The 55,852-nt window shown below is 64.3% G+C and carries 55 protein-coding genes, 1 tRNA gene and 1 pseudogene (2 of these 57 only partly in view); 41 read left to right on the top strand and 16 right to left on the bottom strand.

The window, feature by feature from the left end; all coding sequences use genetic code 11:
- From ACSION_RS08030 to ACSION_RS08050, 5 genes are all read left to right on the top strand, one after another.
- Positions 1 to 830 carry the 3' portion of a 2-hydroxyacid dehydrogenase gene (locus tag ACSION_RS08030; RefSeq protein ID WP_435305590.1) on the top strand. The gene continues 205 nt to the left of window position 1, outside the view, so 830 of the gene's 1,035 nt are visible here — the last part of the coding sequence; the start codon falls outside the window, past its left edge; it ends in the stop codon at positions 828 to 830.
- A gap of 75 nt (positions 831 to 905) precedes the next feature.
- The gene (locus ACSION_RS08035) at positions 906 to 1,931 is read left to right on the top strand and encodes an aspartate-semialdehyde dehydrogenase (protein WP_435305591.1); all 1,026 of its coding nucleotides are present in this window, start codon (positions 906 to 908) and stop codon (positions 1,929 to 1,931) included.
- A 39-nt stretch (positions 1,932 to 1,970) separates the two neighbouring features.
- Positions 1,971 to 3,725, top strand: a complete 1,755-nt coding sequence (locus ACSION_RS08040) for a FimV/HubP family polar landmark protein (protein WP_435305592.1) — start codon at positions 1,971 to 1,973, stop codon at positions 3,723 to 3,725.
- A 15-nt stretch (positions 3,726 to 3,740) separates the two neighbouring features.
- Positions 3,741 to 4,538, top strand: a complete 798-nt coding sequence (truA, locus tag ACSION_RS08045) for a tRNA pseudouridine(38-40) synthase TruA (protein WP_435305593.1) — start codon at positions 3,741 to 3,743, stop codon at positions 4,536 to 4,538.
- A 22-nt stretch (positions 4,539 to 4,560) separates the two neighbouring features.
- A complete protein-coding gene (locus tag ACSION_RS08050) occupies positions 4,561 to 5,193 on the top strand; it encodes a phosphoribosylanthranilate isomerase (protein WP_435305594.1) in 633 nt (210 codons plus the stop codon).
- Here ACSION_RS08050 and ACSION_RS08055 read toward each other — a convergent pair.
- Positions 5,190 to 6,080 carry a LysR family transcriptional regulator gene (locus tag ACSION_RS08055; protein ID WP_435305595.1) on the bottom strand — a complete coding sequence of 297 codons (891 nt, stop codon included), beginning with the start codon at positions 6,078 to 6,080 and terminating at the stop codon, positions 5,190 to 5,192. The genes ACSION_RS08050 and ACSION_RS08055 overlap by 4 nt on opposite strands.
- A 95-nt stretch (positions 6,081 to 6,175) precedes the next feature.
- On the opposite strand from ACSION_RS08055, the gene trpB reads away from it, so the two are divergent.
- The 5 genes from trpB (at position 6,176) to ACSION_RS08080 (ending at position 11,524) form a co-directional block, all read left to right on the top strand.
- Entirely contained in the window at positions 6,176 to 7,387 is a 1,212-nt protein-coding gene (gene trpB / locus ACSION_RS08060; protein ID WP_435305596.1) for a tryptophan synthase subunit beta, read from the top strand.
- Positions 7,384 to 8,181 (top strand): tryptophan synthase subunit alpha, encoded by a 798-nt coding sequence (gene trpA / locus ACSION_RS08065; RefSeq protein ID WP_435305597.1) that lies wholly within the window; start codon positions 7,384 to 7,386, stop codon positions 8,179 to 8,181. The genes trpB and trpA overlap by 4 nt, the downstream gene beginning before the upstream one ends.
- Before the next feature lie 87 nt (positions 8,182 to 8,268).
- Positions 8,269 to 9,162: an acetyl-CoA carboxylase, carboxyltransferase subunit beta gene (gene accD, locus ACSION_RS08070; protein WP_435305598.1), complete on the top strand. Its 894-nt coding sequence runs from the start codon at positions 8,269 to 8,271 to the stop codon at positions 9,160 to 9,162.
- Positions 9,159 to 10,508 carry a phosphoglucosamine mutase gene (glmM, locus tag ACSION_RS08075; RefSeq protein WP_435305599.1) on the top strand — a complete coding sequence of 450 codons (1,350 nt, stop codon included), beginning with the start codon at positions 9,159 to 9,161 and terminating at the stop codon, positions 10,506 to 10,508. The genes accD and glmM overlap by 4 nt, the downstream gene beginning before the upstream one ends.
- A 77-nt stretch (positions 10,509 to 10,585) precedes the next feature.
- Positions 10,586 to 11,524, top strand: a complete 939-nt coding sequence (locus ACSION_RS08080) for an isopenicillin N synthase family dioxygenase (protein ID WP_093490618.1) — start codon at positions 10,586 to 10,588, stop codon at positions 11,522 to 11,524.
- A gap of 68 nt (positions 11,525 to 11,592) precedes the next feature.
- Here ACSION_RS08080 and ACSION_RS08085 read toward each other — a convergent pair whose 3' ends face one another.
- A complete protein-coding gene (locus tag ACSION_RS08085; RefSeq protein ID WP_435305600.1) occupies positions 11,593 to 12,405 on the bottom strand; it encodes an SDR family NAD(P)-dependent oxidoreductase in 813 nt (270 codons plus the stop codon).
- A 108-nt stretch (positions 12,406 to 12,513) separates the two neighbouring features.
- On the opposite strand from ACSION_RS08085, the gene tpiA reads away from it, so the two are divergent.
- From tpiA to radC, 6 genes are all read left to right on the top strand, one after another.
- On the top strand, positions 12,514 to 13,272 hold the full coding sequence (gene tpiA / locus ACSION_RS08090; protein ID WP_435305601.1) for a triose-phosphate isomerase: 759 nt from the start codon (positions 12,514 to 12,516) through the stop codon (positions 13,270 to 13,272).
- 57 nt (positions 13,273 to 13,329) lie between these two features.
- A complete protein-coding gene (gene secG / locus ACSION_RS08095; RefSeq protein ID WP_093490621.1) occupies positions 13,330 to 13,782 on the top strand; it encodes a preprotein translocase subunit SecG in 453 nt (150 codons plus the stop codon).
- 43 nt (positions 13,783 to 13,825) lie between these two features.
- A tRNA-Leu gene (locus tag ACSION_RS08100) sits at positions 13,826 to 13,910 on the top strand.
- A 239-nt stretch (positions 13,911 to 14,149) separates the two neighbouring features.
- The gene (locus ACSION_RS08105) at positions 14,150 to 15,349 is read left to right on the top strand and encodes a tyrosine-type recombinase/integrase (protein ID WP_001062689.1); all 1,200 of its coding nucleotides are present in this window, start codon (positions 14,150 to 14,152) and stop codon (positions 15,347 to 15,349) included.
- Positions 15,346 to 16,410, top strand: a complete 1,065-nt coding sequence (locus ACSION_RS08110; RefSeq protein WP_003092331.1) for a PDDEXK nuclease domain-containing protein — start codon at positions 15,346 to 15,348, stop codon at positions 16,408 to 16,410. The genes ACSION_RS08105 and ACSION_RS08110 overlap by 4 nt, the downstream gene beginning before the upstream one ends.
- Before the next feature lie 351 nt (positions 16,411 to 16,761).
- Positions 16,762 to 17,271 carry a RadC family protein gene (gene radC, locus ACSION_RS08115; RefSeq protein WP_003092330.1) on the top strand — a complete coding sequence of 170 codons (510 nt, stop codon included), beginning with the start codon at positions 16,762 to 16,764 and terminating at the stop codon, positions 17,269 to 17,271.
- A 66-nt stretch (positions 17,272 to 17,337) separates the two neighbouring features.
- Here radC and ACSION_RS08120 read toward each other — a convergent pair whose 3' ends face one another.
- A complete protein-coding gene (locus ACSION_RS08120) occupies positions 17,338 to 19,794 on the bottom strand; it encodes an ATP-binding protein (protein ID WP_001223964.1) in 2,457 nt (818 codons plus the stop codon).
- 392 nt (positions 19,795 to 20,186) lie between these two features.
- Here ACSION_RS08120 and ACSION_RS08125 point away from each other — a divergent pair, with 392 nt between their 5' ends.
- From ACSION_RS08125 to ACSION_RS08140, 4 genes are all read left to right on the top strand, one after another.
- Positions 20,187 to 21,014 carry a DUF932 domain-containing protein gene (locus tag ACSION_RS08125; protein WP_003092327.1) on the top strand — a complete coding sequence of 276 codons (828 nt, stop codon included), beginning with the start codon at positions 20,187 to 20,189 and terminating at the stop codon, positions 21,012 to 21,014.
- An 80-nt stretch (positions 21,015 to 21,094) separates the two neighbouring features.
- Positions 21,095 to 23,164: a ParB/RepB/Spo0J family partition protein gene (locus tag ACSION_RS08130; protein WP_435305602.1), complete on the top strand. Its 2,070-nt coding sequence runs from the start codon at positions 21,095 to 21,097 to the stop codon at positions 23,162 to 23,164.
- Between the two features lie 61 nt (positions 23,165 to 23,225).
- Complete coding sequence (locus ACSION_RS08135; RefSeq protein WP_022580212.1) at positions 23,226 to 23,435, top strand: hypothetical protein; 210 nt, start codon at positions 23,226 to 23,228, stop codon at positions 23,433 to 23,435.
- Between the two features lie 775 nt (positions 23,436 to 24,210).
- Positions 24,211 to 24,525, top strand: coding sequence for a DUF736 domain-containing protein (locus ACSION_RS08140; RefSeq protein WP_001273857.1), 315 nt, complete (start codon positions 24,211 to 24,213; stop codon positions 24,523 to 24,525).
- Between the two features lie 312 nt (positions 24,526 to 24,837).
- Here ACSION_RS08140 and ACSION_RS08145 read toward each other — a convergent pair whose 3' ends face one another.
- The gene (locus ACSION_RS08145) at positions 24,838 to 25,131 is read right to left on the bottom strand and encodes a helix-turn-helix domain-containing protein (RefSeq protein ID WP_006379425.1); all 294 of its coding nucleotides are present in this window, start codon (positions 25,129 to 25,131) and stop codon (positions 24,838 to 24,840) included.
- Positions 25,132 to 25,418: 287 nt separating this feature from the next.
- On the opposite strand from ACSION_RS08145, the gene ACSION_RS08150 reads away from it, so the two are divergent.
- The 9 genes from ACSION_RS08150 to ACSION_RS08190 all read left to right on the top strand — a co-directional run bounded on the left by ACSION_RS08150 (position 25,419) and on the right by ACSION_RS08190 (position 32,877).
- On the top strand, positions 25,419 to 25,766 hold the full coding sequence (locus tag ACSION_RS08150) for a DUF2958 domain-containing protein (protein ID WP_016487838.1): 348 nt from the start codon (positions 25,419 to 25,421) through the stop codon (positions 25,764 to 25,766).
- Between the two features lie 342 nt (positions 25,767 to 26,108).
- On the top strand, positions 26,109 to 26,879 hold the full coding sequence (locus ACSION_RS08155) for a DUF2285 domain-containing protein (protein ID WP_003092318.1): 771 nt from the start codon (positions 26,109 to 26,111) through the stop codon (positions 26,877 to 26,879).
- A gap of 111 nt (positions 26,880 to 26,990) precedes the next feature.
- Positions 26,991 to 27,275 carry a helix-turn-helix transcriptional regulator gene (locus ACSION_RS08160; protein ID WP_001247107.1) on the top strand — a complete coding sequence of 95 codons (285 nt, stop codon included), beginning with the start codon at positions 26,991 to 26,993 and terminating at the stop codon, positions 27,273 to 27,275.
- Between the two features lie 14 nt (positions 27,276 to 27,289).
- Positions 27,290 to 28,147, top strand: coding sequence for a replication initiator protein A (locus ACSION_RS08165; RefSeq protein WP_003092315.1), 858 nt, complete (start codon positions 27,290 to 27,292; stop codon positions 28,145 to 28,147).
- A gap of 241 nt (positions 28,148 to 28,388) precedes the next feature.
- Complete coding sequence (gene parA / locus ACSION_RS08170) at positions 28,389 to 29,027, top strand: ParA family partition ATPase (protein WP_003092312.1); 639 nt, start codon at positions 28,389 to 28,391, stop codon at positions 29,025 to 29,027.
- Positions 29,024 to 29,287, top strand: a complete 264-nt coding sequence (locus tag ACSION_RS08175) for a hypothetical protein (RefSeq protein WP_000147048.1) — start codon at positions 29,024 to 29,026, stop codon at positions 29,285 to 29,287. The genes parA and ACSION_RS08175 overlap by 4 nt, the downstream gene beginning before the upstream one ends.
- The gene (locus ACSION_RS08180; RefSeq protein ID WP_023093372.1) at positions 29,284 to 29,841 is read left to right on the top strand and encodes a DUF2840 domain-containing protein; all 558 of its coding nucleotides are present in this window, start codon (positions 29,284 to 29,286) and stop codon (positions 29,839 to 29,841) included. Before ACSION_RS08175 ends, ACSION_RS08180 begins: the two co-directional genes overlap by 4 nt.
- Positions 29,838 to 30,425: a S26 family signal peptidase gene (locus ACSION_RS08185; RefSeq protein WP_003092304.1), complete on the top strand. Its 588-nt coding sequence runs from the start codon at positions 29,838 to 29,840 to the stop codon at positions 30,423 to 30,425. Before ACSION_RS08180 ends, ACSION_RS08185 begins: the two co-directional genes overlap by 4 nt.
- Positions 30,426 to 30,873: 448 nt before the next feature.
- Entirely contained in the window at positions 30,874 to 32,877 is a 2,004-nt protein-coding gene (locus ACSION_RS08190) for a relaxase/mobilization nuclease domain-containing protein (protein WP_000132148.1), read from the top strand.
- A gap of 66 nt (positions 32,878 to 32,943) precedes the next feature.
- On the opposite strand, the gene ACSION_RS08195 is transcribed toward ACSION_RS08190, so the two are convergent.
- From ACSION_RS08195 to ACSION_RS08235, 9 genes are all read right to left on the bottom strand, one after another.
- Positions 32,944 to 33,543 carry an ABC-type transport auxiliary lipoprotein family protein gene (locus ACSION_RS08195; RefSeq protein ID WP_003124411.1) on the bottom strand — a complete coding sequence of 200 codons (600 nt, stop codon included), beginning with the start codon at positions 33,541 to 33,543 and terminating at the stop codon, positions 32,944 to 32,946.
- Positions 33,544 to 33,635: 92 nt separating this feature from the next.
- Entirely contained in the window at positions 33,636 to 34,565 is a 930-nt protein-coding gene (locus ACSION_RS08200) for an MlaD family protein (protein ID WP_000433686.1), read from the bottom strand.
- Positions 34,566 to 34,656: 91 nt separating this feature from the next.
- Positions 34,657 to 35,481, bottom strand: coding sequence for an ABC transporter ATP-binding protein (locus tag ACSION_RS08205; RefSeq protein ID WP_155936418.1), 825 nt, complete (start codon positions 35,479 to 35,481; stop codon positions 34,657 to 34,659).
- Positions 35,475 to 36,632, bottom strand: a complete 1,158-nt coding sequence (locus ACSION_RS08210) for an MlaE family ABC transporter permease (protein WP_000063629.1) — start codon at positions 36,630 to 36,632, stop codon at positions 35,475 to 35,477. Before ACSION_RS08210 ends, ACSION_RS08205 begins: the two co-directional genes overlap by 7 nt.
- Entirely contained in the window at positions 36,629 to 37,249 is a 621-nt protein-coding gene (locus ACSION_RS08215) for a DUF3313 family protein (RefSeq protein WP_000837791.1), read from the bottom strand. The genes ACSION_RS08210 and ACSION_RS08215 overlap by 4 nt, the downstream gene beginning before the upstream one ends.
- Positions 37,250 to 37,264: 15 nt before the next feature.
- Positions 37,265 to 37,612 (bottom strand): DMT family transporter, encoded by a 348-nt coding sequence (locus ACSION_RS08220; protein ID WP_038421338.1) that lies wholly within the window; start codon positions 37,610 to 37,612, stop codon positions 37,265 to 37,267.
- Between the two features lie 80 nt (positions 37,613 to 37,692).
- The gene (locus ACSION_RS08225) at positions 37,693 to 40,797 is read right to left on the bottom strand and encodes an efflux RND transporter permease subunit (protein WP_003092293.1); all 3,105 of its coding nucleotides are present in this window, start codon (positions 40,795 to 40,797) and stop codon (positions 37,693 to 37,695) included.
- Between the two features lie 24 nt (positions 40,798 to 40,821).
- Positions 40,822 to 41,853 (bottom strand): efflux RND transporter periplasmic adaptor subunit, encoded by a 1,032-nt coding sequence (locus tag ACSION_RS08230; RefSeq protein ID WP_225984323.1) that lies wholly within the window; start codon positions 41,851 to 41,853, stop codon positions 40,822 to 40,824.
- A 131-nt stretch (positions 41,854 to 41,984) separates the two neighbouring features.
- Positions 41,985 to 42,569, bottom strand: a complete 585-nt coding sequence (locus ACSION_RS08235; RefSeq protein WP_236081160.1) for a TetR/AcrR family transcriptional regulator — start codon at positions 42,567 to 42,569, stop codon at positions 41,985 to 41,987.
- 157 nt (positions 42,570 to 42,726) lie between these two features.
- Between ACSION_RS08235 and ACSION_RS08240 the strand changes: the two genes are divergently transcribed.
- From ACSION_RS08240 to ACSION_RS08255, 4 genes are all read left to right on the top strand, one after another.
- Positions 42,727 to 44,130: an efflux transporter outer membrane subunit gene (locus tag ACSION_RS08240; protein ID WP_000078291.1), complete on the top strand. Its 1,404-nt coding sequence runs from the start codon at positions 42,727 to 42,729 to the stop codon at positions 44,128 to 44,130.
- Positions 44,131 to 44,223: 93 nt separating this feature from the next.
- Entirely contained in the window at positions 44,224 to 45,129 is a 906-nt protein-coding gene (locus ACSION_RS08245; protein WP_000405670.1) for a LysR family transcriptional regulator, read from the top strand.
- A 32-nt stretch (positions 45,130 to 45,161) separates the two neighbouring features.
- Positions 45,162 to 45,425, top strand: coding sequence for an EexN family lipoprotein (locus ACSION_RS08250; RefSeq protein ID WP_000717310.1), 264 nt, complete (start codon positions 45,162 to 45,164; stop codon positions 45,423 to 45,425).
- A 58-nt stretch (positions 45,426 to 45,483) separates the two neighbouring features.
- Complete coding sequence (locus tag ACSION_RS08255; protein WP_000539741.1) at positions 45,484 to 45,801, top strand: DMT family transporter; 318 nt, start codon at positions 45,484 to 45,486, stop codon at positions 45,799 to 45,801.
- A 228-nt stretch (positions 45,802 to 46,029) separates the two neighbouring features.
- Here ACSION_RS08255 and ACSION_RS08260 read toward each other — a convergent pair.
- The 3 genes and pseudogenes from ACSION_RS08260 to ACSION_RS08270 form a co-directional block, all read right to left on the bottom strand.
- Positions 46,030 to 46,209, bottom strand: a pseudogene (locus ACSION_RS08260) (integrase core domain-containing protein); the annotation flags it as partial.
- 101 nt (positions 46,210 to 46,310) lie between these two features.
- Entirely contained in the window at positions 46,311 to 46,841 is a 531-nt protein-coding gene (locus tag ACSION_RS08265; RefSeq protein WP_000043569.1) for a hypothetical protein, read from the bottom strand.
- Positions 46,842 to 47,122: 281 nt separating this feature from the next.
- Positions 47,123 to 48,028 (bottom strand): LysR family transcriptional regulator, encoded by a 906-nt coding sequence (locus ACSION_RS08270; protein ID WP_023093368.1) that lies wholly within the window; start codon positions 48,026 to 48,028, stop codon positions 47,123 to 47,125.
- A gap of 305 nt (positions 48,029 to 48,333) precedes the next feature.
- Between ACSION_RS08270 and ACSION_RS08275 the strand changes: the two genes are divergently transcribed.
- The 8 genes in view from ACSION_RS08275 to ACSION_RS08310 are tightly spaced (at most 12 nt apart) and all read left to right on the top strand, a layout consistent with a single transcriptional unit that may run on beyond the window.
- Entirely contained in the window at positions 48,334 to 50,331 is a 1,998-nt protein-coding gene (locus tag ACSION_RS08275; protein WP_001163195.1) for a conjugal transfer protein TraG, read from the top strand.
- Positions 50,328 to 50,804, top strand: a complete 477-nt coding sequence (locus tag ACSION_RS08280; protein ID WP_000085131.1) for a ribbon-helix-helix protein, CopG family — start codon at positions 50,328 to 50,330, stop codon at positions 50,802 to 50,804. Before ACSION_RS08275 ends, ACSION_RS08280 begins: the two co-directional genes overlap by 4 nt.
- On the top strand, positions 50,801 to 51,871 hold the full coding sequence (gene trbB / locus ACSION_RS08285; protein WP_023093367.1) for a P-type conjugative transfer ATPase TrbB: 1,071 nt from the start codon (positions 50,801 to 50,803) through the stop codon (positions 51,869 to 51,871). The genes ACSION_RS08280 and trbB overlap by 4 nt, the downstream gene beginning before the upstream one ends.
- Positions 51,868 to 52,254, top strand: a complete 387-nt coding sequence (locus ACSION_RS08290; RefSeq protein WP_000150010.1) for a TrbC/VirB2 family protein — start codon at positions 51,868 to 51,870, stop codon at positions 52,252 to 52,254. The genes trbB and ACSION_RS08290 overlap by 4 nt, the downstream gene beginning before the upstream one ends.
- Positions 52,251 to 52,520: a VirB3 family type IV secretion system protein gene (locus ACSION_RS08295; protein ID WP_003092280.1), complete on the top strand. Its 270-nt coding sequence runs from the start codon at positions 52,251 to 52,253 to the stop codon at positions 52,518 to 52,520. The genes ACSION_RS08290 and ACSION_RS08295 overlap by 4 nt, the downstream gene beginning before the upstream one ends.
- A 12-nt stretch (positions 52,521 to 52,532) precedes the next feature.
- Positions 52,533 to 54,983 (top strand): conjugal transfer protein TrbE, encoded by a 2,451-nt coding sequence (gene trbE / locus ACSION_RS08300; RefSeq protein ID WP_000933135.1) that lies wholly within the window; start codon positions 52,533 to 52,535, stop codon positions 54,981 to 54,983.
- The gene (gene trbJ, locus ACSION_RS08305) at positions 54,980 to 55,723 is read left to right on the top strand and encodes a P-type conjugative transfer protein TrbJ (protein ID WP_003092277.1); all 744 of its coding nucleotides are present in this window, start codon (positions 54,980 to 54,982) and stop codon (positions 55,721 to 55,723) included. The genes trbE and trbJ overlap by 4 nt, the downstream gene beginning before the upstream one ends.
- Positions 55,724 to 55,735: 12 nt before the next feature.
- Positions 55,736 to 55,852, top strand: the 5' portion of a protein-coding gene (locus ACSION_RS08310; protein ID WP_014603538.1) for a hypothetical protein. It continues 210 nt past the right edge of the window; the window shows 117 of its 327 coding nt (coding positions 1-117); it begins with the start codon at positions 55,736 to 55,738; its stop codon lies off the right edge, out of view.

Genomic DNA, 55,852 nt, shown 5'->3' on the forward strand with positions numbered 1-55,852 from the left:
CGCATCTTCGTGCGATCGCCAACGTCGGGGTGGGGTACAACAACCTCGACGTCCCCGCGCTGACCGCGGCCGGCATCGTCGCCACCAACACGCCGGACGTGCTCACCGAGACCACGGCCGATTTCGGCTTCGCACTGCTGATGGCGACCGCACGCCGGATCACCGAGGCCGAGCGCTGGCTGCGTGAAGGCCAGTGGCAGCAATGGTCGTTCAGCACCCTGCTGGGCGCGGACCTGCACGGCAGCACGCTGGGCATCGTGGGCATGGGCCGGATCGGGCAGGGCATCGCCCGTCGTGCGCGCGGCTTCGGCATGCGCGTGCTGTACCACAACCGCAGTCGCCTGCCGGACACGGTCGAACGGGAATGCGGCGCGAGCTACACCGGCTTCGATGATCTCCTCGGCCGCGCCGACCATGTGGTGCTGGTGCTGCCGTATTCGCCGCAGGTCCATCACCTGATCGATGCCGTGACGCTGGCGAAGATGAAGCCGAGTGCGACGCTGGTGAACATCGCGCGCGGCGGCATCGTCGATGAAGTCGCGCTGGCCGACGCGCTCGCGAACGGCCGTCTCGCTGCCGCCGGCCTGGACGTGTATGAAGGCGAGCCCGCCGTGCGTCCGGAATTGCTGGCGCTGCGCAACGTGGTGCTGACGCCGCACATCGCCAGCGCGAGCCTGGCCACCCGCCGCGCGATGGTGGCACTGGCCATCGACAACCTGATCGCCGCGCTCGGCGAAGGCCCGCAGGCCGGACGTCCGCCGACACCGGTGAATCCGGAAGCGCTCGCCACCACCGCCGGCATCACCACCGCCAAACGACAGGGAGCCTGAGGCACGCCCGCAGGTTCCCCGAACACAGCCCTCCTGTCCGCTGTCTTCACTCCCTTTTCGCGAAAACCATCTTCCATGAGCAACCAAAACCGTAGCTTCACCGTCGCCGTCGTGGGGGCCACCGGCGCCGTCGGCGAAACCATGCTGTCCATCCTCGCCGAGCGCGATTTCCCCGTCGGCAAGCTCGTCCTGCTTGCCTCGGCGCGTTCCGCCGGCACGCAGGTCGAGTTCAAGGGCCAGAAGGTCGATGTGCTCGATCTCGACACGTTCGACCCCACCGGCGTTGACATCGCCCTGTTCTCCGCCGGCGGCGGTGTGTCCAAGGAGTACGCGCCGAAGTTCGCCGCCGCCGGTGCGGTGGTGATCGACAACTCCTCGACCTTCCGCTACGACGCCGATGTGCCGCTGGTGGTGTCGGAGGTCAACCCGCATGCGGCGAAGAACCGCCCGCGCGGCATCATCGCCAACCCCAACTGCTCGACCATGCAGCTGATGCCGGTGCTGGCGCCGATCCATCGCAAGTACGGCATCGAGCGCATCAACGTGGCGACCTACCAGTCGGTGTCGGGCGCCGGCCGCTCGGGCCTCGAGGAACTGGGCCGGCAGACCGCGCAGCTGCTGGCGTTCCAGGAGATCGAGCCGAAGAAGTTCCAGGCGCAGATCGCCTTCAACCTGATCCCGCACATCGATGAGTTCCTGCCCAACGGCTACACCAAGGAAGAGATGAAGCTGGTTTGGGAGACGCGCAAGATCCTCGAGGACGACAACATCCAGGTGAACCCCACCGCGGTGCGCGTACCGGTGTTCTACGGCCACTCCGAAGCCGTCAACATCGAGACGAAGGAGAAGATCACCCCGGAGCAGGCGCGCGAGTTGCTGCGTGCCGCGCCGGGCGTGGAAGTGGTGGACGAGCACAAGGCGGGCGGCTATCCGACGCCGGTGACCCACGCGTCCGGCCGCGACCCGGTGTTCGTCGGCCGCATCCGCGAGGACTTCTCGCATCCGCGCGGCCTCAACCTGTGGGTGGTCGCCGACAACATCCGCAAGGGCGCGGCCCTGAACGCCGTGCAATTGGCCGAATTGGTGGCGAACGGCGGCTGAGCGGCTATAGTCGTGCCCGGGAAACATGGGGGAAGGGCCGTGAAACCGAAGCACAGACCTCGGACGGCAAGACTCCGCCTGGCCGGCATGATCGGGCTGGGGCTGGCATTGCTGAGCAATGTCGCCCTCGCGCTCGGCCTGGGGGAGATCAAGGTCAAATCGCAACCCGGCCAGCCGCTGCTGGCCGAGATTCCGATTATTTCCAGCGAGCCGGGCGAGCTGGAGCAGTTGCGCGCGCGGCTGGCGTCGCCGACGACGTTCGAGCGCGTCGGTCTGCCGCGCCCGCAGGGGCTGGTCAACGAGCTGGACTTCAGCGTCGCGCTGGATGAAGCCGGACGCCCGGTCGTGCGTGTCACCAGCCGCACGCCGGTGGACGTGCCGGCGGTCAATTTCCTGATCGAAGTGGATTGGGGCCAAGGCCGCCTGGTGCGCGAGTACTCCGCGCTCGTCAGCACGCCGGGCACGCTGGCAGCGGCCGAACAGCCGGTGATCGACGCGCCGGTCGCCGCACCGGCGGACACCATCGCGCGGCCCGTCGAGCCTGTCGTGGCTGCCACGCCCGAACCCGCGCCGGCCGAGCAGGTGCCGCCACCCGCGCCGACGCGACCCGCCCCTTCGCCTGCCGTCGCGGCGACGCCGGCCCCGCAGGTCGCACCCGGCGATGCACTGGCGCCCGTGCGCCGCGGCCAGTCGCTGTCGCAGGTCGCGGCGCCGCTGGCGCGCGCGCAGGGTTATACGCTGGACCAGGCGATGGTCGCGCTGCTGCGCGCCAATCCCGAGGCCTTCATCAACGGCAACATCAACCTGCTGAAGCAGGGCGCGGTGCTGCGCGTGCCGGAATCGGCCGAAGCGCAGACCATCCTCGAGGACGAGGCGGCCGCACTGGTCCGCAGCCAGATCGCCGAATGGCGACGTGCCCGCGCACCGATTCCGCAGCCAGCCGCGGTGGTCGAGCCGGCACCGGCTGCTGCAGCGCCGTCGGCACCGCGCACGGCGCCGGTCGCCGATGCGCGCCTGGAAATCGCACCCGCCGCCGCAGGCGCATCGGGTTCTGGAACGCAGTCCGGCGTCAGTGCCGGCGGTGAGGGCGAGATGTTGGCGAACGAACAATTGCAGCAATCGAAGGAAGACCTGGCCGCGCGCGATGCCGAAGTGCAGGAGCTGCGCACCCAGGTCGCCGAGTTGGAGAAGCTGAAGACCCAGCAGGAACAGCTGCTCGCAATGAAGGACAGCGACCTGGCCGCCGCGCAGCAGCGCCTGGCGCAGGCATCCGGCAGCGACGGTGGCGTGCCGGTGTGGGCCTGGGCCGGATTCGGCCTGTTGCTGGTCGGTTCGCTGGCCTGGGGCTTCGCCCAGCGCCGCCGTCGCCTCGCACCGGTCGCGCGCAGCACCGTACTCGGCGATGCGCCTTCGTCCAGCCGCGCCGCCGAACTGGCCGCCGTCATGCCGGCCCCCGCGGCCGAACCGGTGGCGACCGAACCGACGCCCGTGCTCGAGCCGGTGATCGTGCCGGCCGCGGCACCCGCCAAGCCGGCGCCGAAACCCGCGCCTGCACCGGCGCCTGCACCGGCACCCGTGAAAGCATCGGGCCCGACGTGGCATTCCGGCGGTGCGCCGGCCGCGACCCAAGCGCCTGCTGCGGCACCCGCGGGCCGCGATCGTCTGGAGCTGGCCGTCGCCTACCTCGATCTGGGGGATGTCGCCACGGCACGCGACCTGCTGAACGAAGTCGCCGCGGGCGCCGATGCCGGCGCGCGCGACGAAGCGCTGCAGTTGCTACGCGAGATCGGATGACCGGGTGAAACACTGATGCGTTACGCGCTGGGCGTCGAATACGACGGCGGCGGATTCCTGGGCTGGCAGCGGCTGACCAAGTCCGGCACCCCGGACGACACCACCGTGCAGGCGGCGCTGGAGAACGCGCTGTCATCGGTGGCGGATACGCGGGTCGACACGATCTGCGCGGGCCGCACCGATGCCGGCGTGCATGCGCAATGCCAGGTAGTCCATTTCGACAGCGATGTCGCGCGCACGCCGCGGGGCTGGCTGCTGGGCGCAACCGCACGCCTGCCGCCTGCCGTCTGCGTGCGCTGGTGCCAGCCGGTGGCGGACGACTTCCATGCCCGGTTTTCCGCGCGTGCGCGGCGTTACCGCTACTCGCTGGTGAACCGGCTCGCGCGACCCGCGCTGGAGCGCCAGTACCTCAGCTGGGAACGCATGCCGCTGGACGCCGACGCGATGCACCGCGCCGCGCAGGTGCTGCTGGGCGAAAACGACTACAGCGCCTTCCGCACCGTGCATTGCCAGTCGCCCCACGCGATGCGCAACCTGCATGCGATCTCGGTCGCGCGGCAGGGCGAGCGCGTGGTCGTCGAGGTGCAGGCCAATGCGTTCCTGCACCACATGGTGCGCAACATCGTGGGGTCGCTGCTGGTGGTGGGGCGGGGCGAACGCCCCGAGGCGTGGATCGCGGAACTGCTCGCAGGCCGCGACCGCACCGTCGCGGGGCCCACGGCGCCGCCGGACGGGCTGGTCTTCGTCAGCCCCCTGTATCCGGCCGAATGGGGCCTGCCGACGGAAGTGACGCTGCCTGCCACCGTGGGCTGAGCCGGCGGGTTACCCTGCCGCCATGCATACACGCATCAAGTTCTGCGGGCTGACCCGCGCCGAGGACGTCCGCCTGGCGGTGGAGCTGGGCGTGGACTACATCGGCCTGGTATTCGCGCCGCGCAGTCCGCGCCGGTTGCTGCTCGGCCAGGCCCGCATGCTGCGCGACCTCGTGCCGGAAGAAATCGGCGTGGTCGCGCTGGTGATGGACAACCCACGGCAGGACATCGAGCAGATCGTCGAAACCCTCCAGCCCGACGTGCTGCAGTTCCATGGCGCGGAAGACGATGCGTTCGCCGTCGCGATGGGTCGCCCGTTCTGGAAGGCGATCGCGATGGGCGGGCAGGGCGAAAGCGCATTCGCCAGCCTGGCGGCCTATCCGAACGCGAGCGGCTTCCTGTTCGATGGCCATGCGGCGGGTGAGCAGGGCGGCAGCGGCCAGCGTTTCGACTGGCGGCAGATGCCGGTGGCGACCGGAAAGCCGTGCCTGCTCGCAGGCGGCCTGACACCGGAAAACGTCGCGTTGGCGCTGCGCACGGCACGGCCCTGGGGCGTGGATGTGTCCAGCGGGATCGAGACGGCGCCCGGCGAGAAGGACGCGGAGAAGATGCGACGCTTCGTCGACGCCGTGCGCGTGGCGGATGCCCGCGGCTAGGCGGCGGACGCCAAATCCCGGCGCAGCCAGTCGGCCAGCAACGGAAACCGCGCATCCGGATTCCCGCGTGCGGCGCACAACGCCCACGTCCCGCCGGTGTCGGTGAACCCCCACGGCGCGACGAGTCGGCCGCTGTCGAGATCGGCCAGTACCAGTTCGCGCGGCGCGATGGCGACACCGAGCCCGGCGACCGCCGCTTCAAGCAGGTAGGTCAGGTGATCGAAGCCGGTACCCAGGCGCGGCGTGTCGTCCAAGTGCTGGGCGGCGAGCCAGCGTGGCCAGGCCTGCGGCCGTGAGGTGGTGTGGAGCAAGGGTTCGTCCAGCAGCGCCTCCGGCGATGCGTCGCGCAATGCATCGAACCGTGCATGGCGGGGGCTGAGCACGGGCCCGATCCGTTCCGGCGCGAGCGGCCACACCTGCCAACCCGCCGGCCAGGGCGCCTCGCCCAGCAGGAGGGCGGCATCCAGCCCGGCGGCCGCCAGATCGATCGCACCTTCCTGAGCGGACAAATGAAGCCTCAGGTCCGGCAGCTCGGTGGCGAGGCGCTCCAGCCGCGGGATCACCCAGCGCGCCAGCAGGCTGCCCGGGCAGCCCAGCACCAGCGCGGCTGCGCGCGGACCGCGCTGGAGGGCCGTCCAGCCCGCCTGCAGCACCCCGAAGGCCTCGCCCGCGGTGTCGCGCAGGCGATGGCCGTCGGCGGTCAGGGCCAGGCCCCGTCCGTCGCGGACGAACAACGGCCGGCCGAGGGCCTCTTCCAGGGCGCGGACATGGCGGCTGACGGCGCCATGGGTGACGTGCAGTTCGACCGCCGCCTGGCTGACGCTGCCCAGGCGGGCGGCGGCCTCGAAGGCACGGAGGGCATTCAATGACGGGAGCGGGCGGGCCATGTCGTGAGTTTATCTCACGTATTTAGCCGGAATAGTCGATATTCCAGAGGGTCGGTGTGCGATAACGTGAAGCATCGCTCTCTGGACCACCGATCATGCCGTCTGCCACCGACTTCCACGCCTACCCGGATGCCCAGGGTCATTTTGGCCGCCACGGGGGTCGCTTCGTCGCCGAGACGCTGATCGGGCCGCTGCAGGAACTGGCCGCGGCCTATGACACTGCCCGCGTCGATCCGGCCTTCATCGCTGCCTTCGACAAGGACCTGAAGCACTACGTCGGCCGGCCCAGCCCGATCTACCACGCGGAGCGCCTGAGCCGCGAAGTGGGCGGCGCACAGATCCTGCTCAAGCGCGAGGACCTGAACCACACCGGCGCGCACAAGATCAACAACACCATCGGGCAGGCGCTGCTGGCCAGCCGGATGGGCAAGAAGCGGATCATCGCCGAGACCGGCGCGGGCCAGCACGGCGTGGCCAGCGCCACGGTCGCCACCCGGCTGGGCCTGGAGTGCGTGGTGTACATGGGCGCCACCGACATCGAGCGCCAGAAGATCAACGTCTATCGCATGAAGTTGCTCGGCGCGACCGTGGTGCCGGTGACCAGCGGCTCGGCCACGTTGAAGGACGCACTGAACGAAGCGATGCGCGATTGGGTGACCAACGTGCACGACACCTTCTACATCATCGGCACCGTCGCCGGTCCGGACCCGTATCCGCGCATGGTGCGCGACTTCAACGCCGTGGTCGGTCGTGAGGCGAGGGCGCAGATGCTGGCCGACTACGGCCGCCTGCCGGATGCCATCACCGCCTGCGTCGGCGGCGGCAGCAATGCGATCGGTCTGTTCCACGCCTTCCTCAACGATCCCGGCGTGCGCATCGTTGGCGCCGAAGCCGCCGGTGACGGCATCGAGACCGGTCGCCATGCCTCGTCGCTGTCGGCAGGACGCATCGGCGTGCTGCACGGCAACCGTACCTACGTGATCTGCGACGACGACGGCCAGATCATCGAAACGCATTCCATCTCCGCCGGACTGGACTACCCGGGCGTCGGGCCAGAGCATGCGTTCCTGAAGGACAGCGGGCGCGCGGAGTATGTCGGCGTCACCGACGACGAAGCGCTCGCCGCATTCCATCGCCTGACACGTACCGAAGGCATCCTGCCGGCGCTGGAATCCAGCCACGCGGTCGCCCAGGCGATCAAGCTGGCACGCGAACTGCCGAAGGACCAGCTGGTGCTGTGCAACCTGTCCGGCCGTGGCGACAAGGACGTGCACACCATCGCCGCACGCGAGGGGATCAGCCTGTGAGCCGCTTCGAAACCAAGTTCGCCGAACTCAAGACCGCAGGCCGCAAGGCATTGGTGCCGTTCATCACCGCCGGCGACCCGTCGCTGGAGTCCACGGTGCCGGTGATGCACGCGCTGGTGGATGCCGGTGCCGACGTGATCGAACTCGGCGTGCCGTTCTCCGATCCGATGGCCGACGGCCCGGTCATCCAGCGCAGTTCCGAACGCGCGCTGTCGCGTGGCGCCGGGCTGCGCTACGTACTGGAAGCCGTGGAAGTATTTCGCCAGCAGGATGACGCCACGCCCGTCGTCCTGATGGGCTACCTGAACCCGGTGGAGATCCACGGCGCCGCGCGGTTCGCGAAGGATGCGGTCGCAGCCGGCGTCGATGGCGTGCTGCTGGTCGACCTGCCTCCGGAAGAGGCGCAGGAGACGCGCGCGGCCTTCAACCGGGAGGGCTTGGCGCTGATCGCGCTGGCGTCGCCGACCACATCCCCTGAACGGTTGGGCATGCTGTGCGAGACCGCGCAGGGTTACCTGTACTACGTCAGCTTCGCCGGCGTCACCGGTGCCTCGGATCGCCTTGACGTCCGCGCGGCAGGCGAGCGCGTGAAGCAACTGAGGCAGGCTTCGCGCGTGCCGGTGGTGGCCGGGTTCGGCATCAAGGATGCGGCCAGCGCCTCGGCGATGGCGGCCGATGCCGACGGCGTCGTGGTAGGCAGCGCGCTGGTCGAGGCGCTGGCCGAGGCGGGCGAGGGCGCGCCAGCGCGGGCGGCAGCCTTCCTGGCGCCGTTGCGCGCGGCCCTGGACGGCTGAGCCACCGTACGGTTGTGCATGGACGACTGAGCTAAACTGCCGCGCTAATCCATTGGGCCCCTCCCGGGGCAGGCAGCAAGACCACGCATGAGCTGGCTCAGCAAACTGATGCCGTCGGGCATCCGCACCGAAGGCAACGCAGGCAAGAGCAAACGCAGCGTCCCCGAGGGGCTGTGGGAAAAATGCGACCGCTGCGGCGCGGTGCTGTACCGGCCGGAGCTGGAAGAGAACCTGGAGGTCTGCCCAAAGTGCAGCTTCCACATGCCGATCCGCGCCCGCGCCCGCATGGCCGCGTTGTTCGACCCCGGCAGCACCCGCGAGATCGGCGCTGCGCTGGGCCCGACCGACGTGCTGAAGTTCAAGGACCAGAAGAAGTACGCCGACCGCATCAAGGCCGCGCAGAAGAGCACCGGTGAGCGCGACGCGTTGATCACCCTGCAGGGGACGTTGAAGGGCCGCGACCTGGTCGCCAGTGCCTTCGATTTCGCCTACATGGGCGGTTCGATGGGTTCGGTGGTCGGCGAGCGCTTTGCGCTGGGCGCGGAGAAGGCGCTCGAGATCGGTTCGCCGTTCGTGTGCTTCTCCGCCAGCGGCGGCGCGCGCATGCAGGAGAGCCTGTTCTCGCTGATGCAGATGGCTAAGACCTCGGCTGCGCTGGCCAAGCTGCGCGAGGCCGGCCTGCCGTACATCTCGGTGATGACGCACCCCACCACCGGCGGTGTGTCGGCGAGCTTCGCGATGCTGGGCGACATCAACCTCGCCGAGCCGGAAGCGCTGATTGGCTTCGCCGGTCCGCGCGTGATCGAGCAGACCGTGCGCGAGACGCTGCCGGAAGGCTTCCAGCGTTCGGAGTTCCTGCTGGCGCACGGCGCGGTGGACCAGATCTGCGACCGCCGCGAGATGCGTGACCGCCTGGCGGACCTGCTGGCGTTGCTGATGAAACAGCCCAAGCCGCAGGACAGCGAACTGGTGACCGCATGAGTCGCAAATATTTCGGTACCGACGGCATCCGTGGCCGTGTCGGCACCAGTCCGATCTCCGCCGATTTCGTGCTGCGCCTGGGCAACGCCCTCGGGCGCGTGCTGTGCGAAAAGGCCGGCGATGCCCGCCCGGTCGTGGTGATCGGCAAGGACACGCGCATCTCCGGCTACATGTTCGAAGCCGCGCTCGAAGCCGGGCTGGTCGCTGCCGGTGCCGACGTGCAGCTGATGGGCCCGATGCCCACGCCCGGCGTGGCGTTCCTGACCCGCACCCTTGGCGCCGACGCCGGCATCGTCATCAGTGCCTCGCATAACCCGCATTACGACAACGGCATCAAGTTCTTCTCGGCCGAAGGCGAGAAGCTCGACGACGCGACCGAACTCGCCATCGAAGCCGCGCTCGACGCGCCGTTCTTCACCGCCGAATCCGAGAAGCTCGGCAAGGCGATCCGCACGCGCGACGCAGTCGGCCGCTACATGGAATTCTGCAAGGCCAGCGTGCCGCGCCGCTTCGACCTGAAGGGGCTGAAGCTGGTGCTGGACTGCGCGCATGGCGCCACGTACCACATCGCGCCGGCGTTGTTCCGCGAATTGGGCGCCGACGTGATCACCATCGGTGCGGAGCCCAATGGCATCAACATCAACGACGGCGTGGGCTCCATGCACGTGGAAAGCCTGGCCGCCAAGGTGCGCGAAACCGGCGCCCACTTGGGCGTCGCCTTCGACGGCGACGGCGATCGCGTGCTGATGGCCGACGCCGATGGCGTGCCCGTGGATGGCGACGAACTGATTTACCTGTTGGCGCGCGACTGGCAGGCCAGTGGCCGCCTGCGCGGCCCGGTGGTCGGCACACTGATGACCAACTACGGCCTGGAGCGCGCGCTGGGCAAGCTCGAGATCCCGTTCGTCCGCACCAAGGTCGGCGACCGTTACGTGCACCAGGCGCTGGTCGAAGGCAATGCGGTGCTCGGCGGCGAAGCTTCCGGCCACCTGCTATGCCTGGACCGCACCACCACCGGTGATGCCATCATCGCCGCGCTGCAGGTGCTGGAGGCGCTGCGTCGTCGCCGGCAGACGCTGCGCGAGGCCCTGGACGGGCTGACGATGCTGCCGCAGAAGACCATCAACGTGAAGCTGGCCAACGGCGCGAAGCCGACCGAGGCGGCGAGCGTGCAGGCCGCGCTCGCACAGGCGCAGGCGGCCGTTTCCGGGCGCGGGCGTGCGTTCCTGCGTCCGTCCGGCACCGAGCCCGTCGTTCGCGTGACGGTCGAGGCGGACGACGATGCGCTGGTACGCAGCACGCTGGACACCCTTGCCGATGCCGTGCGCGCCGCTGCCGCGGCTTGAGCTGGATCAATGAATCTCTGGCGCGGGAACGTTCCCATGGCGTTCCCCGCGCAACAAACCTGTTGGAGCAAACCCGCATGAGTGCCCGCATTCCCACCCTGGACATCACCCGTTTCGATACCGATCGCGAAGCGTTCGTCGCCGAGCTCGGCGCGGCCTACCGCGAATGGGGTTTCGCCGGCATCCGCAACCACGGCATCCCGCAAGAGCAGATCGATGCCGCCTACGATGTGTTCAAGCGTTTCTTCGCACTGCCCGACGACGTGAAGAAGCAGTACCACGTGCCGGGCGGCGGCGGCGCACGCGGCTACACGCCGTTCGGCGTGGAAACCGCAAAGGACTCCAAGCACTTCGACTTGAAGGAGTTCTGGCACATCGGCCGCGAGATCCCGGAGGATTCGAAGTACCGGGACGTCATGCCGCCGAACCTGTGGCCCGTCGAGGTGCCGGGTTTCAAGGAGCATGGCTACGGCCTGTACGAGGCGCTGGACCAGTTGGGCTCGCGCGTGCTGTCGGCGCTGGCCCTGCACATCGGCCTGCCGGAGAATTACTTCGTCGACAAGACGAACTCGGGCAACTCGATCTTGCGCCCGATCCATTATCCGCCGATCACCGCCGACGACATCCCGAACGTGCGCGCCGGCGCGCATGAGGACATCAACCTGATCACGCTGTTGGTCGGCGCGAGCGCGGCGGGCCTGGAGGTGCGGTCGAAGCAGGGCGAGTGGGTGCCCTTCACCTCCGACGCCGACACCATCGTGGTCAACATCGGCGACATGCTGCAGCGCCTGACCAACCACGTGTATCCGTCGACCACGCACCGCGTGACCAATCCGCCGGGCGAACAGGCGCGCCAGCCGCGCTACTCGGTGCCGTTCTTCCTGCATCCGAACCCGGACTTCCTGATCGACGTGCTGCCCTCGACGATCACCGCCGAGAATCCCAAGCGCTACCCGGAAGCGATCACCGCCCAGGGCTACCTGGAAGAGCGCCTGCGCGAGATCAAGCTGAAGTAAGCGCGCCGCTTCCCGCGGCACCTGCTTCCCACGACGCCGGCTTGCCGGCGTCGTGCGTTTCCGGCCCCTCAGTCGAGTGGGCGCACCTTGCGGGAGTTGCGCGCCATCATGCCCAGCGCCAGCCGGTGCGGCAGCAGCTTCACGATGGCGTGCATCAGCTTGTAACGCCAGCCGGGCACCACGAGTACGTCGCCGCGCTCGTTGCCGTCGATGCCGGCGCGCGCGACGTCGATGGCCTGCAGCCACATCGTCGGAGACACCTGCATGCGGGCGCGCGTGCCCGTGGCGTCGTGGAATTCGGAGTAAGTGAAGCCCGGACACAACGCGGTCACGTGGACGCCGCGATCCGCATTCTCCAGTGCAAGGGCCTCACTCAGCTTGAGCAGGAAGCTCTTCGCCGGCGCGTACAGCGTCTGGCCTTCCGCTGCGGGCATCAACGCGGCGAACGAGGCCACGTTGATGATGCGTCCCTGGCCGCTGGCGCGGATCGACGGCAGCAGGCGCCAGCACAGTTCGCTGACCGCCGTGAGCATCACCTGCAGGAAGGCGGCATGGATGGACCAGTCGTTGCTGCGGTAGCGCCCCGGCACGCCGTAGCCGGCGTTGTTGACCAGGATCCGCACGGCGATGCCGCGGCGTCCGAGTTCGGCGACGAGCGCTGCCGGTGCCGCCGGGTCGGCCAGGTCGCAGGCGATGACATCCACGGGCACCTGCGCGGCCAATTCGTCCGCCAGCGCCTGCAGACGGTCCACCCGCCGGGCCGTCAGCACCAACGGCACGCCGCGGCGCGCGTACTCGCGCGCGATCTGTTCGCCGATGCCGCTGGAAGCACCGGTAACCAGGGCGCGGCCGGGAGAGCGGGCAGGGGAGGCGTCGGTCATGGGCGGTCCGGGGCGATGTCGTGTCTGTCCTCACGATACCGCGGCGGGTAGGTGCGCCGGCCAACATCCGTTAGACTGCGCGGCCCGAACTGGACAGGAATTGGTCTTATGCGTCGCAAGCTCGTGGCGGGTAACTGGAAGCTCCATGGCAACCGCGGTTTCGCCACCGCGCTGATGGACGAACTGGTCGCCGGCCTCCCGCTGGACGGCGTGGACCTGCTGGTCCTGCCGCCGCTGCCTTACCTGGGCGAGCTGATCGAAGACTACGGCCATCGCGGTATCGCCTTCGGCGCGCAGGACGTCAGCAGCAACGAAAAAGGCGCCTACACGGGTGAAGTGTCCGCCTCCATGCTGGCCGACGTGGGCGCGCGCTACGGCCTCGTCGGCCACTCCGAGCGCCGCCAGTACCACAACGAGAGCAGCGAACTCGTGGCCCGGAAGTTCGTCGCGGCGAAGAACGCCGGCCTGATTCCCGTGCTGTGCGTCGGCGAGACCGAGCAGCAGCGCAAGGACGGCCAGACCGAGTTCCGCATCCTCAAGCAGCTCGAGGCCGTGTTCGACCTCGCGGGTCCGCAGGCCTTCGCCGATGCCGTGATTTCCTACGAGCCGGTCTGGGCGATCGGGACCGGCCTGACTGCCACGCCGGAACAGGCGCAGGCGGTGCACGCGTTCATCCGTGGCGAAGTGGCCGCGCGCGATGCTAGAATTGCCGATTCACTGACCCTCCTCTATGGAGGCAGCGTGAAGCCCGACAACGCCGCGGAACTGTTTGCGCAGCCCGATGTCGATGGAGGGCTGGTGGGCGGCGCTTCCCTGGTCGCCCGGGATTTCCTGGCCATCGCGCAAGCGGCGGCCGGTCGGGGGTAACCCCGGCAACGCCGGCCCATGGGGGCCCGGCGACTCAACCGGTTGAGACTGAATCCGATGTGGATGTTGATCCTTAATGTGGTGTACGTGCTGGTGGCCATCGCGATCATCGCGCTGGTCCTGATGCAGCGCGGCTCGGGCGCGCAGGCCGGTTCGGGCTTCGGTGCGGGCGCGTCCGGCACGGTGTTCGGCGCGCGTGGCGCGTCCAACTTCCTGTCCAAGAGCACCAAGTGGCTGGCCGTTGCGTTCTTCGGCATCAGCCTGTTCATGGCCTGGTACGCGACCCACAGCGCGCGACCGACCACGCAGCAGAACCTCGGCGTGATGTCGCAGCTGCCGGCGCCGGCTGAAGCGCCCGTGGGCGAACTGCCGAAGCCGTCGACCGTGCCCAGCACGCCGATCCAGGCGCCGGCACCCGCCAGCACCGTGCCCGCCGCTCCGCAGGAAGCCGCGCCCGCGCCGGCCGCCGGCGAGCAGCAGGCGCCGGTTACGCCGCCGCAAGGCGGCTGAGCCCGGCTACAATGGCGCGGCTCGCAGCCGCGCAGGTTTCAAAGCCCAGGTGGCGGAATTGGTAGACGCACTACCTTGAGGTGGTAGCGACGAAAGTCGTAGGGGTTCGAGTCCCCTCTTGGGCACCAGCAGCAAACAGGACCGCTACCCAGCGGAACTGGTGAAAAACCCGCCGCGAGGCGGGTTTTTTGTTTCACGATGACTCCAGCCCGGTAGTTCGCTGGACTGCGACGTAGCCCGATACAGCAGGTTTATCAATAGCTTACGCGCTTCCATCATATGCCGGTGCTTTCTGAAACTTGACCCGGTTCTCCCTCGCGCCGCTCCTATCTGGCTCCTGGAATCCGGGTCGTTCCAAGGAGTCATCATGGCAAAGATCAAGCTCACCAAGACCGCCGTAGAGTCGGCGCAACCCCAGGCGAAGGACATCGAACTACGGGATACCGTCGTGCCCGGCTTCCTTTGCAAGATTACCTCGACGGGACGCCGGGTGTTCATGCTCCAGTACCGCACGAACTCTGGCCAGCCCCGCAAGCCCTCGCTGGGACTCTACGGGGAGCTAACCGTCGAACAGGCGCGGGTCAAAGCGCAGGACTGGCTGGCCGAGGTTCGCCGGGGTGGTGATCCCGGCGGTGCCAAGGCCGAGGCGCGCAAGGCGCCCACGATGGCCGAGTTGTGCAAAAAGTTCATGGAGGACTACTCCAAGAAGCGCAACAAGGTCAGCACGCAGGACGGCTACCAGGGCGTCATCGACCGCAACATCATCCCGCTGCTGGGCCGCAAGAAGGTGCATGACGTGAAGCGGCCCGACATTGCGGGGCTCATGGAAAAGCTGGCCTACAAGCCGACCGAGGCCAACAAGACCTTCGGCGTGCTGCGCAAGATGTTCAACTTGGCCGAAGTCTGGGGCTTCCGCCCGGACGGCACGAATCCGTGCCGCCACGTCCCGATGTACCCGCCGGGCAAGGAAACCCGGCTCATCGTGGACGAGGAAATGGTGCGGATCTTCCGCCAGTTGGAGAAACTGGAGGCGGAGGGGCTGGAGAACTACGTCATCCCGTTGGCGATCCGGCTGCAATTCGAGTTTGCGGCGCGGCGCTCCGAAATCTGCCCGCTCGAATGGAGCTGGCTGGACTTCGAGAACCGGCGCGTGGTGTGGCCCGACAGCAAGGTTGGCGGCATTTCCAAGCCCATGAGCGAGGAAGCCTATCGGCTGCTTTCGACGGCGCCGCGTCTGGAAGGCTGCCCTTACGTCCTGCCGTCGCCGAACGACCCGGCCAAGCACCTGACCTTTGGCGAGCACTATGGCGGCTGGTGCCGGACGCTCAAGGCCGCCAGCGTGCCGCACGTAGGCACGCACGGCATCCGTCATCGCTCGACCACCGACATTGCCAATTCCGGTGTGCCGACCAAAGTGGGAATGAAGCTGACGGGCCACAAGACCGTGGCGATGTTCATGCACTACGTCCACACCGAGGACAAGCCGGTGCGCGAGGCGGCCGAGCTGGTGGCCAGCCGCCGCCAAGCCATCACGGGCGCGCGGCAGCTTGCGGAGGCGGTGGCATGAACGGGCGCCGGCCATCAGCAGCATCGCTCGCAGCGCCCGCGGCGCTGCTGGGCGACATTCGGGCACTGATCGAGGCGGCGCGCTTGCGCGCCGCCTCGACGGTGAATAGCGAGCTTACGATGCTCTACTGGCGCATCGGCCAACGCATCCACACGCAGGTCTTGGACAGGCGCCGGGGCGCCTACGGCAAGGAAGTTCTGCCCACCTTGGCTGCGCAGTTGGTGGAGGAGTACGGCAGCAGCTTTGCAGAGCAGAACTTGCGCCGCATGGTGCAGTTCGCCGCCACCTTCCCCGACGAGCGAATTCTCGTATCACTGATACGAGAATTGAGCTGGACGCACTTCATCGCCCTGATGCCGCTGAAAGACCCGCTCCAGCGGGACTACTACGCACAGATGGCCAGCACCCAACGCTGGAGCGTGCGGACGCTGCGCGAGCGTATCGACTCGATGCTGTACGAGCGCACGGCGCTTTCCCAAAAGCCGGAAGAAACCATAGCGCAGGAGTTGGCGACCCTGCGCGATGCGCAGCGCATGTCGCCGGCCCTGGTCATGCGCGACCCGTACATCCTCGACTTCCTGGGCCTGCGGGACACTTGGCAGGAAGGCGACTTGGAAGCGGCGATCATCCGTGAAATGGAGTCCTTCCTGCTGGAGCTGGGCGCGGGCTTCTCATTCGTCGCCCGGCAGAAGCGCATTCCGATCGACGACGAGGATTTCCACCTTGACCTTCTGTTCTACAACCGCAAGCTGCGGCGGCTGGTTGCGGTGGAGTTGAAGGTAGGTGACTTCAAGGCGGCCTACAAAGGGCAGATGGAGCTTTACCTTCGGTGGCTAGACAAGCACGAACGGGAGCCGGAGGAAGCCTCGCCGCTCGGGATCATCCTTTGCACCGGCAAGAAGCGCGAGCAGATCGAATTGCTGGAGCTGGACAAGTCCGGCATCCACGTTGCCGAGTATCTGACCGCCTTGCCGCCGAGGGGCGTGCTGGTGGAGCGGCTGCAACAGGCAACGCAACGGGCGCAGTTGCAAATCGAGCAGCGCAAGACGGACAACGAGTAGTCCTGTCCCAAGCAGTCGGGCGTCCCGGCGTGCCGCCGTCGCGCTGTCGTGCTGCGCATCGAGCTTCGCTGCGCGAGTCTCGCCCCTGTCGGGCTTCCATCACTGACGCCTCCGTCCCGGCTCGTTGATCCGGGCCTGCGCGCTCCGCTTGCCAAAAATCGACTCTGTGCAGTGGGCGGGTGTGGGCGGTCTTGCTGTTCCCTTCACCGTATCACGGCGTTCTCGCCGTCAAGGGCGGCGCGCGCCATGCGCGCTTGCGTCCTGGCGGCCGTCTGCGACCCCTGACTGCTTGCGCTGCGCCGTGCTGCCGCCGGTTCCGGGCAATTCCGCCCGAGCAACCGGAGCACGATCATGTCGCAACTGTCCTTTCCCTCGTTCGATTCCTGTCTGCTGGTGCGCGACGCGCACGGGCGCTATCTACCGGCATCGGCCGACGACATTCTGGAAGCTGCGCGCCAGGTCATTGACCGGAAAATGCGGCGCGGAGCAGAGTTCACTTCGCCGGCGGCGGTCAAGGAATACTTGCGTACAAAGTTGGCCAGCTTCGAGCATGAGGTGTTCGTAGTGCTGTTCATGGATACGCGCCATCGTCTGATCGAATACAGGGAGATGTTCCACGGCACTATTGACGGTGCGTCGGTGTATCCGCGCGAAGTGGTCAAGGAGGCGCTGCGGCTCAATGCGGCGGCGGTCGTCGTTTCGCACAACCATCCGAGCGGAAACCCCGAGCCGAGCGCGGCTGACCGGGCGCTGACCCAGCGGCTCAAGGAAGCGTTGGGTCTGGTGGACGTGCGCGTGCTCGATCACATCATCGTTGCGGGCAACGAAACGGCATCGTTCGCCGAGCATGGGCTGATCTAGCCCAAGGGGCTTCGGCCCCTTTTTGCTGCGCCTGGTGGCATAGCTATGGCCCTCGCGGCCTGATGCTCAGGCCGTCGCAACCTGAATCATCTCGTCGTAATGTTTCTTGTCCACCTCTTCCAGCCACTGGAAGATGTTCCCGATGACGCTGTGGCTTTCGCCTGCCAAGTTTTCTGCGGATTCCTCTGTTATCTCAATAACGTCGCTATGTGAATACTTATTGATAAAGCGGTAGATTTTTTCTTTAAGCTCTGGTGTCGTGATGGTGCAATCTTTTAGGCCAGCCTCCATCAATTGACTAATGTCGCTTCGACGCCTTGGATATTTGAAGGTGAAAAACGATTCAACAAGCTTTCGGGCGAGGTTGGCGGTCAAGAACGCCTCATCTCGATTGAGTGTTGTGTGCGCCCTATATTCGTAGAGCTTCTTGAAGATATAGTGGTACTCGGAACCGTAGTTCTTGAGTGAGTCGTCGGCATCCACAAGTAGGGAGTGACGAGGGGAGCCAGGTGGCGCATCCAGGCGATAAAAGAAGCAATTCTCGGCGTTGCCTTTTTTGACTCGATTCCTATTGGTGCCAGTGAACCAGTCTCTCACTAGCTTAAAGTAAGTGAAGTTGTGAGTCAGCACAAAAAGTTGCTTGGCTTCAGTGCATTGCGTTCTCAAAAACGAGTAGGCGTGAAACAAGTGATTAGAATCAAAGCTTGAGACCGGATCGTCAACGACGACGATCGTATCCTTGATGTTATTTCCATTTTCTTTGAGCTTCGTGATGAAATAGACAAATGCAATCGCAGTTTTCTCACCTTCGCTCAAATTCCCATCGTGCTCACCAACCCCGTTTCTGATGATCTCATAGCCTTTCTTCTTCTGATTGAAGTTCAGGCAAAGCTCAGAGCGGCCAATGAAGCGATGCAGGATGTCATTGAACTCCTTTGCCCCGACCGTTTCATTCGAGAGCGCCGCTTCTATGGCTCCGACCTCTAGACTAATTTTTTCAATTTCCTTATGGTCGTTCTTTGCTTCTGACTCAAGGTCATTGCACTTCTTCTCACTTCCAGCATAGTCAAACTCTTGCACCTCAGCCGCAGCAAAGTGAAGCTCCAGTGCCACCTTGCTTTTTGAGGTCTCAGATTTGAAATTTGAAGTCTTATTGTTGTGCTTTCCAACGAGAGCAACAATCGATTTCAGGATGTCATTGAAATTGGTGACATCGTCTTCAACCACATCCGAGATCTGAATGTCTGTCTTCCCAGGGTCTGTGATCTTGGCCTTCAGGGCTTCCCGCCAGGCGTCGATTTGCTGGTCGATCTTTTCAGCAGCAGTTGCGTAGTCCTTTTGAAGCTTCTCTGCCTCGGCCGATAGTTCTTTATAAAACTCGGTCGATGCGGGAAACTGATTAGCTGGAGCGCCTTGAGATTCAATCCATGTCGCCGCGTTCTGAAGTCGGCTCTGAAACTCCGTGAACTCCTTGCTGAAGTGGGCAGCAAGCGCCTCGGCACGAAGCTGGGCGAACGGAGAGCCGCAGAACTCGCAGGATTGCGAGTCGTGGTTTTTATGGATTTCCAAGCCTGCTTGAACCCATTCGCGGATTTCCGGGTTATCGGTCAGCCGCTGGATTGCTTGATTGACCGCCGTAGTCCCAATCAAATCTCTGATGCGGCCCGCCGCTTTCTTAAAGTAGTCCGGCTCAATGGCCGTTGAGGCGAAAGCAATGCTTGGAAGCTGATCTGGCTTGGCGGCATTCGTAAGGTCGATAACCCTCTCATCTGGAAGAACCGACTCCGCCTTGATAATTGTCTCGCCGTTATTCTGTATGAAGTTGAAGAGCTTGCGGCGGTCGTAATTCAAGTAATAACTGTCGCTCGTATCAATCGCCTGAAGTCCAAGCTTCATTTTCTTGGCAGCATTGGTCAGGAACTTCTCTAATGCCTCACGCTGCTTCTTGATATCGCTTTGCTTGTCGTCGTGAGCCTTCTTTTTCGACTGAAGCTCGCTCTTCAGCTTCTCCAGCTTCTGCAAGTCATCAATCTTCTCTTTCGCAATAAGAAGGATGCTCTTTACGGATTTGTCCCAATCAATGTTCTCATGCACGAAGCGTTGATTGAAAACATGAATATTCAATTGGGATGAGTGGAGTGTGGATTCCGTGATCGTTGAGCCATCCTCCAGAACTACTGAAAATTGGCCCGTGCTGAAGCGGGGAACCATCGAGCGAAGCTCAAAGCAAGAGAATAGATTCGATAACGTTGACTTGCCTGTTCCATTCCAACCATAGACCAGGTTGTACCGGCCGAACTTTTGGATCTTCGTTCCATTGAAGTCGCTGAAGATTCCGAACTGTTTGAGGCGGTTGATGCAGACAATCATCTCTATATCTCCGTGTTCTTGCTTTCCCATCATTTGCTTGCGAAACAAATGGTAAACGAAGAGTCCTCTTGCGTCTCCGCTTCGCGGATCGCGCTGCTCCAGGTTCGCTAGTCGCTCATCCCTGGCGGGACTGGCTTCGCCAGCCTTCCGCATCGCTGACGCCTACGGCCCGGCTTCCAGCTTCGGGCCTGCGCGCTTCGCTTGCGTGCGGTCAGCACAAAGGGATGGCCGTTGCCTTGTCCAGCCGTCTCCCCTGACTTCATCACCTTACCCGCGACCGTAGCCCGCGACCGTGTGCCGTCAAGGCGCGCAGGGCCGTGTCCTCGGCTGCGCCTGCGGGCCGCACCAACCCTGCGCTTGGCTCCTTGACGGCCCCCGTCCGCGCGCTCCTTTGGGCGCGGGCGATGAACTCAGGAAAGACGGTGGCAACAGGGCCAACCGGGTTCCTCGTGCCGACCGCACCAAACAGCCGAAAGGCTGGGCTCCGAATCTAGAAATCCGGTGTGCGGTGTGAACAGCAAACCTCTTTTGTCAGGAGAAAGACCATGCAACTCGCATCCCGTTTCGCTTTCCGCTCCCCCTCGCTGCGCAGCGATTACCCGCTGTCCGACGACCAGATTCACCGCGTGGCCCCGTCCATCTTCGCGGATGCCCCGCACGAGAGCCGTTCGCAGCGGTACGCCTATATCCCCACCGCCGCCGTGCTGACCGAGCTTCGCAAAGAAGGCTTCCAGCCTTTCATGGTGACGCAAACCCGCGTGCGCGACGAAGGCAAGCGCGAGCACACCAAACACATGATTCGCTTGCGCCATGCCAGCCAGATCAACGGCGCGGAGGCCAACGAAATCGTGCTGCTGAACTCGCACGACGGCACCAGCAGCTATCAGATGCTGGCCGGAATGTTCCGGTTCGTGTGCAGCAATGGCCTTGTCTGCGGCAACACCGTGGCCGATGTGCGAGTGCCCCATAAAGGCGACGTGGCCGGTCTGGTCATTGAGGGGGCTTACGAAGTCTTGAGCGGTTTCGATCGGGTGAAGGAATCGCGCGATGCCATGCGCGGCATCACCTTGGACGATGGCGAATCCGAAGTGTTCGCCCGCGCCGCGCTCGCCCTCAAGTACGACGACCCCGACAAGCCCGCGCCCATCACGGAATCGCAAATCCTGATGCCGCGCCGCTTCGACGACCGCCGCCCCGACCTGTGGAGCGTGTTCAACCGCACCCAAGAAAACCTGACCCAAGGCGGGCTGCGTGGCCGCAGCGCCAACGGGCGCCGACAGCAAACCCGCCCGGTGCAGGGCATCGACCAAAACATCCGACTAAATCGCGCCCTCTGGCTGCTGGCCGATGGCATGCGCCAGTTGAAAGCCTGAATCCCCACGCGGCAGGGGCAGGCAGCAGCCCTTGTCGCTTTCTTCGCTGCTGCATCCCTGAACCGATAGGAGTTATCACCATGAACGCCGTTACCCAAACCGAAGCCCGCGCCATCAACACCGCCGCCGCTATCCCGCTGGAAGCCGCTGATCCGACCAAGAACCTGATTCTGGTTCCGCTGTCGCGGCTGGTGTCGCGTCCCACTGGCCGCAACGTGCGCAAGACCCCGCGCATGTCCATTCCCGAACTCGCCGCCAGCATCCAGCGTGTCGGCCTGCTGCAAAACCTCATCGTGATTGCCGCCGCCGATGGCGAGCATTACGAGGTCGTGGCCGGTGACCGTCGCCTCGCAGCGTTGAAGCTGCTGGCGAAAAAGCACCGCATTAGCAAGGAATGGGAGGTGCCTTGCCTGCTGGTGGCCGATGGCACCGCCCGCACGGCCAGCCTCACCGAGAACGTGCAGCGCGAAGCCATGCACCCCGCCGACCAGTTCGAGGCGTTCGCCGCGCTCGTGGCCGAAGGCCGCAGCATCGAGGACATTGCAGCGGATTTCAGCGTCACGCCGCTGGTGGTGCAGCGCCGTCTGAAACTCGCCAACGTGTCGCCGCGCCTGCTGGCCGACTACCGGGCCGAGGCCGTGAGCCTTGACCAGTTGATGGCCCTCGCCATCACCGACGACCATGCTGCGCAGGAAGCCGCGTTCTACGATGCGCCCACATGGCAGCGCGGCCCGCACAACCTGCGCGACCGCCTGACCGAACGCGAAATCGACGCCTACCGGCATCCGCTGGTGCGCTTTGTCGGGCTGGACGGCTACGAGCAGGAAGGCGGTGGCATCCGCCGCGACCTGTTCGCGGAGGGCGACAAAGGCGTGTATCTGACCGATGCCGCACTGCTGGAACGGCTGGCGCAGGACAAGCTGGCAGGTATCGCCGCCAAGGTGCAGGCCGAGGGCTGGGCGTGGGTGGATGCCACGCCGGGCATGACCCATGCCGATCTGCAAGCCTTCCAGCGTGCGCCAAGGGAACGCCGCAGTCCGAACAAGCGCGACGCGCAGCGCATCGAGAAGCTGCAAACCAAGCTGCACGAACTGGCCGAGGCGGTGGATGCCGCGCTGGACGACGAGGACGAGGAAAAGGCCGATGCCTTGCAGGAAGAAGGCGAACGCCTGGGCGAGCAGTTGCAGGCGCTGGAAGATGGCTTGCTGGACTATGCGGCCAACGTGAAGGCCGCAGCCGGTGCCATTGTCACCATCGACCGCGACGGGCAGGCCGCGATTCATCGCGGGCTGCTGCGCGAAGCGGAGGCCAAGGCACTGCGCACGCTGGAGCGGCTGCGGCAGGGTTTCGGCAGCGAAGGCGAAGCCGCGAACGAGGACGCAGGCGAGGACGACGAGCAGCCCAAGACCGCCGCCATGTCTGACCGACTGGCGCAGCGGTTGAGCGCGCACCGTACCGCTGCGCTGCAAATCGAAGTTGCACGGCATCCGCAAGCAGCGCTGGCCGCCGTGGTGCATGGCATGGTGCAGACCGTCTTGCAGGAAAGGCACTACGGGCACGACCTGCCGCTGGGTGTGCGCCTCACGGTGCAAGACCGGCTGGAAGGCATGGCCCCGGACTGGCCGGAATCACCCGCCGCCGTGGCGCTGCGCGAACTGCAACAGGTGGCAGGCGAAACCTTGCCGGAGGACAGCGCCGAACTGTTCGCCGCGCTGCTGGCGAAATCACAGGATGAACTGGTGCGGCTGTTGGCCGTGTGCTTAGCTTCCACGGTGGACGTGGTGACGCCTCGCGCCACGCCGCACCAGCCCGGCGCGGAACTGGCGCAGGCCGTGGGGCTGGATATGGCCGCGTGGTGGCAGCCCACCAATGAGGGTTACTTCCGGCATGTGCCGAAGGCCGCGATTCTGGAAGCCGTTGGCGGGTTCGCGCCCTCGCACGTCACCCGACTGGCGAAGTTGAAGAAGGGCGACATTGCCAGCGAAGCCGAACGGCTCGCCGCTGGCACCGGCTGGATGCCCGCCATCTTCCGCACCGAAGGCCCGCAGCAGACCGGGCAGGACGCGCCGGCGGATGGCGAAGCCGAAGCACAGGAAGAAGTGGCCGCCGTGGCGGATGACCAGCCGCAGGCCGAGGCTTTGGCCGCGTGACTTCGCACCGTAGATAGCGCCCCGGTTCCGGCCGGGGCGCTTCATGTTGAGGATGCCTGCCATGACCCACCAACCCGCAAACCGCCCCCGCATAGCTGCGACCTATGCCTCCGGCACGGTGCGCGCCCGCCGCTGGCACGGCGACGGCGACGTGCGCGGCTACCGTCCGCCGCGTGGCTGGACGGCCCGCGCCGACCTGACCGATCTGCATCCCCTCACGGGCCGCGCCTTGCCGCGCGCCGTGTGGTGGATCATCGAAACCAAGGAATAACGAGCCGCACCGGCCCCAAGCCGTGCCGCCTTGGGGCCGGTGGTCGAAAACTCCGGGCGCGGCGGTGGCCGCGCCCGGTTTCACTGCTCAAAGCCAAAACGCCCCATCGCCGCCTTCGGACAGGCGGCGATGGGGCCACGCACAAGGGCGCTCGTGCGCGAAATCCACGAAGCCAGCAAGTGTGGCGGCGCATCGCGCCGCCAACGATTCGACCGAGCCCCGCCGCAATGGGCGGGGCTGGTGTGGCTACGCCCCGGCTTGCTGCGGCAGGTTGCACGAAAGCGTGCCGTCCCCGACGCTGGCGGTTCGTTGTCTGTACGTCACGAAAGACGGTTCACCGACACGCCGCCCAGCCTCGCTTCTATGGAGCTTCCACACCACGCCTCAGTATGTGGCCGTGAGCTGCGGCAGGGGCGCTCTGGCCTTGTCGTCGGGGCATTGACCTGGCCCGCGTCAGGGCGCAAGCCGGTGCAGCCGTCACGCGGGGATGCCGAGTTGGCCACGTCTCCATTCGGGAGCGGGCGGCCTGTGCGTCCTTGTCTTGTTGTGAATCCTGGCGGTGGCGCGGCTGCGCCTTGTGCTTGATGGCCGCAACCTTGCAGCGAAAACAATTTCCCCTGCGCTGCGCGCATTCCTCGCGGGACAAATTCTTTTCGCTTCCAGGTTCTCCACGTTGTTGCGACCGCTGTGCGGTGCGACCAGCCCATCCCCCGCCGGCCGGATCACAACAAGGACGCACTGGCGCGACCTTGTTCAACCCGAAAGGAGAAACATCATGGCTAACATCGGCACCTTCACCGCAGAGAAAGACGGCTTCACCGGCACGCTTCGCACCCTGACGCTCAACGTCAAGGTCAAGCTGGTTCCCAACGACAAGGGCGACACCGAGAACGCCCCCGACTTCCACCTGCAAGCGGCTGGCCACGAAGTCGGCGCAGCGTGGAAGAAGACCAGCGAGGCCGGGCGGGAATACCTGTCCGTATCCATCGACGACCCTTCGTTCCCGGCGACGGTCTATGCCCGCCTGATCGAGAACGAGGACGGCACGCACGACCTGATCTGGTCGCGCAACAAGCCGAAGGCGGCCTGACAGCCGCTTACCGCGTCCCGCCCACTGCGGCGGGGCGCGATGCTGCTGATCGCAGCACCGCACGCGCAGGATTTCTGCTGCTGCCGCGTGCTGGATACGCCCGTCACGGCGGGCCTGCATGCGTGCCTTGTGGCTCGCAATCCGTGTCAACGAGCGGTGTGTGGCGTGTCGGCGCTGTAAGCGCCGCCGGGCTTTCGGGCTTCGCCCCGTGCCGGCAAGCCGTCACGGCCATCCGGCTTCAATCCCTCACGCCTTCGCGCCTGCGGCGCTGCGCGCTCCGCTTGCTGCAATTCAGTACCACACGCCAACGCGCTAAGGCGTGTCGGGCTCTTCCAATATCGCCCTGAGTTCCTGGCGCACCTGTGCCAGCAATTCATCAGCTTCGCGGGTGCTGTCACCGGCATAAGCCAATGTGAGCAGCGTGAGCGGATGCACTTCCATGACCTCGCACAGATCGGCCAGCTTCTGGATGGTTGGGCTTTTCAGGTCGCGCTCCAGCGTGCTCATGTAGGTGCGACTGGACACGTTGGAGAACGCTTCCTGGCTCAAACCACGCGCCTTCCTTACCGTCCGAATCGCCGCTGCCAATGAGTTCTTCGCTGCCACCTATGGTTTCCCCAAAAAACCAAGATGACAGCCCATTGCGCCCTATAGGACTACAATCTATAGTGTTCATTTGGTGGTGATGTTTTCCTTTTCCGTGCTTTTACGGAGATCCGCATCTGCGGATTTCCTCAGACCCAGGGAACCGCATCCGTGTCTTTCCTGACTTCCACCAATACGCCTTCGTGCCTCTCCGCTTTTGCGGCTTCGTGCGCTTGCGCATACGTGCATCCGTCCGCAGGCACAGATGCGCCTCGGCGATTGCGTGTGTTCGTGGAAGGGGCGCGGCCTTGACCACGCTTGTCACCGAGGAAGACCGGGTGCACCTACTGGCCCACGGCCTCACCCGCGCCGCAGGCCAGGAATGTGACCCGCTGCCCGTGGTGCGCCTGTTCACACCGGACGCACATGCGACCTGGCTATTGGCCGCGCTCGATCCGACCGATGGCGATACGGCCTACGGCCTGATCGACCTCGGGATCGGGATGCCTGCCCTGGCGACGGTGAAGCTGTCCGATCTGGCGTCCATCGTCGGGCCGCTCAAGCAGCCCGTGATACGAGATCGGTATTTCCAGCCGACGCGGCCGCTGTCGGAATACGTTCGACTGGCTCAGGAAAACGGTTCGATCACCGATTGACGCATTCCAGCGCGACCAGGCAAAAAGTATCGCATTGTGACTATTTCGGTCTTAGCCAAGACCTGGCAAGTCTTGATCCGCATGCTTGCACCAGGGTGGTGCGCTCCTGACCAAAACAGTCATGATGCCAGGCGCGAGATTCGGCACGGTGTTCAATGCTGCACCCCATTTCCGGGCGGTGCAGTCGTCGCATTTAGACGATTTCGGCAATGCACTGGAGCGAATCTGTCTTGACACCAGCAGTTAAAGCGTAACCCGAGTTTGATGACCACTTGATGGCGATTCGATAGCTCCCGCACAGCGGAATTGTGGCGACGTTCCCAGAAACAGGGAGGTTTCGCCATGACTGACCGCAGCAGCCAACACTGGTATCCCACGGCCGCGTATCTCTACACGCTGCACCTCGATGGCCCAGCGCTGGCTTGGGAGTATTTGCGCAGGAATCCAAGCTACCGGCGCGACTGGCTACGCCGGCGTCGCAAGCCTGATGCGGCGCAGGCCTGGGGCCTGCGCCTGCTGGAAGATCCCGGCCTGGATGCGCGCGACGCACATCCTGCTTGGTTCCCCGATCACGATGCCGTGGTGCAGCTATACCCCGACGCCGACCCACCACCCGATGCGCATACCTTCGAGTTCTGGCGCATTCCTGGGCGCAAGCAACTGACCCACGACGGCAAGCGCCTGGTGCTCGTATCGCATTGGCCAGGCTGCTGCGTTCGGCTGGCACTCGCACCCGACCTGGAAGATGGTTCGGCCTATCTCTACGCCACACGCGCCTGCGCCACGCCCTGTGCGCGCTACCGCACGCTCGCTGCGAAGCTGGATGCGCTATCTGCCGCAACCGTGGCCACGCCTGTGGCAACAGCCCGCTCCCGCCCCACGCCCGCCGCGCTGCTGGAACTGCATACCTTGCAAGCGCTCGACGCGACCCTCGCGGGAGCCTCCTTGCGCGAGGTGGGCGAAGGTCTGTTCGGCGCGGATGCCGTCGCGGCCGACTGGCACAAAGACAGTGCATTGCGTGCCCGCGTACGGCGGCTGGTACGCCGCGGCGATGAGCTGATGCACGGCGGCTACCGCCGACTAGCGCAGCTTCCAATGTTCCCGTCGCATTAGGGGGGACGTTTCTCGACCCGTGCGAATCGTCCCTTAGCAAGAAGCCTTGCTTTCTTGAGAGTGCCTCTATCCGGCCGCGTGGTGTGGCCGGGCTTGATGGAGGTACATCCCATGCGACCTGCTCCCTCGCGGCCTGCCGCCGCTGCCGTCACTGCGACCTCGCAGCCTCAACGCTACCTGACAAACGACGAAGCCGCCGACTACCTGCGGCTGTCGCCGCGCACGCTGGAGAAGCAGCGGGTGATCGGCGGCGGCCCCAAGTTCCGCAAGTTCGGCCGCCGCGTCATGTACGCGGTGTCCGACCTCGATGCCTGGGCCGACCAGCGCAGCTACGAGGCCACGTCCGATCCCGAATACGCCGAGCGCCACGCGGGCGACTACCGTGATGGCCGCTGATCGTCGGCGCGTGGGTGGCCTTCGCCATGTCCAGCCCGCCAGGGCAAGCCTTGCCGCAGCGCGAACAGCTCGATCTGTTCCGCGCGCTGCCGGGCGACATGGCGCCACGCGATTCCCAGGACTTGATGGCCTTTCCGTTCTTCTCGCTTGCCAAGTCGCGGCGCACGGCGCCGATCGACTTCCGCAGCGGGAACGTCACCATTCGCGTGGAAGGCACGCAGGAGCACGGCATCGCAACGATATGGGATGCCGACGTGCTGATATGGGCCGCCTCGCAGATCGTGGAGGCGCGCGACGCGGGCCTGCGCCCGTCGCGCTGGATACGCGCCACGCCTTACGAGATTTTGCGCTTCATCGGGCGCGGCACGTCCCTCAACGACTACCAGCGCCTGAAGGCCGCCCTCGACCGGCTGCAATCGACCACGGTGGCCACGTCCATCCGCGAAACCACGGGAAGGCGCTTGCATCGCTTCTCGTGGATCAACGAGTGGAAGGAACTCGCCGACGCCAGCGGCACCCCGCTGGGCATCGAGCTGATCTTGCCGGACTGGTTCTATGCCGGCGTGCTCGACGCCGCCCTGGTGCTGACCATCGACCCGGCCTATTTCCGCTTGAAGGGCGGTATCGAACGCTGGCTGTACCGCCTGGTGCGCAAGCATGGCGGGCGGCAGGAGCACGGCTGGCAATTCGACTTCCGACACCTGTACCGCAAATCCGGCAGCGCGGCCCGCTTCTCGGACTTCGCCTACGACGTGCGCGCCCTGGTGGCGCGGCAGTCGTTGCCCGGCTACGTCCTCGGCATCGAGCGGATGCCGGACGACAACACCGAGCTGCTGACCTTCCGGCCCGTGCCGCACGCGGCACGGGGATAACTGCGGGAGAACCTGTGGACGGCCTCGTGCTATCAGGAGTACCGGGTATCGTGCTATCAGGAGTACGACCCTCGTGCTATCAGGAGTACGAAAACGCCGGAAAGCCAACAACGGCGCGGGTTTGCGTTCCCTCTAACTTACCTAACAAGAAATACATAACTTTTAGTAGAAGCGCGCCGTTTCGGTGGACAACCACGAAACGGCACGGCCAGGCCGGCTTTCCAGCTCGGAGGGCCGCGCCATGATCTTCGCGTTTCTCAACCAGAAAGGCGGCGTCGGCAAGACCACGCTCGCCACGCACATCGCCGGCGAACTGGCGATGCGCGGCCTGCATGTCATCCTGCTGGATGCCGACCCGCAGGGGTCATCGCTCGACTGGACGCAGCGGCGTAGCCAGCAGGGCCTGCCCCGTCTGTTCAGCGCCGTGGGCCTTGCCCGCGAAACGCTGCATCAGGAAGCGCCAGAACTCGCCAGGCGGGCCGATCACATCATCATCGACGGCCCGCCGCGCATCGCCGCCCTCGCGCGTTCCGCGCTGCTGGCGGCCGAGCGCGTGCTGATCCCCGTGCAGCCCAGCCCCTACGACGTATGGGCTTCTGCCGAGATGGTCGCACTGATCCGCGAAGCACAGGTGTTCCGGCCAGCGCTGCGCGCGGCCTTCGTCATCAACCGGCGCGTCAGCACCACCATCATCGGCAGGGAGGCACGGCAATCGCTGGCCGAACAGCCGCTGCCCGCGCTGCGCTCGGAGATCCACCAGCGCATCGTCTTTGCCGACAGCGTAGCCGCTGGCCGGCTCGCCCGCGAAACCGCGCCCGACAGCGCCGCTGCCCGCGAGATCGCCGCGCTCACCGACGAACTGCTGCGGTGGCCGACATGACTGGGAAGCCACCACCACGCAGCAAGCGCGTCGGCATCGGTGCGCGTCCCCCAGCGAATCCGCACGCCGAAGCGTGGATTCGCCAGGGCGACGCAGATGCCGTGCAGAAAGGCGACCTCTACACCGCTCGACTGACGCTCGACATCACGCCCGCCATGCGGGCGCGCATCAAGGTGTCGGCCTTCACGCGAGGCGTGACCGTAGCCGAACTGCTGCGCGACCTGCTGGAGCGGGAGTTTCCCCCGGAGGGCACGCCGTGAACGCATCCGCTTCGACCGCCCACACCCCCAAAGCAAGTGCGCCCACGGCTGCGCCGCCGCCGGCGCCTTCGACACTCGCCGGCCAGGCCGGCAACGTGCCGCTGACGCGCGTGGCGCTGGCCTACATCGAACCGCGCTTCAAGCTCTACCTGCGCTTCGGCGAACCGGCGCGCACGCTCCAGCTCGACCGCTGGCGGCGCTGCGCCGTGTTCCTGCCGAACGCGGTTCTGTGCCGCATCCGTTGGCAGGCCAACGACTACGGCACGATCCGCTGGCAGCTCATGGTGATGCAGACCGCCACGCCGCTGGACGCCGTGCAGCGCATCCCCGGCGTGCAGCCGGGCGCGCGTCTGCTGCTGCACGCCGAAGGCGATGCCAACGTGCGCGCCGTGCTGGAACGCATCGACGGCATCGAGGCGCTGGGCATCGCAGCCGCAGACACATCGCCCGCGTACTGGCGCACGCTCGCGAACCGGCTCGCAGCGCGCTCGGCGCTACCCACATACACCGCAGAACGGCACGCCGCCTGGCTGGCCGGGAGGGCATTGCCATGACCACGATTTCCACGACCGGCCCCGTGCCGCATCCTCGCTCGCGCCTGCGCGCTCGCCTCGTGCTGGCAGGCTTCGCCACCGTCGGCCTCGCTGCGCTGGCCTGGGCGGCGTTCGTGCAGCCCCTGCCGCGAATGGCCTACAACCCGTCCGACAGCGTGGCGGTCGGTTGGTATCGCATCGAACCGTTCGACCCGCGCACCGCCTCGCGGCCACGTCCGCTGTCCGTGGACAGCATCGTGCTGATGCCGCTGCCCGACAGGGCCGCCATGCTGGCTGCGCAGCGCGGCTACCTGCCGACCCGCGTTCCGCTGCTCAAACGTGTGGGCGCAGTCGCGCCACAACACGTTTGCATCGTCGCCGGCCAGGTTCGCATCGACGGCGTGCCGGTGGCCGCCGCCCTGCCTGCCGACCGGCTGGGCCGGCCGCTGCCATCCTTGCAGCTTTGCCGCCGTCTCCAACCGGGCGAACTGTTCCTGTTGAGCGCGACCAACCCGGCGTCGTTCGACAGCCGCTATTTCGGGCCGGTCAGCGCGTTCGCCGTGATCGGCGTTGCGCATCCGATCTGGCTGGAGACACGTCCATGATGGCCGCCGATTCGCTGCACTTTGCCGCGCCTCTCATCGTGCCATCGGGCATGTCGTTCTACTGTTCGTCGCCGTGTCGTCGCGCGTGCAGTGCGGGTGCATTCGCACCGCACTTCGCGCTGCCTTCGGCGCAGCCGCCCAACGTGCAGGCGTCTTGCCTCGAACGCGCCTGGCCTGCGGCCATTGGCGTGTTCGCCGGCGGGCTGGCTGCTCGTGCAGCAGCGCCGCCGGGCCGCCGATGCCCGGAGCGGGAGCGAGGGGCAAAGGCGGAAGGCAAGACAAAAGGGTTCGGCACTCTGCCGCCCGCAAAGCCAGTCTGCACGTGGGGGTGGCGCGGCACGGCGCGGCTTCGCCGCCGTGCCGCGTGGGGCGCGAGGCACGCGCCGATGCAGGCATGTCCGCGTGCTTCGCACGCTCGGACACGCCGGAGCTTGCAGGGAGCACAGCCATGACCGACCGCGGCGACCATGATTTCTGGGTGCGCCCTGGCGCGCCGAAGAACCGAGGCAAAGGCCAGGGCCAGAGCTTCGTTTCCAAGGTGCTCAAGCAGGCTGGCAAGGCCAGCGGCGGCAAGTCGGCGGTGCGCCGTCCTACCGCTGGCGGGAGCGGCCAGCACGCCGGCCAGCGGCCCGGCTCACGGCTTGGACGCGGCCATACGGCGGCGCGCTTCGCAGGCGCAAAGCTGACCCCTATGTCACGGCGCGTGACCATCAAGACGCTGCTGGTCAACCAGCGCAACGCCAGTCCGCAGTCGCTCGCCAAGCACCTGCGCTACATCGAGCGCGACGGTGCCGGCCGGAACGGCGAGCCGGGCCGTGCCTACGGGCCGCAGACCGACGAAGCCGACCTCGATGCCTTCAAGGAACGCTGCCAGGACGACCGACATCATTTCCGCTTCATCGTCTCACCTGAAGACAGTGCGGAGCTGGACGACCTGCGCACCTACACCCGGCACCTGATGAACCGGATGGAGGCCGACCTGGGGACGCGGCTGGATTGGGTGGCGGTCGATCACTGGAACACCGACAACCCGCACACGCACCTGATCGTGCGCGGACGCGACGATACCGGCAAAGACCTCATCATCGCGGGCGACTACATCGCCCACGGCTTCCGCCATCGCGCCGCCGAGCTGGCGACGGAATGGCTGGGGCCGCGCACCGAACTGGAGATCCAGCAGACCTTGCAGCGCGAGGTGGAGCAAGAGCGGTGGACGAGCCTCGACCGCACGTTGCAGCGCGAGGCCGGCGAGGATGGCCGGGTGCAGATCGAACGCTTCAACGAACCCCGGCTGCAACGCCAGCGCCTGCTGCTGATCGGCCGCCTGCAACACTTGCAGCGCCTGGGCCTGGCCGACGAGGTGCAGCCCGGCACCTGGGCCGTCCATGCGGACGCGGAGAAGACCTTGCGTGCCCTGGGCGAGCGTGGCGACATCATCCGAACGATGCAGCGGGCCATGAGCGGCAAGCCTCGCGAGCTGGCGGTGTTCGAGCCGGGCGACGACGGCCGCACTATCGTCGGTCGCGTGGCTGCTAAGGGTCTGGCCGACGAGCTGCACGACCGCGGCTATCTGGTCATCGACGGGTTGGACGGCAAAGCCCACTACGTCGCGTTGGACGCCCGCGACGAGCTGGCGAACTATCCCATCGGCGCGGTGGTGGAGGTACGCGGTTCCGCCGAGGTGCGGGCGGCCGACAAGAACATCGCCACGCTGGCGAGCAATGGCCTGTACCGCACCGATCACCACCTGGCGATCGAGCAAGGCCGAGCCAAGCCCGGCCGCGACCCGCAAGAGGCTGTGGCGGCCCATATCCGCCGGCTGGAAGCCCTACGGCGGGCCGGCATCGTGGAGCGCGTGGCCGAGGGGTTATGGAAGGTGCCGGACGACTTGGCCGAGCGTGGCCGCCAGTACGACGCGCAGCGGCTGGGCGGCGTGGCGGTCGAACTGAAATCGCATCTGCCGATTGAACGGCAGGCCCGCGTCATCGGCGCGACCTGGCTGGATCAGCAGTTGATCGGCGGCGGCAAGGGACTGGGCGACCTGGGCTTTGGCGGCGATGCTAGGCAAGCCTTGCAGCAGCGCGCCGACTTCCTCGAAGAACAGGGGCTGGCCCAGCGGCGCGGGCAGCGGCTGATTCTCTCCCGGAATCTGCTGGAAACGCTGCGCAATCGGGAGCTGGCGCAGGCCGCCCAGCACATTGCCGCCGATAGCGGATTGGAGCATCGGCACGTCACAGACGGGCAGCGCGTAGCCGGCATCTACCGGCGCTCGGTCATGCTCGCCAGCGGTCGCTATGCGCTGCTCGATGACGGCATGGGATTCAGTCTGGTGCCTTGGCGGCCGATAATCGAGCCACGACTGGGGCAGCAGATCGCCGCGACTGTACGCGGCGGCGGTGTGTCATGGGAGGTTGGACGGCAAAGAGGTCCTGGGATTGGATCGGGGCCGTAGGCTGTCGTACCGAGTTAAGGTGTCGAGCAGCGTTTTGGCCCTAGCTTCTGTGCTCCGTTAAGACGACTAGTCTGTGCTTATCGACGACGCTGTGGGTGCATGGTTGCTTGCCAATTCCGGTGCAACTCGCAAACGCGCTGCCCCGACCTGAACTGCCCATTCAACGATCTGCCCGGCCAATATATCCGTGGCGACACCGAACGCGCTCACCACATCGGCCTCTCGCTTGCTGCCTGTGGCTTGGATTGCTTCGAAGCGTCTACTGGCAATAGCAGTCCGTTTGGCCGGATCGACCAGTTGCACATCGAGCCGAACCGCGGCGATCGCTTCAGTGCCGCGGTATTCGAGCTGGAACGCCCGCAGCGTACTGCGCAACTCCATATCGGCGCTCATTGGGGTGCTATCGGTAATCACGGAAGTCGACCGCCCATCGCGCATGAAGGCTTCGACGATTCGGTCACGCAGCAGCACCGGTGCGGGGTCGGCCCAACGCACTCCTTGCCAAGCCGACAAGCGACCATCGGGCTGCGCAATGAACAGCCGCTCCGAATCCAGGACGCGACTACTCTCAGGGGCGTAGACGCGCAGCGCCCCGGGTCCCGGAACGGCGCGCGGCGTACTCTCCGCCTGGGCGATGTGATAGTCGGGCAATTTGTAGGTGACCATTGGAGCTGCTTTGGGAAGCACACTGCACGCGGACAAGCCGAGTACTAGCGTCATAGTCACGGCAGCGACGGGAATCATCCTGGCGGAAGTGTTCACGGCTTGGTTTCCTCAATGTTCTCTCCACCGAGCAGGTATTGCGCCGGATTGCGATCCAGTCGGCGCAGCACGGTGTTTAGATTGGCCAGCGCCTGCTGGAGTTCGTGCATGGCAGGACCTGTGGCGGCCAAGCCCTGGTTCAGCGATTCCTGATTGTTTTGCAGTAGCGTCTCAACCCTGAAAGCGGCGCGTTCGAGGGATGCCGTTGCATCACGCGTGTTCACCATGATTTGCTTACCATCGTTATTTAGTAGCAGGTTGGCATCGCGAAGAGTGCTATTTGCTTGGCGCACGGCAGCTGTCGATTCTCTGCTTGCTTCGGTCAGATTGCTGATTAACGTCGCGATCTCGGCCCTCTGGTCAGCGACCGCGCCCGTGGTCTGTTCAAGATTCACCAGACTGCGGTGCACAAGAGCCAAATTCTCCTTCGACAGTAACTCCTGCGTGCGCAGCAAGATGCCGTTGAGTGTCGTCATGCTGTTCCCCTCACCGGAGACCAGGGATGCCATCGCCGAACGTGGTGCGAGGATCAACGGTTCCTCGTCCTCTCTCCGATCCAGCAATGGCACGTTTGGCCCACCGTCGCTCAACTCGATCACCGCGTTGCCGGTAATTCCCGTGATGACCAATTCAGCGCGGGTATCCTGCCGGACCGGGATGGTGGCATTGATGCGTACGCGCGCTATCGCCCGCCTTGGGTCTCGCGGTGAAAGAGAAAGTGCAACGACTTCGCCAATCGTGATTCCGCTGTACTGAACCTGGCTGCCGGGCGTAAGCCCGGTCACTGGCTCATCGAACATAATCCGGTAATACTGGTAATCGTGGTCGGAACGTGTGTCGCTGAGCCAAAGCGCGAAGCCAATACCAATCGCACCGAGCAGCACGACGAACAGACCAATGAATACATGATGGGCACGTGGTTCCATGATCAGACCACCTCGTTCTCAGAGTTTAAATATTGCGTGCGCCCAGCCCAATGCGTGCGCGACGGAAGAATGATGCAGATGCGGAGGGGTTTCATGGCTGCGTCTCTTGGCTGGAAGCACCAGTGGCCTGTGCGGCCGCACGGCCACGGGGGCCGTGAAAGTATTCCTGTATCCACGGGTGCTTGAAGCGCTCGACTGCCTCGATGCCGTCGTTGATGAGTACCTTCTGGTTCGCCAGGACCGCGACACGGTCGCATATGGTGTACAGCGTATCGAGGTCGTGGGTTACCAGAAACACCGTGAGGCCCAGTGCATTGCGCAGGGTCAGAATCAATTGGTCGAAAGATGCAGCCCCGATTGGATCCAGTCCTGCGGTGGGTTCGTCAAGAAACAGGATGTTCGCATCAAGCGCCAAGGCTCTCGCCAGTGCTGCTCGTTTCACCATGCCTCCGGACAACGAGGCCGGATACTTGTCTCCCGCTCCGGCAGGCAACCCCACCAAGCCCAGCTTGCTTCTTGCCAAACGCTCGGCAAGAGGCCGCGCCAGACCGACATGCTCGATCAAAGGAAGAGCGACGTTCTCCAAGACGGTCAGCGATGAATACAACGCGCCCTTCTGGAACAGAATGCCGAACCTTCGCTCCATACGCGCGCGCGCAAGCCATTGGGCTCGCAGTAGGTCGCGCCCCCCGATACGGACCACGCCCGAATGCGGCTTCTGCAGCCCGACGACGCTACGCAAGAGCACGGATTTCCCGGTGCCTGACCCTCCCACCACGCCAAGGATTTCCCCGCGCCGCACGTCCAGGTCTAGGTCCTGATGGACCTGCTGGGTTCCAAACCTGTTGTCCAGGCCGCGCACTTCAATAGCGTGTCGCACACCGTTGTCGGTGTCTTGCTTCACCGCGCTCACCAGCCCATCTCCATGAAGAACAGTGCAGCGATGGCGTCTATCAGGATCACCATGAAGATTGATTGCACGACACTAGACGTCGTGTGGTCGCCTACCGACTCAGCGCTACCGGCGACCTTGAACCCTTCATGGCAGCCGATAGCGGCGATCATCACCGCGAAGAGCGGGGACTTGCTCATTCCGACAAGAAAATGGCGCACCTCGATTTTTTCCTGCACGATGGCAAGGAACTGTGCGGGAGGAATTTCCAAGCTCAGTGCGCATACGGTGGCGCCGCCCGCAATGCCAGCCAAGATGCCTACTAAGGTGAGCAGTGGCAAGGACACAAGAAGCGCCAGCACGCGTGGCAGCACCAGTAACTCGATGGGGTCGAGCGCGTTGGAGCGAAGCGCATCGATCTCTTCATTTGCCTTCATCGAACCGATTTGGGCGGTGTACGCGCTTGCGGTACGGCCTGCAATCAATATGGCCGGGAGCAGCACTCCGAACTCGCGCATGAACGAGAAGGCGACCAGATGCACCGAGAAGATGCTCGCACCGAAGTTGGCCAGCACCGTTGCTCCCAGGAACGCCACCACCATTCCTACCATGAAGCTCAGTAGCGCCACGATGGGAATGGCGTCCACCGCTGATCGCTGGATTTGAGCGATCACCGAGGTCGCGCGCCAGCGACGCGGGTGACGAACGGTACGGCTCCATGTTTCGATGATCTGGCCCACGAACCCGGCCAGACCAAGACACGCACGACAGCCCTGTTCCAAGGTCAGGCCTATGCGTCCCAGACCGCGGAGCAGAGGATTCCCGCTCACCGCTGCTTTCTCCGTCTTCTGCTGATCGGTAGCAGCGGCGGCCAGCGCTCTCATTAGGGCGAGGCGATCCGAGGACAGATTTGGAGCTGCCTCCGGCCGGTCGAGTATCGAGTCTGGCCCGAGAATTTCCACCAGCAGAGCCGCGCCGGCGGTGTCCAGTCTCTGGACTTGCGTCCAGTCGAGTAAGGGAGTGGCGTACCCCTCGGCATGACTGATGCGGGCGGCGGACACGGATTTTGCCAGACTGGCGTAGTGCTCTATCGTCCAGTCGCCACCCGCCAGCCATTTGTGATCACCGCCGACCATGGCATCCTGCCGGAGCCAAGCCTGTGAAGCGTTGCTCATGGCTGCGTGTCCCGCCAAGCGCTGTCGATGCGCTCGATGCAGTTCGTGATCGCCGCTTTGGCATGACCCAGCAATGTGTACGAACCGGCGAACTCTTTAATGACGTTGCCGCGCTCGAAGCAACTGGCGGCAGCAACCCGGCGTCCCGTCCTTAAATCGACTGCTTCGAACTCTAGGCTGGCACCACCCGTCGTCACGGGTCCAACCAGCAGGGTCGTCATTGCATTGACTGCCCGATTCGGTGTCTGCAGTTCGGTGACCGCTACACGCACCCGAACCTGTCCCGCGCCACCTGGGGGGGCGGGACTTTTGCCTTCCTGGCGTTTCAGTTCGCTCGTCACATGGTCTAGCACTTCGCGCTGCTGCGCGTCATCGAGCCCATCGATGCGACCCGAGGCGGTCTTGATCTGCGCTTCTTCCACCACGACAGCGGCATAACGCTTGGGCTCGAATCCCGCTGCGCGGTACATCAGTACGTTCTCGTATCGTGTCGGCGATAACTTCTCGTAGTCGCCGAGAAATCCGGAGCGCGTCATGCTGTTGGTCGCGCATCCAGAGAGCGCGCCTGCTACGCAAAAAAAGATGCCGCCGCGGATCAATGCAGTTTTGCTCTTCATAATGGGTCTCCTTGATCAAACGAAACTAAGACAGGCAATGCCTGCTGCGATGAGGGCGGTGCCAGACCAGCGCGTTACCGATGCGACATCGCCTAGTAGGAGGGCGCCGACGCCCAAGTTTCCAAGTAGCCCGATTCCTGCCCAGGCTGCAGAGGCCGCGCTGATCGGAATCCGCTTGAGCGCGAACCACAAAAGTGCGCCGCTGGCCGCCATGCACGTCACTGCCACACAGAGGCCGACCCAGCGCATCGGACCGCCCGCCGTGATGGCCCGCAGGCCCAGTGGATAGCCCGCTCCTAGAACCCCTGCGGCAATGACAATCGACCAGGATTTCCAGATCAGCGGATGGGTGCTGAATCGCATAAGCCTAGCGAGACATACGCATGAAGCGTGGGTGCATACGAATTCTGAGAATGCGCAGCACGCGGCGGCTCGCAAGAGACTCATGAGCGATCTCCATGCGCGGTGGCGACACTCAGGTTCCACGGCCCAATTCGCTTGATTCCAAACAGGACTTCGTAAAGCAGCGGAATCAAGCCCAACGTCACCAGCGTTCCGAGTGCCAGCCCACCGATCATCGCGATCGCCATCCCTTTCCATAATGGTCCGGAGAATAGCATGAGTGGCACCAGTCCCGAAATGCAGGTGACCTTGGTCATCACGATTGGACGAAGCCGTTGTATCGCGGCCCCAACCAAGGCTTCATGGCGTGGCAGGCCTTCCGCTAGCCCCTGGTCGATGCGTTCCAGCAAGAGCACGGCGTTGTTGACAATGATCCCGAACAGGGCCAGTACGCCGAAGGTCGCCATGAAGCTGAAAGGTGTGCCGGTCAGCTTCAGAGCCAATACCACGCCGATAAGCGTGAAAGGGATCGTCGCGAGGATCACACCGAGCTTGCGGAAAGAATTGAACTGCCATACGAACAGCATCAGCATCGCCAGAAATGCGAGGGGCATGTAGGTCGACAGCGCGGCGTTCGATTCGGCGGCTTCCTCGATCTCGCCGCCAAGTTCAACCGAGTAGCCCGCGGGCAGGTCCAGGGCAGCGACGCTAGGCGCCAGGCGGTTGATGATCTCCTGGGCGGTGTAAGAGGTGTTCTGTCCTTGCACGGTGATCGTGCGGATGAGATTGCGCCGTTGGATGACCGAGGGCTCGCTCGCGAGCGATACGTCTGCGACCTGAGCCAGCGTCACCGCTGGACCGCCGTTGGTGGGATAGATGAGCGTCGCGCCTACGTCTGCCGTGCTGCGACGCTCGCTTACGATACTGCGCAGGACGATCGGGACGGAGGTGTCACCGTCGCGAATAACCGAGATCGATCTGCCGCTGTAGCGGACATCCAGCCCGCCAGCGATGTCTTCAGTCGTCACGCCCGCCCGACGCGCGCGGTCCTGGTCGACCCGTACGTCGATGCGGCCAACGCGCGTATCCCAATCGTTCTTGACGTTGATGGTGCCGGGCAGCTTGCGCAGCGCTGCTTCGATTTTGGACGCGGCCCCCAACAATACCTCCTCATCCGGACCGCTGACGCGATAAATGGCAGTCCCTGACTCGGTCGCACCGAGCGAGAAACGCTTGGGCTCGGCGCGCACGTCGCCATGTGCTTGCGCAAAGTAGCTGCGGGTGCGGGCGAGGACGGCGTCGATGTCGCTCTTCGGCTTCAATGTGACAACGAAGTACGCGATGTTCGATGCCGGCAGTGGTGGATTCAGGCTAAGGATGAAGCGCGGGCCACCATCGGCGACGTAGCCGATGTGATCGGAGACTTCTGGATTGATGTTCGTGTCGCCCAGCCAACCACTGATCTGCTTCACGCGGGCGAGCGTTTCGCGCGAGTCGGTACCGGGGGCGAGCTGCACCGGAATCTGGAACTGAAGCCGGTCGGACTTGGGCATGAAATCGTACGGCAGGGTGGTGAAGCCATACAGCGCAATGGCAAGCGCCGCGATCATCGACGCTACATAGACCGCCTTATGGTGGAGCACCCACTCCAGTACGCGCCGGTAGCCACGGTAGAAGCGGGTGTCATAGGCGTCGCCCTGCTCCTGCTTGTGATGGGGTTTGGCGAAGTGGTAGCACAATAGGGGCGTGACAGTCAGGCACAGCAGCCACGAAGCGAACAACGTCAGTGCCAGCACGACCACGAGATTGTGCAGATACTCGCTCGTGGCGTTCTGGCCAAAAAAGAACGGCGAGAACACGATCACGATCACGAGCGAGGACGTGAGCAGCGGAATGGCGAGCGTGCGGCCCGCCTCGAGGCAGGCATGCTTACGATCTTCGCCACCGGCCAGGCGGCGTTCGATGTCTTCGGCAATCACAATGCCGTTGTCCACCAACAAGCCGAGCGCAATGATGATGGCGCCCATCGAGACGTTCTGAAGCTCGATGTTCATCGCGCGCATGACGATGAGTGCACTGAGGATCGTCAACGGCACGATCATGCCCACGATGATCCCGGTGCGCCAACCGAGAAATAGCACGACGACACCGAGGACGACGATGATCGTCTCCATCATGACGTGGTTCATTTTGCCCATCTCGTGCTTGACGACATCGGCCTGGAAAGTGACGTATGACAGATCGAAACCCGCCGGCAGCAGCTTCTCCTGGTCTGCAACCCGTGCTTTGAGCGCTTTTCCGAACTGCTCCACGTTCTGACCGGAGGCCATCGAAACCGCCATGACGACAGCGGGCTGGCCTTTGTAGATGGCAGCAGATTCCGGCGGATCGGCTGGCCGCACACTCACCTGCGCCAGTTCACCCAATGCGATCGTCGGCACGGGCGCCGTACTACTTTGCGGTCGTGGCAGCGCGATCGGCATTGCTCGCAGGGAGGGAGCGTCACGCACTTCGCCACTGACCGCCAAGGTTGCATTGATGCCGCCGACAACAATTTGTCCACCCGAAGCGACGACGTTCTGTTTGACGAGTTGGTCGATCACCCCCTGTGGTGTCAGCTCCAATCGCGCGAGCCTAGGCCGATCGAATTCGAGATAGACGCGCTCTTCCTGCAGGCCGTAGAAAGTGATGCGCTCAATACCAGGCACGGTGTACAGGCGGTCGCGCATCTGCTTGAGCGCGACGCGCATCTCGCTCATGGAGTAACCTGGTGCAGTGACCGCAATCGAGGCAACCGCGACGCGGCCGAAGTCTTCGTCGACGAAAGGCCCCATCGTGCTCTGTGGTAAGGCATCCTTCGAATCGGCGACCTTGGCCCGGACGCGCTGCCAGATCGGTGCCAAGTCGGTGTAGCGGTCCCAGATCGTGACCTGGATCATGGCGCTGCCTGCGCGCACGGTGCTCGTCACGCGCTTGACCTCTGCCAGTTCGCGCAAGCGCTCCTCGATCGGCCGGGCAATGAGTTGCTCAACGCGTTCGGCGGGCAGCCCCGGGTTCAACGCCGTGACCATCGCATCGCGGACCGTGACAGTCGGCTCCTCCTGAGAAGGAAAATTCAGGAAGGTCGCGATGCCGGCGACGAAAATGATGAGCGCTACAAAGTAGGTAAGTCGACTGGCGCGCAGCGCCATCTCGGTGATCTTCATGATGAAGTAACCTGGTGGATCGCGTTAGCGCTTGGTCAATTGAGTGGTGGCTTCCAGTGGTGTCACTGGCTGTCCATCGGTGAGCCATCCTCCTCCGGCGGCAACCACCGTCTCGCCGGGCTTGAGTCCAGCGAGGACGCGCGCGCTGTCTCCTTCCTGTACCGGCGTGAAGCGCACCGCGCGACGGTGCACCTTCTTATCTTCAGGGGTGTAGACGAAGACGGAAGCCTCGCCCGGCTTCGTGCCGAGCACCAGCGAGGCATAAGGTATGGATACAGTCTCGGGCCGAGAGGTCTTGGAGGTTGCCGCAGGTGCGTCGAGCACGACCTGTACGGGAATACCTGGCCGAAGTGCGCGCGCTTGCGCGTTATCTTCAGGCACTAGCACCACGGGTAGGAGCGAGCCATTTTCGGCGCGCAGACCGACACGACGTACCACCGCTCGGATTGGTTGTTCGGCTCCGCTCCAGCTCAGTTCTGCGCGTTGGCCGACATCTATGTGAGGTGCCTGTGTAGTAGACGCGTTCGCGATGATCTCAGTGCCACTGCGCACGCCGTCGACCTGAAATACCGGCGCACCAGCAGCAATGTCGGTGAACGCCAAAGCCAGCTTTTCCGCCACGACACCATCGAAAGGAGCGACGATCATCGTGCCACGTTGTGCTCGTTCGGCCAGGCCAAGCGCCGCCTTGGCAGTGCGCGCTTGACCCTCTGCGACCGCTAGCTGCGCCTTCGCGCTCTCGAACGCAGCAGGGGAGATGACTTCGCTTTCGAGCAACCGGCGCTGTTGATCTGTCTGTACACGTCGATCCATCAGGCCGGCTTCGGCGGCCGCCAGGGATGCTTGCGCTTGTGTCACGCGAAGCCGGTCAGGTTGCGCATCAAGTTCTGCCAGGACTTGGCCGCGGGAGAACCGTTCACCCACGTCGACGTTCAACTTGGCGATCCGTCCTCCTGTTTCAAATCCTAGGATGCTGCGCTCGGTTGCTCGCGCCGAGCCAGTCAATTCGATGCGAGAGCTATGCGGGAGATCCGACTGCGCGGCGGCGAGCTTCACTGCGCGCGGAGGCTCGGATACGGTGGATTGCGAGTTTCCGCACCCTGAGAGCAGAGTCGAAATGGATAGTGTGCAAGCAACCGCCAAGGAGCGCGGTGCGCACGCGGTCATGACACCGCTACGGACGCGACTCATGTGCGTCCTTTTGCCGGGACAAGTTCGAGATGGCCCGAGGCGAGATCCTGGAGCGCCCGAAAGAAATGCCGCCGCTCTGCGGGTGCGAGTATTGGCAAACCCAGAAGATCGGCGAACAGGGCGCCATCCAATGCCAGCATGATGAGTGCCGCGGTCTCGGTGCCACGCGGGGATCGACGCACGCGTTCGTACTGCACGCGGTACCACTCGCGCAGTGGGTCGAGAAGTGTTGGATCTTCCGCAGCTGCCGCGAGCAGCGCTGCGCCCATCTTCTGCATCTCGTCGTCGGGCATCGCTTCCACCTGGCTCGACAGCCAGGGGTCCGGATCTCCGGCAAACCTGCGCTCGTGATTGGCTTGTACCGCGTCGAACGCCCGGATCATCTCGTCGATCAGTGTCACGAACAAATCGCGTTTGGTCTTGAAGTGATAGAGAAACGCCCCTTTGCTCAACCCGGCCCGCACAACGACGGCGTCCAGTGTCAAGCGACTGGCACCTTCCTCCAGCACCAGTTCGCGGGCGGCCTGCAGGATGCGGTCGCGAGTTCGCTGGGCTCCTTGCTGGAAGGCCGGGCTGCGCATCGGCGCTGCTATGGGCAGTGGACGGGGGGGCAACTTTGTTTTCGCGCGGGGCGGCATGGTCGTGCTCCAAAAAAGCTTGAGTCATATACAGTCCAGACGGTATAGTAGAAGCCATACAACAGTCCGTCAAGACTTTTTCGGAACGCAAGGAGCTGCCATGTCTCAAATTCTTGAACGCTATCGCCTCATTGCCATGATTTCTCCGCTACTGCTTCTTGCGGCCTGCAGCCATGCCCCGCACTCTGCCGATCCACCTCGCCTGGATGTACCGGCCCATTTCTCAAATGAAGAGGGAGGTGAAGGCATCTTGGACAAATCGTCCCGCCGTACTCTTCCCGTCGATTGGTGGACGGCCTACGGCGATCCGCACCTCAATGCCTTGGTCCGGGCGGCGCTGGAGCGCAATACCGAACTGACGATTGCGCGAGCGCGCGTGGACGAGGCATCGGCCGCCACGCGGCGAGCACGGGCCTCCCTGCTCCCCTCGTTGTCCGCGGGCACGCAGGCAACTCGAGGACGCGACTATTCAGAGAACGTTGCAATCGGCAATGATGGCCGCGCCACGTTGTCCGCATCGTGGGAGGCAGACCTGTCGGGACGGCTTTCGCAGGCAGCAGAAGGTGCGCGCCTGGATGCGGTGGCAGCCGAACAAGCGTGGGTTGCCACGCGGTGGCAGGTCGCGTTTGAAACAGTGTCGGCGGCTGTGCAGCAGCGCCAAGCCAGTGAGCTCGAAGCGCTAGCCGCGGCGCGGCTGGCATCCGCAGAACGACTCGTCTTGCTGATGCAACGGAAGTTCGAGGCCGGACAAGCTACCGGCTTCGACATCGAGCGTACCCGCGCCGGCGTCGTCGCACTGCGCGTGGAGCAAGAGCAACTGCGGCGTGCGCGCGGCGAGGCGACGCATGCACTCGATGTACTAGTGGGACAAACGCCCGGAGCGCCTGCAGCTTCCCCAACTCTTGCGTCGCTCGCCGTCCCGGACTGGACACCGACACGCATACCTGCGGACCTGCTGAGTGAGCGGCCCGACGTGCGCGCCGCCGAAGCGAAGTTCGCCGCCGAAACCGCGCGCTGGAACGCAGCCGAAGGCGAACGCTTCCCCAGGCTGGTGTTGGACCTGAGCGGCGGACGGCAGCGCGTAGAGAGTGTGGGAACCCGCATCACTGGAAACATTTTTTCACTTGGGGCCGGGGTGTCGTTGCCGATCTTCGATGGTGGCGCGATCCGTGCCGGCATCGAGACCGGAGAGGCGCGCAGCCGAGCTGCCCGTGCGGAGTTCGAGCGCACTTTGTTGAGTGCTTTGCAGGACGTAGAGAACGCATATCTCGGTTGGCATACGCAGCACGCAGCACTGGAGCATCAGGCCGAGGGTGTCGCAGTCGCGGAGCGTCAGCTCGATCGCAGCCGACGTCTGTTCGAGGCGGGACAAGTGGACGCCACGGTGGTGGCCGAGGCTGAGGCCGGGGTGCTGTCAGCGCAGGCTTCGCTGATCCGCACGCGGGCCGAGACAGCCATGCAATGGGGCGTCCTGGCAAAAGCATTATCCGGCTCTCCTGTTTGATCGCAGAAACATGCTGGAGCAGCTTGCGAAGGCTAGCTAAATAGCGTGACGCAAGGCGAAGGTGGTGAGGCCTGAGTGATGAGGAATGCGAACATGGAAATTCGACACCTGCGCTACTTTCTGGCGGTGGCAGAGGAGCTGCACTTTGCCCGAGCCGCAGAGCGCCTCCACATAGAGACATCGCCGCTGTCGCGCGCCATCAAGGAACTTGAGGAAGAGTTGGGCGTAGCGCTATTTGCGAGAACCACTCGGAGCACCCGCTTGACTCGTGCGGGCAGGCTCTTCTTTGAGAGCGTGCCGCGTGTCTTCGCAGCTTTGCAGCAGGCGCGCGACAGTGTGAACGCCGCAGCCAATGGCTTTCATTGCCAGCTCCGTATTGCATTGTCTGATGGAATCACGCCATCGCGCCTGCCTGCGTTGTTGGCGCTCTGCCGGCAGGAAGAGCCGGAAGTGGAAGTTCGCTTCTTCGAGGTGCCTTTGGCACAGCAAATCAAGGGATTGTGTGGCGAACTGTACGATCTCGGCTTCGCTCAATCGGATGAAGTCGGCGAAGGCATCATCGCCGTGCCGGTGTGGAGTGACCCTCTGATGGTAGCTGTGCCCGCACGGCACCCCTTGCTATCCCACAAACAGATTCCCCTAGAAGAGCTGTTGCGGTATCCGCTGGTGCTCTGCGACGCGGTGGCGTGTGAGGGCCATGCTCGGCAAGTTGAACGGGTGCTACGTCGCGTGGACATAGAGCCACTGATTGCCGAACGCGTGACTTCCAGCGATCTAATGATGGTCCTGGTTTCGGCGGGACTTGCACTAGGCCTCACAGGAGGCGCGCATATCACAGCCAGCAGGGAACAGGGGGTGGTCGCACGGCCGCTGACTGGACGTTCGCCAATGCTCACGACCTATCTACTACGGCCGGCCAGCGAGCCGTCAGAAATGCTGACTCGCTTCATGGAACGCGTTCATTCGATCAAATCTCCAGATGCCAAAGGTCGGCGGTAAACCATCACACAATCTCCCAAAGAAAATTAACCATGAAGAAGATTGCTCTCATATTGCTTTCCTCGACATTGGCAGCCTGCAGCCCATCTGGGAAACCAGATAAAGCCAACCTTCCGACAGTCGATGAATTAGCGCTCAATCCTGAGCGTCTGAAAGAGTTGCGCAAGCAATGCAAGTTGGATCGACCAATGCTGGGCGACCAACTATGTAACCGGGTTGCCGAGGCTACGCGAAAGCGCTTTTACGAAGATGGCGATGTGCCCCACACCACGCCTAAAGAGCCGCCGAAGTTCTAAGCTGGTGGTCATGCCGGAGTATGTATGCCGGATATGAAAAATTTGAAGGAGAATCGCAATGGGTTGGATCTATCTTGTTTTGGCTGGATTGTTTGAAATCGGATGGCCGGTCGGGCTGAAAATGGCGCAAGAGCCAACATCGCGTTGGAGTGGGGTCGCAGTAGCCGTCTCTTTCATGACAATTAGCGGCGCCTTCCTATGGCTTGCTCAGCGTCAGATACCGATTGGGACTGCTTATGCGGTGTGGACGGGTATCGGAGCGGCGGGAACTTTCTTAGTCGGAATTCATTTCTATGGCGACCCAACCTCCCTGATGCGATACCTTGGCGTGGCGTTGATCATCCTGGGCGTTATCACGCTCAAGTTATCGAGTTGATCGCTAGCTCCATTGGTAGCGTAGTCGCTAGGCGACCCAGCTCCCAGAGTGGATCGGGCGCTGGGAACTCGTACGGTCACCTCCTCTCTCTAGTCGCTATGTGACGAGCTTGCCGGCGCCTCGGGAGAGTTCGAGCCAGTGCGCGTAAGGCGGTGGGAGCACCCATTCCGGGTGGCTCCACCTTCAGTGCCTGCGCCAAGGTGACCTGAGTACGAACTTTGTAGCCAGTCAGGCAGTGAGTTCGGAGGGGATGCTATCGGATTGGATCCAGTTGCGCCGGATCGTCGCCGGCGGTTTGTAAGCATGCGCGCTATGCGGCCGCTGCTCGTTGTAGAACTGTCGCCAACGTTCGATCAGCACCTTCGCTTCGGTCCGACTGCGGAACCATTCGCGGTTGAGCAGTTCGTCGCCCATCGTTGCCTGCGAAGTCAGGACCAGCAGAATCCTGAGGGGAGTTCTCATCATGGTTTTCTCCGTTCAGACGCTTGGGATCAAGCGGCCGGAGACCACTACGCCTGCTTGGCTTTGCGCGCTGCCTCGACCAAGCTGTCGAGCCAGTCCTGATGGCCGTTGATCATCGGGTTGGGTTTGGCGTTGTGCAGCTCCTCGGCCGGTTTGCCCTTCTGAGTTTCCTGCGTGAGGATGCGCACGCGCCTGCCGTCCAGGTTCTCAACCAGCCAGGCGTGATGCACATCCAGGCGCGTATCTGTGCCTTCCTCGCCGGACCAGCCGTGCCAGGCCACGCGGCCGGGTTGCCCATCCGCAGGTGGCACGTATTCGTTGCACTGCCCCTCTACCGGGAAGCCGAAGGTCTCGAAGTAAAACCGATCGCCGTCGGCCAGTACCGGGCCTTTGCCGTCATGAAAGCACACGTTAGCCGAGTTGGCGTAGTAGCTTGGCCACAGCGATGGTGTGACGAGTAGAGGCCATACGTCGGCCGCGCTCAAGCCGGCGGCGATGATCTCATTGGAGGCGAAATTCTCAGTAAAGCCCGGCGTGTAGCCTTCGGGCCAGAGGATGGCGTTCTGTTGCTTGCTCATATCGAAGCTCCTTCACAAAATGTCGATGACGCAACAGGGGTGGCTGCGTCATTCAAGTGGTCATGGAGCAAATCATGAGCCTCCATCTGCAATAAGTGAAATCCTAAGTTTCTATTTTTGATATCATAAAATATGATATCAAGGCCTAGGTTCTGCCATCCACCGACTAGGCTATCTCGCAGCGGCGCTACGAAAGGGCGCGTCTCCAATTGAGCCGACTGATTGCTTATTTGTAGTGCGAGGTAGAGTTGTGCTGAGCATGACGATAGGAGCGATCTTGCCTACTTGTTGTTAGCACAGGAAGTGAACAGCAGTGCTCGTATCCAGCGATGTGCTGGATCGTGATGGGTGCGTTCGTGCCAAGCAGCCGTCTTGGTGAACCCCGGTATCTTCACCGGCGGCAGGGAGATAGCCAGCTTGTCCATACCGGCGACCAAGCGGCTCGGCAAGATCGCAACCATGTCACTGGCACGCAGGATGTCTGGCAAGATCAGAAAGCTCTTGACCGACAGTGTGACGCTGCGTCGTTTGCCCAACTGTTCTAGCGCATCGTCGGTGACGCCGCGGAAACCTCCACCATCGTAGGAAACAAGCGCATGGTCGAGAGCACAGAACTGTTTAACGGTCAGCTTGCGCCCCATAGCCGCAGGATGGTCTTCCCGCAGGACACACACATAGTGTTCCTTGAACAGCTCTCGGGCATGCAGATTTGGCGGAGTGATCTCTGGCGTCAGGAGGGCTAAATCGATCTGACCGCGCTCAAGCTGGTTCTGTAGCTGCCCGCTCTCGACTGGCACTAATGAGACTCGTACACGCGGTGCGTGCCGTTTAAGTGCCGATAGAAATGGGACAGCAACGGCACGCAGCGCATAGTCCGTCGCGGCGATGGAGAAGGTCAGTTGTGCGGTGGCCGGATTGAAGGAAGGTGGCTGGAGCAGCGCGTCGATTTCGGCGAGCACCTGCTTGACAGGCATCCCTAGATCCAGCGCCCGCTGCGTTGGAACGATACCCCGCTGCGAGCGCGCGAAAAGCGGGTCACCGAAGCTCTCGCGCAACCGCGTCAGCATGCCACTCAAGGCCGGCTGGGTTAGTCCCAGACGGGCCGCCGCCCGTGTCACATTGCGTTCGTCTAACAATGCGTCCAGCGCCTTGAGCAAGTTGAGATCCATACTCTTGATATTTTTCATTTTTATTCCAATCTTAAATATCATCGTTTTTCATGATATCTAAATATTGCCTATGAGTGGAAGCAAGGCCCATTGACGGCTTTTTTTGGGTAACTTGCTTGGAACTCTGTATGCGCCGCAGTGCGCTTTCGCTTGCGGCGCTTTTCTTTGACTCGCCACCGCGCTCATTCTTTCTTTTCCCTCGACCATTGTGCTGCGAACGGTCTTTGACCGGCACTAGCCCAGAACCGATCCTGACGCCTGCGACACCCCCTGTGCAACGCTTTCAATGAGACACCAGCGCAGGAGAAATCGGAGGACAGGTCATGCAAGGGACGAACGTTCTGTTCGGCCAGATCGCTGTGGTAATCGGCATCGTGATCGCCGGCGTCTGGGGCGCCACACAATGGACAGCAGCGACCCTTGGCTATCAAGTACGCCTCGGATCGCCCTGGTTCGATCTTCTAGGTGTACCGGTTTATCACCCGTGGCGCTTGTTCGAATGGTGGTTCTTCTTTGATGCCTACGCGCCGCACGTCTTCGACACAGGCGGTGCGATTGCGGGTGGTAGCGGTTTGTTCGCTTTACTCGTCGCCATCGCCATGTCGGTATGGCGTTCTCGGCAGTCGCGGCTGGTTACGACTTATGGTTCGGCACGCTGGGCCGATGCCGTCGACATCCGCAAAGCTGGACTGACCCTCCCGGCGGGCGTCTTCCTCGGCCAACACGACGACCAATACCTCCGACATGAGGGGCCGGAACATGTCCTGAGCTTCGCACCCACGCGCTCGGGCAAGGGCGTGGGCTTGGTGGTGCCTACGTTGCTTTCGTGGCCGGCGTCCGCCGTCATTCACGACATTAAGGGAGAGAACTGGAAGATCACGGCGGGCTGGCGTTCGCGCTTTTCGCACTGCCTGCTTTTCAACCCCACCGATAGGCAGTCGGCCGCCTACAACCCGCTGCTTGAAGTCCGGCGCGGCGCACATGAAGTGCGCGACGTGCAGAACATCGCCGACATTCTGGTTGACCCTGAAGGTGCGTTAGAGAAGCGCAATCATTGGGAGAAGACCAGCCACGCGCTACTGGTCGGTGCAATCTTGCATGTTCTGTACGCAGGCGAGGACAAGACGCTGCGCGGCGTCGCCAACTTCCTCAGCGACCCGGCGTGTCCGTTCGAGCTGACGCTGCACCGGATGATGACGACGAAGCACCTGGGCGATGCGCCTCACCCGGTTGTCGCATCCGCTGCCCGCGAAGTGCTCAACAAGTCGGACAACGAGCGATCGGGCGTGCTCTCCACCGCCATGTCGTTTCTCGGCCTGTACCGCGACCCGACCGTGGCCGAAGTCACATCGCGCTGCGATTGGCGCATCGCCGACCTGATTTCCGCCGAGCACCCGGTATCGCTCTATCTGGTGGTGCCGCCCTCCGACATAAGCCGCACCAAGCCGCTGATCCGGCTCATCTTGAACCAGATCGGGCGGCGGCTGACCGAATCGCTCGACGGCAGCGATGGCATCGCGCGCCGGCACAAGCTGCTGCTGATGCTGGACGAGTTTCCGGCGCTGGGTCGCCTCGATTTTTTCGAGTCCGCGCTTGCCTTCATGGCCGGCTACGGCATCCGCAGCTTTCTCATCGCTCAAAGCCTGAACCAGATCGACAAGGCGTATGGGCAGAACCATTCCATCCTCGACAACTGCCATGTCCGGGTGACTTTCGCCACCAACGACGAAAGGACGGCGAAAAGGATTTCCGAAACCCTCGGCACCGCCACCGAGCTTCGCGCGCAGCGCAACTACGCGGGCCACCGCCTCGCTCCGTGGCTGGGGCACCTGATGGTGTCGCGTCAGGAAACTGCACGTCCGCTGCTGACGCCCGGCGAGGTGATGCAGCTTCCACCTGAGGACGCCGTAGTCATGGTGTCCAGCGTTGCCCCGATCCGCGCGAAGAAGCTGCGTTACTACGTCGACGCCAATTTCAAGGATCGCGTCCTGCCACCGCCCGTGCTCGCAGTCGGGAGGTACGCCGACGCGCCGCCAGCCCGCCCCGACGACTGGAGCGGCTTGGCGATCCCGGCCGTACCTACGGCGCCGACCTCGGTATCCGCCGATGGTCCGGGCGGCACCGATGACGGCGGCCCGCGCCGCCAGCTCGAACTCTCCGAAACCGTCGCCTACGAGCCCGAGTTGGACGCGTGTGCGAACGACCTGGAGCTGCTCGATGACGACGACCTGGCGCTCCCGCTTCCCGGCCAGCTCGACCCGGCCATGCAGCGCACGGCCCGGCTGGCTTCTCTCGACCCCAACGACGGAATCGACCTATGAGCCAATACCGCCTCAATCTTTTCATCCAGCCCGAGCACGCCAAGCGCCTGGATGAACTTGCCGCCAAGAAAGGCGTGTCCAAGTCCTCCATCGTCGCAGCGGCCTTGGCGTCCTGGCTGTCACCCGATGCGGGCGACCAGCGTGAGGCCGCCATTGCCAAGCGGCTGGATCGACTGTCGCGGCAGACCGAACGCATGGAGCGCGACCAGAACATCCAGATCGAAACGCTGGCGCTGTTCATCCGCTATTTCTTGACCATCAGCACGCCGGTGCCAGAAGCCCACAAGGACGCGGCCCGCGCCCAGGGCAAAGCGCGCTTCGAGCAGTTCGTCGAGCAGTTGGGTCGCCACCTGCTGCGTGGCCGCAGTCTGGTGCGCGACGTGGTGGAGGAACTGCACCCCGATCCGATGCGGATGGATGACGCAGCAGCGATGGCGTCCGCCGATGAGCGAGCTGCAGAGCGTGCGTCATGAGTGCCGTTCCGCAGATTCCGCCTGAATCTCGCTCATCCGCCGCGGCGTCCCAGGATCGCCGCATCCAGATGCTGCGCACGGCGATGGGGCCGCTGATCGCCGCTGCGCTCGAAGATCCGGATGTTGTGGAAATCATGCTCAACCCCGATCGCACCCTGTGGGTGGATCGGCTGTCGTCGGGTCGCTCGCCGCTGGGCGTGGAGATGCCCGAGGCCGATGGTGAACGCATCATCCGCCTGGTCGCCGCGCATGTCGGCGCGGAGGTGCATCGCGGCCAGCCGCTCTTGACCGCCGAGTTGCCGGAAACCGGCGAGCGTTTCGAGGGCATCCTGCCTCCGGCCGCCCCGGGGCCAGCCTTCGCGCTACGCAAGCGGGCCGTGAGCATCATCGGCCTGGATCGCTACGTGGCCGACGGCATCCTGACCGCCGGGCAGGCCGAGTTCCTGCGCCGCGCCGTGCGCGAGCGGCAGAACATCCTGATCGCCGGCGGCACCAGCACCGGCAAGACCACGCTGGCGAACGCGCTGCTGGCCGAGATCGCCGCCACAGGCGACCGCGTGCTGGTGCTCGAAGACACCATCGAGCTGCAATGCGCGGCCCGCGACCATGTGCCGCTGCGCACCCGCGCCGGCGTCGTCACAATGACCGAGCTGGTGCGGGCCACGATGCGCCTGCGGCCTGACCGCGTGATCGTCGGCGAAGTGCGTGGCGGCGAAGCCCTGGACTTGGTGAAGGTCTGGGGCACCGGCCACCCCGGCGGCATTGCCACCATCCATGCCGGCTCCGCCTTGGGCGCACTGCTGCGTCTGGAGCAACTGATCCTCGAAGTGGCAGTGAATCCGCCCCGCGCCCTGATCGCCGAGGCGGTCAACGTGGTGATTCACATCGCAGGCCGTGGCCGCAAACGTCACGTCGAAACCATCTCCCGTGTCGTCGGCTTCGACGGTGCGGGCTATCGCCTGACAGATGCGCTGGAAACGCCGTTTCCCGAGCTGCCGCCGGTTCCTCTTGCAGCCGCTGCCGCTGCGCCTTCCTCGACCCCTGACCAACCTGGAGAACTGCCATGACGCACGTTGATGCTTTCCGTCTTTCCGTAAATCCTATTTCTCGCCTGTCCAGCATGGCGCGGCTGCGCCACCTGGCCCGTCCCGCAGGGCAAGGGCTGCTGCTGGCCGCGCTGATGCTGTTGCTGGCGGGCACGGCGCAGGCCGCCGGTTCCTCGATGCCGTGGGAAGGGCCGCTGACCTCCATCCTCGAATCCATCCAAGGGCCAGTCGCCCGGATCGTGGCGGTGATCATCATCATCTCGACGGGGCTTGCGCTGGCGTTCGGTGATACCAGCGGCGGCTTTCGCAAGCTGATCCAGATCGTGTTCGGCCTGTCCATCGCGTTCGCCGCGTCCTCGTTCTTCCTGTCGTTCTTCAGCTTCTCCGGAGGGGCCGTCGTATGAGTAAGGCCACCGATCTTCCGGGCTTTGAAGTGCCGCTGCATCGCTCGCTGACCGAGCCGATCCTGCTGGGCGGTGCGCCGCGCACCGTGGCGATTGCCAACGGCACGCTAGCCGCCGCCGTCGGGCTGGGCCTGCAACTGTGGATTCCCGGCGTGGTGCTCTGGATCGTCGGCCACTCGCTGGCCGTATGGGGTGCGCGCGTCGATCCGCAGTTCATGCAGGTCTTCGCGCGGCATATCAAACACCGCCCGCTTCTGGACGTGTGAGGGGAGGACGCCATGCTGAACCTTGCCGAATATCGTCAGCGCCCGGCCTTGCTTGCCGACTGGCTGCCCTGGGCCGGGCTGGTCGCGCCGGGCGTTGTGCTGAACAAAGATGGTTCGTTTCAACGCACGTTCCAGTTTCGCGGCCCCGACTTGGACAGTGCGACACAGGGCGAGCTGATTGCCACGTCGGCGCGGCAGAACAACGCGCTTCGCCGTACCGGGTCTGGCTGGGCCTTCTATATCGAGGCCGAGCGGATGCGGGCATCGAGCTATCCGCAATCCTCCTTTCCCGAACCACTGTCCTGGCTGGTGGATGAGGAGCGACGCGCGGCGTTCGAGGAGTCGGATGGCCATTTCGAGAGCGTCTATCACTTCACGTTGCAACACCTACCGCCGCAAGAGTCTCGCGCCCGTGCGGCTGGGATGCTGTACGAGAACCGGCCCACTGAGGGTGTGGACTGGCGTGGTCGGCTTGATTCCTTCGTGGCAGAGACCGATCGCGTGTTCGACCTGCTCGATGGTGTGATGCCGGAGATTGCCTGGCTGGACGATAGCCAGACGCTGACCTACCTGCATGCCACAGTCTCCACGCGGCGCTATCGCGTCGGCGTGCCCGACGTGCCGTTCCATATCGACGCACTGCTGGCCGATGCCGCGCTGGTCGGCGGCCTGGCGCCCATGCTGGGCGATCAGCACCTGCGCGTGGTGTCGGTACGAGGCTTCCCGACCTCGACCTGGCCGGGGATCTTGGACGACCTCAACCGCCTGGGCTTTGCGTATCGCTGGAGTACGCGCTTCCTGTGCCTGGACAAAGCCGAGGCGGAACGGGAATTGGGGCGCTTGCGGCGCCAATGGTTCGCCAAGCGCAAGAACGTCATCGCGCTGCTGCGCGAAACGATCTTTCAGCAGGAAAGCCCGCTGGTCGATACCGATGCCAGCAACAAGGCCGCCGACGCCGATGCCGCCTTGCAGGAGCTGGGCAGCGATCAAGTCGCCTTCGGCTACCTCACCGCCACGGTGACGGTGCTCGACGCCGACCCGGCCGTGGCCGACGAGAAGCTGCGCATGGTGGAGCGCGTCATCCAGGGCCGGGGTTTCGTGACCATCCCCGAAACCCTCAACGCAGTCGATGCCTGGCTGTCGTCCGTCCCCGGCAACGCATACGCGAACGTGCGTCAGCCCATCGTTTCGACGCTGAACCTGGCGCACATGATGCCGATGTCAGCGGTATGGGCTGGGCCGGAGAAGAACGAACACCTCGATGGCCCGCCGCTGATCGTCACCCGCACCGATGGCGCGACGCCGTTCCGGCTGGTGACGCACATCGGCGACGTGGGGCACACCCTTGTCGCCGGGCCGACCGGCATGGGCAAGTCGGTGCTGCTCGCCATATTGGCCATGCAGTTCCGGCGCTACTTCGGCTCGCGGATCTTCGCCTTCGACATGGGGCGCTCGATGCGCGCCACCATCCTCGGCCTTGGCGGTGAGCACTACGACCTCGGTGCCGATGGCGGCATCGCCTTCCAGCCACTCGCGCGAATAGCCCACGAGGGCTACCGCACCTGGGCCGCCGAATGGGTGGAGGGCCGGCTGCTGCACGAAGGCGTGACGGTCGGCCCGGACGAGAAGGCTGCCATTTGGTCGGCGCTGCGAAGCCTTGCCGGTGCGCCAGTGGAGCAGCGCACCATGACCGGCTTGTCGGTGTTATTGCAGTCCAACGCGCTGCGCCAAGCGCTCGCGCCCTATGTGTTGGGCGGCGCCCACGGCAAGCTGCTGGACGCTGACCACGACCGGCTGGGCATGGCCGACGTGCAGGGCTTTGAGATGGAAGAACTGATGCACAGCCCCGCCGCCGTGCAAGCAGTGCTGCGCTACCTGTTCGCCCGCTTCGACGAACGTTTTGACGGCGCGCCCACGCTGCTGATCCTCGATGAAGCGTGGCTGTTCCTCGATGAGCCGTCCTTCGCGGCCCGCATCCGGCAATGGCTCAAGACGCTCAGAAAAAAGAACGTCAGCGTCATCTTTGCCACGCAGTCGCTGGCCGACATCAAGGACTCGACCATCGCGCCAGCCATCATCGAAAGCTGCGCGAGCAGGATCTTCTTACCTAACCCGCAGGCCACCGAGCCGCAGATTCGCACGATCTACGAAGGCTTCGGCTTGAACAGCCGCCAGATTGAGATCGTGGCGACCGCACAGCCCAAGCGCGATTACTACTACCAGTCGCGCCTCGGCAATCGCCTGTTCGACCTCGACCTGGGGCCTGTCGCGCTCGCATTCGCGGGCGCATCCACCCCTCAAGACCAACGCGATATTGACCGCGTGCTGACGCAGGCCGGCGCTCCCGGCTTCGCCGGCGCGTGGCTGCGCCATCGCGGCCTCGGCTGGGCCGCCGACCTGCTGCCGTCCGCTCCGGCGGCAGCTTCCTTTCTCGCTTCTCAACCGCTGGAGGTTTCACCATGAAGACCAAGCCCCGTTTGCTCTCTGTCTCACTCGCTGCCGTGCTGTCGGTATCGCTGCTGGCCGTGCAGCCCGCATCCGCGCTGACGGTGTTCGACCCGTCCAACTTCGTGCAGAACACGCTGACCGCCGTGCGCACGCTGGAACAGATCAACAACCAGATCAACCAGCTTCAGAACGAGGCGCAGATGTTGATGAACCAGGCCAGGAACCTGGCAAATCTCGACTTCAACATCGTCAACCGCCTGCGCTCGACGCTCGCCACCACCGAGCGCCTGATCGCCGAGGCGCGCGGCTTGGCCTACGACGTGCAGAGCATGGATGCCACGTTCGCCCGCCTGTACCCGGAACAGTACGCCGCCACCATCAGCGGCGACCGCATGGCACAGGACGCCCGCGAACGCTGGCAGAACACCTTGAACGGCTTGCACACCGCGATGCGGATGCAGGCGCAGGTGTCGCAGAACCTCGCCCAAGACGAAAGCGCGCTGGCCGATCTCGTGAGCCAGAGCCAGTCGGCCACCGGCGCGCTGCAAGCGATGCAGGCGACGAACCAGCTCCTGGCTTTGCAGGCCAAGCAGTCGATCCAGGCGCAGCAGCTCCAGATCACGCAAGACCGGGCCGCTTCACTGGAACTGGCGCGGCAAGCGGCGGCTATGGAGCGCGCCCGCGAAGTGCGGCGGCGCTTTCTGGGCACCGGCACGCCGTACACGCCGCAGTCCGTCAACTTCTATAACAACTGACCGGAGGCGGCCATGCGATGCGCTTCCGTCCTGATGGCCGTGCTGCTGACCGCGTGCGGCCAGCAGCCGGCCGAGAACCTGGCCGACGCCCTGGCCGCAGATCCGGTGCGGCTCAAGGCGTTGCGCGGG

The sequence above is a fragment of the Pseudoxanthomonas sp. LjRoot125 genome (genome assembly GCF_964252705.1).
GTDB lineage: Bacteria > Pseudomonadota > Gammaproteobacteria > Xanthomonadales > Xanthomonadaceae > Pseudoxanthomonas_A.

What these genes read in the sequence shown, in the direction of transcription:
- ACSION_RS08035 (WP_435305591.1), top strand. Translation starts at nt 906, where the DNA reads ATGAGCAACCAAAACCGTAGCTTCACCGTCGCCGTCGTGGGGGCCACC.
- truA (WP_435305593.1), top strand. Translation starts at nt 3,741, where the DNA reads ATGCGTTACGCGCTGGGCGTCGAATACGACGGCGGCGGATTCCTGGGC.
- ACSION_RS08050 (WP_435305594.1), top strand. Translation starts at nt 4,561, where the DNA reads ATGCATACACGCATCAAGTTCTGCGGGCTGACCCGCGCCGAGGACGTC.
- ACSION_RS08055 (WP_435305595.1), bottom strand. Translation starts at nt 6,080, where the DNA reads ATGGCCCGCCCGCTCCCGTCATTGAATGCCCTCCGTGCCTTCGAGGCC.
- trpB (WP_435305596.1), top strand. Translation starts at nt 6,176, where the DNA reads ATGCCGTCTGCCACCGACTTCCACGCCTACCCGGATGCCCAGGGTCAT.
- accD (WP_435305598.1), top strand. Translation starts at nt 8,269, where the DNA reads ATGAGCTGGCTCAGCAAACTGATGCCGTCGGGCATCCGCACCGAAGGC.
- glmM (WP_435305599.1), top strand. Translation starts at nt 9,159, where the DNA reads ATGAGTCGCAAATATTTCGGTACCGACGGCATCCGTGGCCGTGTCGGC.
- ACSION_RS08080 (WP_093490618.1), top strand. Translation starts at nt 10,586, where the DNA reads ATGAGTGCCCGCATTCCCACCCTGGACATCACCCGTTTCGATACCGAT.
- ACSION_RS08085 (WP_435305600.1), bottom strand. Translation starts at nt 12,405, where the DNA reads ATGACCGACGCCTCCCCTGCCCGCTCTCCCGGCCGCGCCCTGGTTACC.
- tpiA (WP_435305601.1), top strand. Translation starts at nt 12,514, where the DNA reads ATGCGTCGCAAGCTCGTGGCGGGTAACTGGAAGCTCCATGGCAACCGC.
- secG (WP_093490621.1), top strand. Translation starts at nt 13,330, where the DNA reads ATGTGGATGTTGATCCTTAATGTGGTGTACGTGCTGGTGGCCATCGCG.
- ACSION_RS08105 (WP_001062689.1), top strand. Translation starts at nt 14,150, where the DNA reads ATGGCAAAGATCAAGCTCACCAAGACCGCCGTAGAGTCGGCGCAACCC.
- ACSION_RS08110 (WP_003092331.1), top strand. Translation starts at nt 15,346, where the DNA reads ATGAACGGGCGCCGGCCATCAGCAGCATCGCTCGCAGCGCCCGCGGCG.
- radC (WP_003092330.1), top strand. Translation starts at nt 16,762, where the DNA reads ATGTCGCAACTGTCCTTTCCCTCGTTCGATTCCTGTCTGCTGGTGCGC.
- ACSION_RS08120 (WP_001223964.1), bottom strand. Translation starts at nt 19,794, where the DNA reads ATGCGGAAGGCTGGCGAAGCCAGTCCCGCCAGGGATGAGCGACTAGCG.
- ACSION_RS08125 (WP_003092327.1), top strand. Translation starts at nt 20,187, where the DNA reads ATGCAACTCGCATCCCGTTTCGCTTTCCGCTCCCCCTCGCTGCGCAGC.
- ACSION_RS08130 (WP_435305602.1), top strand. Translation starts at nt 21,095, where the DNA reads ATGAACGCCGTTACCCAAACCGAAGCCCGCGCCATCAACACCGCCGCC.
- ACSION_RS08135 (WP_022580212.1), top strand. Translation starts at nt 23,226, where the DNA reads ATGACCCACCAACCCGCAAACCGCCCCCGCATAGCTGCGACCTATGCC.
- ACSION_RS08140 (WP_001273857.1), top strand. Translation starts at nt 24,211, where the DNA reads ATGGCTAACATCGGCACCTTCACCGCAGAGAAAGACGGCTTCACCGGC.
- ACSION_RS08155 (WP_003092318.1), top strand. Translation starts at nt 26,109, where the DNA reads ATGACTGACCGCAGCAGCCAACACTGGTATCCCACGGCCGCGTATCTC.
- ACSION_RS08160 (WP_001247107.1), top strand. Translation starts at nt 26,991, where the DNA reads ATGCGACCTGCTCCCTCGCGGCCTGCCGCCGCTGCCGTCACTGCGACC.
- parA (WP_003092312.1), top strand. Translation starts at nt 28,389, where the DNA reads ATGATCTTCGCGTTTCTCAACCAGAAAGGCGGCGTCGGCAAGACCACG.
- ACSION_RS08175 (WP_000147048.1), top strand. Translation starts at nt 29,024, where the DNA reads ATGACTGGGAAGCCACCACCACGCAGCAAGCGCGTCGGCATCGGTGCG.
- ACSION_RS08185 (WP_003092304.1), top strand. Translation starts at nt 29,838, where the DNA reads ATGACCACGATTTCCACGACCGGCCCCGTGCCGCATCCTCGCTCGCGC.
- ACSION_RS08190 (WP_000132148.1), top strand. Translation starts at nt 30,874, where the DNA reads ATGACCGACCGCGGCGACCATGATTTCTGGGTGCGCCCTGGCGCGCCG.
- ACSION_RS08195 (WP_003124411.1), bottom strand. Translation starts at nt 33,543, where the DNA reads ATGGTCACCTACAAATTGCCCGACTATCACATCGCCCAGGCGGAGAGT.
- ACSION_RS08200 (WP_000433686.1), bottom strand. Translation starts at nt 34,565, where the DNA reads ATGGAACCACGTGCCCATCATGTATTCATTGGTCTGTTCGTCGTGCTG.
- ACSION_RS08210 (WP_000063629.1), bottom strand. Translation starts at nt 36,632, where the DNA reads ATGAGCAACGCTTCACAGGCTTGGCTCCGGCAGGATGCCATGGTCGGC.
- ACSION_RS08215 (WP_000837791.1), bottom strand. Translation starts at nt 37,249, where the DNA reads ATGAAGAGCAAAACTGCATTGATCCGCGGCGGCATCTTTTTTTGCGTA.
- ACSION_RS08220 (WP_038421338.1), bottom strand. Translation starts at nt 37,612, where the DNA reads ATGCGATTCAGCACCCATCCGCTGATCTGGAAATCCTGGTCGATTGTC.
- ACSION_RS08225 (WP_003092293.1), bottom strand. Translation starts at nt 40,797, where the DNA reads ATGAAGATCACCGAGATGGCGCTGCGCGCCAGTCGACTTACCTACTTT.
- ACSION_RS08235 (WP_236081160.1), bottom strand. Translation starts at nt 42,569, where the DNA reads ATGCGCAGCCCGGCCTTCCAGCAAGGAGCCCAGCGAACTCGCGACCGC.
- ACSION_RS08240 (WP_000078291.1), top strand. Translation starts at nt 42,727, where the DNA reads ATGTCTCAAATTCTTGAACGCTATCGCCTCATTGCCATGATTTCTCCG.
- ACSION_RS08245 (WP_000405670.1), top strand. Translation starts at nt 44,224, where the DNA reads ATGGAAATTCGACACCTGCGCTACTTTCTGGCGGTGGCAGAGGAGCTG.
- ACSION_RS08250 (WP_000717310.1), top strand. Translation starts at nt 45,162, where the DNA reads ATGAAGAAGATTGCTCTCATATTGCTTTCCTCGACATTGGCAGCCTGC.
- ACSION_RS08255 (WP_000539741.1), top strand. Translation starts at nt 45,484, where the DNA reads ATGGGTTGGATCTATCTTGTTTTGGCTGGATTGTTTGAAATCGGATGG.
- ACSION_RS08265 (WP_000043569.1), bottom strand. Translation starts at nt 46,841, where the DNA reads ATGAGCAAGCAACAGAACGCCATCCTCTGGCCCGAAGGCTACACGCCG.
- ACSION_RS08270 (WP_023093368.1), bottom strand. Translation starts at nt 48,028, where the DNA reads ATGAAAAATATCAAGAGTATGGATCTCAACTTGCTCAAGGCGCTGGAC.
- ACSION_RS08275 (WP_001163195.1), top strand. Translation starts at nt 48,334, where the DNA reads ATGCAAGGGACGAACGTTCTGTTCGGCCAGATCGCTGTGGTAATCGGC.
- ACSION_RS08280 (WP_000085131.1), top strand. Translation starts at nt 50,328, where the DNA reads ATGAGCCAATACCGCCTCAATCTTTTCATCCAGCCCGAGCACGCCAAG.
- trbB (WP_023093367.1), top strand. Translation starts at nt 50,801, where the DNA reads ATGAGTGCCGTTCCGCAGATTCCGCCTGAATCTCGCTCATCCGCCGCG.
- ACSION_RS08290 (WP_000150010.1), top strand. Translation starts at nt 51,868, where the DNA reads ATGACGCACGTTGATGCTTTCCGTCTTTCCGTAAATCCTATTTCTCGC.
- ACSION_RS08295 (WP_003092280.1), top strand. Translation starts at nt 52,251, where the DNA reads ATGAGTAAGGCCACCGATCTTCCGGGCTTTGAAGTGCCGCTGCATCGC.
- trbE (WP_000933135.1), top strand. Translation starts at nt 52,533, where the DNA reads ATGCTGAACCTTGCCGAATATCGTCAGCGCCCGGCCTTGCTTGCCGAC.
- trbJ (WP_003092277.1), top strand. Translation starts at nt 54,980, where the DNA reads ATGAAGACCAAGCCCCGTTTGCTCTCTGTCTCACTCGCTGCCGTGCTG.